Genomic DNA, 40,651 nt, shown 5'->3' on the forward strand with positions numbered 1-40,651 from the left:
TGAGGTTTTCTCAGCGAAATGATCTCCGCGAAGTGGGCTGATCGGTGCAGGTCCGGGTGGATCGGGCCGGGCGGCCCCGGCTCTGGACAGACGTAAAGCCCCTGGTAGGACAGGTCTCACCACAAGATCATGTCCGTAACCACCAGAGGCTTCACGTTGGTCACCTATGTTGCCACGCTCGACGTCCCACGCCATGTCGTGGAGTACCTGTCCCGCCTGCTGGCCGCACACCGACGACGCATCGGCACGCCGCGCGGCTCGCGGGCGCTGGGCCCGTTCCGCCAGGCCGTACTGGTTCTGCGCTGGTTCCGCGAGCGCGGCTGCGTGCACTGCCTGGCCCGTGACGCCGGAATCTCCCAGGCCACCGGCTACCGCTACCTGCACGAAGGCATCGACGTCCTCTCCGCCCAGGCCCCGGACCTGCACGAGGTCCTCTCCCGCTGCCGAGGTGAAGGCATGACACACGTGATCCTCGACGGCACACTGATCGAGTCCGACCGCCTCGCCGGCCTCCGGGACAACGGTAACGACCTGTGGTTCAGCCAGAAGCACAAGGCGTTCGGCGGCAACATCCAGTTCCTGTCCGCTCCGGACGGCACCCCCCTGTGGGTCTCCGACGTCGAGCCCGGCAGCGTCCCCGACATCACCGCCGCCCGCCTGCACGCCTTGCCCGCCCTTTACAAGGCCGCCGAGGGCCTTCCGACCCTGGCGGACAAGGGCTACATCGGCGCGGGCATCGGCATCCGCATCCCGGTCCGCCGCCCAAAGGGCCAGTCCGAGCAGGCACTTCACGCCGATACCCGCATGCTCAACATGCTGCTGCGGCATGTCCGGGCCCTGGGCGAGCGCACTGCCGCCGAACTCAAGCAGCGATGGCGGGCCCTGCAGCACGTCACGCTCAGCCCCAACCGGATCGGCGACATCGCCAGAGCAGCTCTCGTTCTCAACGGGATCTGGAAGTGATCACCGATGAGAAAACCTCAATGGGCACGCGCACAGGGCATTGCGCCCCGCACGGCGTACCGCTGGTTCCGTGAGGGCACGTTGCCGGTCCCCGCGGAACGCGTGGGGCCTCGCACGATCCTGGTGAACATCGAGGCGAACACCTCACCCGCCGTGACCGGTGGCGCGGGCTTGTACGCCCGCGTCTCCTCCCATGATCAGAAGCCGGACCTGGAGCGGCAGACCGCCCGGTTGTCGGCGTGGGCGGCGAAGGCCGGTCACAAGGTCGTCCGTATCGAGTCCGAGATCGGGTCGGGCATGAACGGCGCTCGCTCGAAGGCGAAGCGGCTGCTGGCGGACCCCGCCGTGACCACGGTCGTGGTCGAGCACAGAGACCGCCTCGGGCGGATGAACGTGGAACTGGTCGAAGCCGCGCTGTCCGCCTCCGGGCGCCGCCTGGTGGTGCTGGACGAGGGCGAAGCCGAGGACGACCTCGTGCGCGACATGGCGGAGGTGCTGACGTGGTTCTGCGCCCGCCGGTACGGGCGTCGCTCGGCGAAGAACCGGGCGAAGAAGGCCCTGGAGGCGGCTGCCGCCGGTGAGTGAGCCCAAGAGGCTGCGACCGATCGGGGCGCCGTTCGTCGCGCCGGGGCCGTCCGGGGTGGCGGTACGTGACCGCCTCAAGCACCTCACCGACGTGGACGACAAGGTGTTGCGACTCGTCGGCGAACACCTGGGGCGCCTGGCTTCCCTCGACCTCAAGACCCGGTGCGCCGACGGCCTGGAGCACGATACGGACACGTGGGCGGCCCGCAAGCAGGGGCTGACGGCCTCCTCGTCGTCGCGGTGGGCCGGGGCGATCACGAAGGCCACCCACGATCAGTGGGCGCTCTCCCGGCGCTGCCAACTCGCCCACACCCAAGGTCTTGAGGCCGGCGTGCGCACGCTGACGCACCGCCTGTCGCAGCCGATCGGGGAGAAGGGCACCGGGCGTGCTCCGGGCGGATACCGGTCCAGGGGCGAGTGGTTCCACAAGTCCCGCCGTCTGGCGACGCTGGAACACCGCCTCGATGTGGTCCGTGCGGAGCGTGAGGCCGGTGTCGTGCACGTCGTGCGCGGCGGCCAGAAGCTCCTCAACAACCGTCACAACCTCCAAGCCGCCCAGCTCACCGAGACCGCGTGGCGCGAGCGGTGGGAGGCCGAGCGCTGGTTCCTCCGCGCCGACGGCGAGTCCGGCAAGCGGTACGGGAACGAGACCATCCGCGTCACCCCCGAGGGCGAGGTCTCCATCAAGCTGCCCGCACCGCTGGCCCACCTGGCGAACGCCCGGCACGGCCGGTACGCCCTCGCCTCGAAGGTCGTCTTCGCCCACCGAGGGACGGAGTGGCGCGACCGGATCGAGGGCAACCGGGCTGTGGCCTACCGCATCCACCGGGACGTGGAACGCGGACGCTGGTACCTGACGGCCTCCTGGCAAAGGCCCGTCGTCAAGACGGTTCCGCTGGACACCGCCCGCGCTCAGGGCATGATCGGCGTGGACACCAACGCCGACCACTTCGCCGCCTACCACCTCGACCGGCACGGCAACCCGATCGGCAACCCGCGCCGGTTCTTCTACGACCTCACCGGCCCGGCCGGCCACCGAGACGCCCAGATCCGGCACGCCATCAGCCGGCTGCTGCACTGGACAGGCCGGTGCGGGGTGAAGGCCATCGGCCTGGAAAACCTGGACTTCACCGCCGAGAAGACCCGTGAGAAGCACGGGCGCCGCAAGCGGTTCCGGCAGCTCGTCTGCGGCATCCCCACCGGCAGGCTCAAGGCCCGGCTCGTCTCCATGGCCGCCGAGCACGGCCTGTCGATCGTGGCCGTCGATCCGGCATACACGTCGATGTGGGGAGCACAGCACTGGGCCAAGCCCCTCACCTCGAAGAACAGGAAGATGTCCCGACACGATGCCGCCGGTATCGCGATCGGGCGACGCGCCCTCGGGCACCCGGTCCGGCGACGGACGGCACCGCCCCACGACGACCGGAGTGATCGTCGTGGGCATCGGACCGCCCAGGCCGACCGTGGTGGCCGGGAGCGTGAGGGAACCCGCCCACCCGTCACGGAGCGCGCACACGATGCACGTCGCCGGATCGGGGAACAGCGAACGCGGGAACCCAGCGCATCCAACACCGTTCGGGATGCGCGCAGTTCCGGGAGCTGGCATCAGATGTCACTCCCGGACACTGTTTAGGAACGGTCACAGGGCCAGCCACACCGCCGTGTCGCCCGGCAGACGGCCCCCTTCCAACTCCTCGCCGGCCAGGAGCACCTCGCTGTGGGCCGGCAGCGTCACCGGATCGCCGGAGAGGTTCGCCACGCACCGGAACCCGGGGGTGCGGACGAACGACAGCACCGGGTCGTCCGGGGCGCTGTCCCAGGTGAGCGTGCCGTCCCCGAGGGCTGGGTGGTTGCGGCGCAGGGCCAGCGCCGACCGGTACAGGTTCAGCATCGACGACGGATCGCGGTCCTGGGCCTCGGCCGTCAGCGGCTTCCAGGCGACGGGCTGCGGGAGCCAGGGCGGCCTCCCGGCGCCGTCGGGGCTGAAGCCGAACGGCGGGCCGTCCCCGCTCCACGGCAGTGGGACACGGCAGCCGTCACGCCCCCGGTCGGTGTGCCCGGAGCGCTGCCAGGTGGGGTCCTGGAGCAGCTCCTCGGGAAGGTCCTCGACCTCCCACAGGCCCAGTTCCTCTCCCTGGTACAGGTACGCGCCGCCGGGCAGGGCGAGGGTGAGCAGGGCGGCCGCCCTGGCCCGGCGGGTGCCGAGTGGCAGGTCCGCGGGCCCCCGCAGGTCCGAAAGTGAGCGCACCGGTCCGTCCGGCTGCGGCCTGGCGTAGCGGGACACGTGCCGGGCGACGTCGTGGTTGGACAGCACCCAGGTGGCCGGTGCGCCGACCGCGCCGAGCGCGGTGAGGGACTCGTCGACGACGCGGCGCAGGTGGTCGGCGCGCCAGGGCGCCATCAGGTAGTCGAAGTTGAACGCGGTGTGCAGTTCGCCGGGGCGGACGTAGCGGGCCAGCCGCTCGGGGAAGCCCGCCCAGGCCTCCGCGACGAACGCGCGGGGATCGTCGTACGCGTCGGCGACGTTCCGCCAGCCCTGGAAGATCTCGTGCACCTCCTCGCGGTCCCAGTGCGGATGGTCCAGGCCGCCCGCCCCTTCGAGGAGTTTGCCGTCGAGGGAGCCGATGTCGGGCAGACCGGGCGCCTTCACCAGGCCGTGTGCCACGTCGATGCGCACTCCGTCGACGCCGCGGTCGAACCAGAAGCGCAGGACCGACTCGAACTCGGCCCGCACCGCGGTGTCGTCCCAGTTCAGGTCCGGCTGCTCGGGGGCGAACAGGTGCAGGTACCACGGGCCCGGGGAGCCGTCGGGCTCGGTGATCCGCGTCCAGGCGGGGCCGCCGAAGACGCTTCTCCAGTTGTTGGGCGGCAGTTCGCCTCCGGGGCCGCGTCCCGGCCGGAAGATGTAACGCTTCCTGGTGGGGGAACCGGGCCCGCCGGACAGTGCCTCGCGGAACCACGCGTGCGCGGACGAGGTGTGGTTCGGCACGATGTCGATGAGGAGGCGCAGGCCGTGCTCGTGTGCCTCCTCCACCAGCGCCCGCGCGTCCTCCAGCGTGCCGAAGACCGGGTCGATGTCCCGGTAGTCCGCGACGTCGTAGCCGCCGTCGGCCATGGGGGACGGGTACCAGGGGGTCAGCCACAGCGCGTCGACGCCGAGTCCGGCGAGGTACGGGAGGCGCTGCCGTACTCCTTCGATGTCGCCGATGCCGTCGCCGTCGCCGTCGGCGAAGCTGCGGATGTACACCTCGTAGATGACGGCGTCGCGCCACCAGTCGGCGGTGGTCCGGGCGAATGCCACGTCTCTCCTCAGGGCGTGATCGGGATGTCGGACGAGGGGTTGGTCGCCTGACGGCGCCCGCGCCGGGTCCCGCGCCGGGGGGCGGTACCCGAGATCACCGCGCGGGTGGTGCCGGGTCCGCAAGCGGCCCGTCAGTGGAAGTTGTTCCACAACTGTCTGCCCGTCCCGCCGCCGAAGATGTCCGCGGAGGAAACCGGTGGGGTGGGGAGGGGCTGGGACCGGCCGAGGCCCTCCCCCCGGCTCCAGACCGCGTGGGAGCCCCGCGGTGGCTTGGAGCGGGGAAGGTTCCGCCACCGGAGTGACGCCGACGGCGACGGCTGCGACACCCGGTGGGAAGCCCTGCTCGCCGAAGCGACCATGCCCCGAGTGAGGCGGCGGATGTGCGCTTCGGCAGGCGCCGAGAATCCGGGTGCGGGGGTGGGTGATGCGCTTGGAAGCCGGTTCTCACTCGATCGGCGGGATTGGTCGTCCCGGACGCGCGCTTCCGTGCGCAGAGGGCGGCACGCGTGTGCTCCTCGCGCGGTCGTCCGCGCTCTGACCGGGGCAGCCCTCGCGGAGGCAGGTTGGTCACCGCGGGGGCTGCACTGGGCAGCCGCCGATGTCGATCATGGAAGGGACGGAGAAGATCTTGCTGTTCCGAGGGCGTTTTCGGACTCTGCTGACCGTTGCGGTGGCCGCCATGGCCACCGTGGGGCTGTCGGTATCGCCGGCCCACGCCGCACTCCCGGTGGGCCAGGATGTGATCATCAGCAACTACGCCAGCAACTGGTATCTGTCCACCGACCACCAGACCGTGGGCGAGGGCCAGCGCGTCCAGATCTGGGACCGTGACCCGATGGCCAACAACGGCGCCGGCAGCATCTGGCGCCTCACCCCCCGCACGGACGGAAGCTACAGCATCTCCCCGAGCGAGCCGTACGGCCGCACCCCGCGGTTCTGCCTGTCCAACGAGAAGGACCCGAACCGCAGTGGTGAGGGGGCCGTGTGGGTCAGGCGCTGTGCCGACGCGGACTCGCGGCAGTCCTGGTGGATCGGCGAGACCAGTAGCCGCTCCTACATTCACACCATCATCCCCGCGAACGACCCCGGTTACGCGCTGGGTCCCCACCGCGGCATGGCCGCGGCCGACGTCCATGTCAACGTCACCCGCCGGCAGGGCGGCACCTCCGCGACCGTCCAGATGTGGAAGATCAACCCTGCCTGAGGCCCAGCCGCTCAAGGCCTCTGCCACGGCGTGGTTCCGTGTCTCCGCGCCCGCGGAGACACGGAACCACGCGGGAGGGCGACTGGCACCGGCGGTTGGGCCCTGACCCCTGATCCTGGCCACGCCCCCCGGGGCCACCGCCGAGTTCGCGAGGACGGCGAGCGGGCCGACCACAAGCGGATCGCGCATGTGATGCGGAGCATCGAGTGGAGGGCCGACGGGCCGATGACGTGCAGGTTCGCGTCGAAGCGGCCAAGGCCGGCGGCAAGGGCGGTCCAGGACCGGGGCCCAGGGCGTTTCGCCCGTCACCCGCATGTGCCTCCTCCGGCTCACTTCCAGGTGGGAGCAGAACCACGCCCGTCACCACCACCACGCATCTGAACTTCCGCGGCTCGGCCCGCGAGGCGCTGGACTTCTACCGGTCCGTCTTCGGCAGGCACACCGTCGCTGTGACCTACGAGGACGCCGGCGACGTCCAGGACGACAGCGAGGCCGGCGCGGGTCGGGCGGAGAGGGGTGTACGGGGCGGCCCTCCCCGCTTCGGCGAGAGCCTTCGGCGGCATCGCGGCGCCCGCCCAGAATGTGCTGGCCGTCACCGGTCTTCGGGGGCTCCTCAACGCCTGACCGGTCGCTTAGCATGAACGGATTATGAAGGGAGCGTTTTCGGTCGGCATCGGTGGATCCGGCATTGATGTCGGAGCCGGCGGCGCAGCCGACCACGGCGTGCACGGCGGAAGCAGTGCCCCCGAGAAGGTCGGGGCCAGGCTTCGTCTCGGCGAACTGCTCACCGAGGGCTGCCGCGGCACAGTCGCCATCCGGGCGCACGTCTCGTGCAGACCGGCACCCCGTATTCCAGACCTCAGAGGGCCTCTCGTATGAATGCACTTCCCCTGCTCCTGATCGGCCTCGCGATGTTCGCGGGCGGATATGTCCTGTACTCGAGATTCCTGGGCAACCGGGTCTACAAGCTCGACGCGTCCTTTCGGACGCCCGCGCACGAACTGCAGGACGGCGTGGACTACGTCCCGACCAACAAGTTCGTGCTGTGGGGACACCACTTCACCTCGGTCGCGGGCGCAGCGCCCATCGTCGGCCCCGCGGTCGCCGTCATCTGGGGCTGGCTGCCCGCGTTCCTGTGGGTCACCCTCGGCACGGTCTTCTTCGCGGGCATGCACGACCTGGGCGCCCTGTGGGCCTCGGCGCGCAACAAGGGCCGCTCGATCGGCACGCTCTCCGGCCGCTACATAGGCGGCCGGGGCGCCAACCTCTTCCTCGTCGTGATCTTCCTGCTGCTCCTGATGGTGGTCGCGGCCTTCGCGGTGGTGATCAAGAATCTGCTGATCTCCACCCCCTCGGCGGTGATCCCCGCCTGGGGCGCGGTCGCGGTGGCGCTGCTGGTCGGCCAGGCGGTCTACCGCTACAGGATGAGCCTCGGCCTGGTCACCGTGATCGGCGTCGGAGCGCTCTACGGCCTGATCCTCCTCGGCGACGCCGTACCGGTGGAGCTGCCCGACCCGATCCTGGGTATGTCTCCGGCGACCTTCTGGATCATCGCCCTCTTCGTCTACGCCGGCATAGCCTCCCTGCTGCCCGTGTGGGTGCTGCTCCAGCCCCGTGACTACATCAACGGCGTCCAGCTCTTCGTCGGGCTCGGCATCCTGTTCACCTCGGTACTGCTGAGCGCTCCGACGATCGTCGCCCCGGCCTTCAACGACGCCGTGCCCGCGGGCACCCCGAGTCTTGTGCCGCTGCTCTTCGTCACCATCGCGTGCGGCGCGATCTCCGGCTTCCACGGCATGGTCTCCTCCGGCACCAGCTCCAAACAGCTGGACAAGGAGACCGACGCCCGTTTCGTCGGCTACTTCGGCGCGGTCGGCGAGGGCCTGCTCGCGCTCGGCGCGATCATCGCCGCCGTCGCGGGCTACCGCACCCTGGCCGACTGGGAGGCCGTCTACAGCGCCTTCGGCCAGGGCGGCGTCGCGGCGTTCGTCGAAGGCGGCGGCGCGATCCTCAACAGCGGACTGGGCCTGCCCGTGTCGCTGAGCTCCACGGTCCTGGCCACCATGGCGATCCTGTTCGCCGCCACCACCATGGACACCGGCGTGCGTCTGCTGCGTTTCGTCGTCCAGGAGGCCGGCGAGGTCGCGAAGGTGAGAATCGGCAATGTCGCCGGCACGCTCATCACGCTCGCCGTCGGTGCGGGACTCACCTTCAGCCAGGGCGCCGGGGGCGAGGGCGGCCTGCGCATCTGGCCGCTGTTCGGAACCAGCAACCAGCTGCTGGCCTCCCTGACGCTGTCCATCGTCGCCGTCATGCTGATCCGCAAACGGCGCAATCCGGCGCCCGCGCTGATCCCGCTCGCGGTCGTGTTCGTCATGGCGTTCTGGGCCGCGGTCGTGCAGCTCGGCGACTTCTACGAAGCTCGGGACTGGCTGCTGCTGATCATCGACCTCGTCATCATCGTCGCCGCCCTGTGGGTCGCCTTCGAGGCGGTCGTCGCGATGCGGCGGGCCTCCAGGGAGCCGCCGGAGGCTCTCGACGCCGATGTGACCGAGAAGGGCGAGCTGACGAAGTGACGTCCCGCTGGGCCTCGCTGCGGGCCGGGCTGGAGGAGTTCTACGCCGGTCCCTACCGGCGTACCCTGGCCCGCGCCCGGCGCGAGGAGGACGACCTGTTCCGGATGGTGGTCCTCGCGGAGGCACTGGGCGTGCCGGACCCGGCGGCGTACTACACCGCCGAGCTGATGCCCGCCCTCTACGAGGACTTCCACGCCTGGCACCGCCGTATGGGCATGGACCGCTCACCACTGGAGCACATCGGGTGCTGCTAGACCTCATCACCTCGCGCAGGGTCGTCTTCGTCGGCGGCAAGGGCGGGGTCGGCAAGACGTCCGTCGCCGCGGCGGTCGCCCTCGGCCGTGCCCGGTCGGGCGCCCGCGTGCTGCTGGTCTCCACCGACCCCGCCCACAACCTGGGCCATCTCTGGGGCCGCCCTGTGGGCGACGCGCCCGTGCGCCTCGCCGGCCCGGGGGACCTCGTCTCCCGGGCCGGGGCGGCCGGTCACGTCGACGGGCTGGAGATCGACCCGGAACGCACGGTCGAGCAGCACCTGTCCGCGGTCGCCGGGACGATGCGGCGGCTGCTCCCCGAGCGGATGCACGCACCGGCCGCCCGGCACCTGCAACTGGCCCGGCAGGCGCCCGGCACCCACGAGTCAGCGGTGCTGGAGCGGATCGCCGAGGCGGTGGAACTCGGCGAGGAGGCCTACGACCTGGTCGTCTTCGACACCGCGCCGTCCGGCCACACACTGCGGCTGCTCGCGCTGCCCGAACAGCTCACCTCCTGGACCGAGACCCTGCTCGCCAACCGCGACCGGTCCGAGCGGTTCGGCGCCGCGGTGCGCGGCCTCGGCGGCGGCGGGGACAGCGACCGCGACGCCGAGCTGCGCCGCATCCTGCTGCGCCGGCGCGACCGCTTCTCCCTGCTGCGCGAGGTGGTGACGGACCCGGCGCGGACCGGATTCGTGCTCGTACTGACCGCCGAAGTGCTCCCGATCGCCGAGACCGTGGAGGTGTACGAGAAGCTGACCGGCCTCGGTGTCGACGTGGCCGCGCTCGTCGCCAACCGCCGTTCCCCGGCCGGCGCCGGTGAGCTGCTCGAGTGCCGGCGGAGGCTGGAGGACGAGCACCTCGCCCGGCTGCGGCAGCGGATCCCGGACGTCCCCCTGCTGGAGGTGCCGCTGCTGCCGGGGGATCTGGTGGGCACGCGGGCCCTCGCCGCACTGGCGGACCGGCTCGGGCACTCCACTTCTTAAGATTCGGGACTCTGCGCCGGTCCGTGGTGTGCGCCGGGTCGGCGTCTGCGCCGCTCACCTTCGTGGTCGGCGCAGCCGGTGTGCTCCGGCCGGCGCCGCGACGAAGCGAGCACGTGGCCTGCTTCACCCGCGAGGTGGTATTCCGGCGGTGTGCCCCGACTGCCGGGAACACAACGTCGTGCGCGAGGACGACTTCGTCCGCGTCTTCTGCGGCAGCGATCTGCCTACGGTGTGGAACGTGGATTCCACCGTGTGACGGCCGAGGGGCACAGCCACTCGCTGACGGCGGCTACGAGTGAAGAACGTCGCGGGCCTGTTCCGCGGCGCGGGCGATGCTCTCGCTGACGAAGCCGAGGAATCGGGCGACGTTCTCGAGGCGGGCGGCGGGCGGCGGGCGGCGGGCGGCGGCCGGAGTGCCGGGGCCGAGGACGCCGATGCCCTGCCGCGCGGTGTCGACGAGTTGGGCGGTGGAACGGGCGCTGGCCATCATCGACCGGTACCAGACGTCGTCGTCGACGACGTAACGCTCGCGGCGGCGTTCGCCGCGCTCCCGGCGGACGAAACCCTGGCCGTCGAGGAACGCGACCGCTTTGGAGACGGACGTCGGGCTGACCTGGAGGTGCCGGGCGAGTTCGGAGGCGGTGAGGCTGCCGGTGTCGGTGAGGGTGAGGCAGGCCATCACCCGGGACATCATCCTCGGCATGCCCGAGGCCATGAAGGCGGCGGCGAATGCCTCCTCGTACTCGCGTACGGCCTCGGAAACACCTCCGTGGGCCTGCGGGAGCGTCTGCGGTTCTCCTGGCACGGCCTGCCCGCGCCGGCGGGTGCGGCGTTCGGTGGCACGCTGGGCCAGGTCGGCCCGTTGGCTTCGGCAGTCGACTCCACCGGCACAGGACCGCTCGATACACTGCCGCGATCTGTGGTCGCTCCCCGTGAGTGCGGGGAACCGGCCCGCGATGGAGCGAGCAGCATGACCGACTTCGCCGGCGCTGACGCCGACCGGTGAGGCAGGGCAGAACCAACCACAGCAAGGTCGGCCTCCAGCGCCCGCGTCTGCGACGCCATGGGCGGGGGCGAGGATCACCATTGACCGGATGAGGAAGATCGCCCGGCAGATCGTCGGACTCCGGCCGACCGCGGGCCGGAGCAGCAGGCACGGCAGCTCCGCCCCGGGGTGGCGAATCCTTGTGCGGTATCCGGCCCGGTGATCTAGGGTTCCGCTGAACCAGGGAGGGCGAATGCACAGGGCACGGGGAAGACGGTGGGCCGCGGTGTGCGCAGCCGCGGCGCTGGCGGTGGCCGGATGCGGGCAAGGCGCCACCGAGGGGCCGTCGGCCAGGGGGAGCGTCCCGTACGAGAGCCTGGGAGAGCTGCCGGAGAAGCTCGGCGCGGACGGCACCACGATCACGGTGGGCGACCCGGACGCCCCCATCACGGTGCACCTGTACGAGGACCCGCGCTGCCCCTACTGCCAGGAATTCGAGGCCACTGGAGGCGCCCCCGCACTGCGGGAGGCGACGATCCGGCGAGAGGCGAAGACCGAGTACACCCTGGCCTCGTTCCTGGACGACCGCGCAGGCGGAGACGGCTCGAAGAAGGCGGTCAACGCGCTGCGCGCCGCGCTGGAGCAGGACAGGTTCGCCGAGTACCACGAGGTGCTGTACGCACACCGGCCCGCGGACAGCGCCGGCGACTACACCGACGCCTTCCTGCTGGAACTCGCCGATCAGATCGACGGTCTGCGCGGCCCGGCATTCGACACCGCGGTGAAGACCATGAAGTACCGCGACTTCGTGACCGCCTCCCAGCAGGCCTACGAGCGCGCCGGGGGCGAGGAGGAACCCGAAGGCCCGGGCACCCCCACCGCTGTGATCAACGGCAAGCGGATTCCGTTGGAGCACAGCGGGATCCTGCTGGACACCGACGGCTTCGCCGATCTGCTGGAGGAGATCCGCGACAAGCCGCTGGCCTGGCAACGCCTCGACCTGTAGCCCCTGGGCCGCTTCGCCTCGCCCAGCTGCCGGTCCGCCACCGCGGTGGCGGACCGGCAGCTGAGATCCGTACCCGGCCGTCCGCGATGACGGCCGGACGCGGCCGGTGCCGGGTCGGAGCCGTCGCCGACTCCCTCTCCCCAACCGGAGGGGACGCCCGGCGGGGTGCCCCGGCGCTGGTGCCCGGGGAGAGGCGCGGTCCGCGCACCGCCGCGCCGGGCACGAGGCGTCAGGTTCTGTCCGCGTGCTCCCGCAGGCGAGCGGAGATCAGGGACTCGAGCGCGTCGGCCGCCAGCTCGGCGTACCGGGCGAAGTCGGTGTCGTCGCCGGCGGCCGCTGCCACCCGGAAGCCGTCGGTGAGGGCCCGTCCCATGACGGCCATGTCGTGCGCCAGCTCCGCCGCGACGTCGTCCGTCACTCCCGCGTAGGAGGCGCGCAGCCGGGACGCGATGAACTGGAACATCTCCTTGCGGATGGCGAGGTAACGCTGCCGGGCGAGGTTGTCCTCCAGTCGCCGCTCGAAGGCGAAGACGAGGCCGATGCTCCAGAACGCGGCGGCCGGATCGGTGAGGCTGCGGGAGGCCGCGGCCGAGTCGCTGATGCTGCGGCGCAGCAGTTCGCGCAGGTCGCCGACGGACTCATGGGTCCTGCGCCAGACCTCGAAGCAGTAGTCCAGCAACTCGACGAAGAGCTGCTCCTTGTTCCGGAAGTGCCAGTAGACGGATCCGATCGGCAGGCCGGACACGCGCGCGACGTCGGCCATGGTCGTCCCCTCGTACCCGGCCTCGACCGCGCGCGAGAGCACCGCCTCGAGTATCGCCCGCTTCGACACCTCGGATGCCCGGTGCGTCTTCCGCCGCGTGGCCATCGGCTCCCCTCACCCCTCTTCGGACTGCAGTTCTACCAAATGCACGCCGACTCTTGACACCGACCGCAGGCACTCGTCAGTGTAATGGCGATTCTAGAACGTAACTTCTAGGTTTCGCCGATGGGGCGCGACTCGGTGCGCGTTCCATGTCCTCCTTGCGGGCCGCTGCGATGGCACGGGTCCGCTCTGTCCCGAAACAGGGAGACTTGTATGAGGATCACCGATCATGTCCCGCAGGAGAAGATGAGCGGTCTGCAGGTCCGCGCCATCGTCATCGCGATCACTCTGGTCGTGCTCGACGGCTACGACGTCTCGCTCACGTCGTTCGCCGCCCCGTACATCGAGAAGGGGTTCGGGGTCTCCAAGGCCGAGCTCGGACTCGTCATGTCCGGCGCCCTGATCGGCATGCTCCTGGGCTCGATCATCGTCGCGCCGCTCGCCGACCGCATCGGCAGACGCAACATGGGTGTCATCTCCACCGTGACGATCGCGGTGGGCATGTTCATCGGCCCGTTCGCGACGCCGGAGACCGGGACCTGGCCTCTGGTGGTGAGCCGCATCGTCACCGGCATCGGCGTCGGCTCCCTGGTCGCCGTGGTCGGCGTCATCCTCTCCGAGTACACGGGCAAGCGCGTGTACGCGCTGGTGATGGCCGTCTACGCCGCCGCGATCAACATCGGCGGACTGCTCGGCTCGATGATCGTGGGCCCGATGCTCGACACGCGTGGCTGGCAGTTCGGCTGGTGGGTCGGGTTCGCGCTGAGCGCGATCGCCGCGGTCGCCACGTACGCCCTCCTCCCCGAATCGCTCGCCTGGCTCTCCGAAGGGCGTCGCCCGGACTCCCTGCAGCGGCTCAACACACTCCTGGCGAAGATGCGCCGGCCCGCGCTCACGGCGCTCCCCGCGCCCGACTCGACGAACGTCAAGGTCAAGGGCTCGCTGCGCACCGTGTTCACCGGCCGCACCGGTTTCTACACGCTGCTGATGATCGTCGGATACGTCGCGTACATGCTCAGCTTCTACTTCATGACGAACTGGGCGCCCTCCAGCGTGGCCTCGGCCAACGACAACCCGGCGCTGGCCCCGCAGCTCGTGACCGCCTTCAGCATCGGCGGCATTCTCGGCAACGTTCTCTTCGGGTACCTGGGAGGCAGGATCGGCATCCGCCTCCTCGCCCCGGTCTTCCTGGTCCTGGCCACCGTCACCCTGTCGCTGTTCGGCATCGCCGGATCGGGGATGCCCACCGCCTGGTGGACCCTGTTCGCGGCCTCCTTCTTCGTCTGCTCGGGCACCGCCGCCTTCTACGCGATCGTCCCGACGCTCTACCCGACGCTGGCCCGCTCGACCGGTTTCGGCGTCGTCATCGGCGTCGGCCGGTTCGGCGGCATCGCGGCGCCGGTCATCGGCGGCGCGGCCTTCGACGCGGGCTGGGGGATGGCCGCGGCCTTCACCGTCTTCTCCCTGCCCATGCTCATCGCCGGCGTCTGCATCCTCGCCCTCCACCTGAGCCAGCGCCGCTCCGACGCGGCCGAGACCCGGCCCGAGCCCGCGCTCTCCGGTACGTCCGCGTAGCGGCCGTCCGCCTCTTTCGAGAAAGGAACCACTTCCATGCCGCTGGCCGTCGCAGCGCTCTCCCACGCGCCGTCCTTCGGCAACGTCGACCCGGGCGGGGAGACGTTCGCCGAGATCAATGCCGCCATCGACGAGGTGAAGGAGTTCGTCGCCGGGTACGACCCCGACCTGGTCGTGGCGTTCGGGCCCGACCACTTCAACGGCCAGCTCTACTCGCTGATCACCCCGTGGGCGATCGGCGCGGTCGCCGAGGGCATCGGCGACTACGGCACCACCGCGGGGCCGCTGCCCGTCGACGGTGACGCCGCCCGGGCCCTCCACGCGGCGGTGCTGGCCGAGGGCGTCGACATCGGCCGCAGCGAGCGGATGAAGGTCGACCACGGCGTGGTCCAGCCGCTCGACTTCGTGTTCGGCAAGAACTTCACGCAGCCGATCGTTCCGGTGTTCGTGAACGCGATCGGTCTGCCACTCACCCCCATGCGGCGGGTGCGCCTGATGGGCGAGGCGTTCGGCCGGGCCGCCCGGGCCCTCGACAAGAAGGTGCTGTTCCTCGCCTCGGGCGGCATCTCCCACAACCCGCCGATCCCGCGCTGGGACGGTGCCCCCGGCACCGTGCACGAGCGCCTGGTCGCGTACGCGCCCTCGCCCGAGGAGCGGCGGGAGCGCGAGCAGATGATCGTCAAGGGCATTCAGGCGATAGCCGACGGCAAGGCGCCCAGCGACCCGCTGAACGAGGAGTGGGACACGCTCGTCCTCGACGTGCTCCGCTCCGGCGACCTCGGCCCGGTCGACGGCTGGGAGAACGGCTGGTTCGTGGCGGAGGGCGGCTCGGCCGCGCACGAGATGCGCAGCTGGATCGCCGCCTACGCCGCGCTGTCGACCGCCGGCCCCTACCGCTTCGCCGTCGACCGCTACTGGGCGGTCCAGAAGTGGGGCGCCGGCTTCGCGGTCCAGGCGGCGGTGACCGCATGAGCCGGGCTGAGAAGACGCACTTCGCCACCCTGTGGGAAGAGATCGCGGACCTGGAGCACTCGCTGCGGTACGTGGACGCGGGCGGCTACCGCACCCGGGTGCTCGACATCGCCGGAGCGAGCCCCAACGCGCAGACGGTCGTGCTCGCCAGCGGCACCAGCGGCCACATCGAGGCGTGGACGCAGAACGTCCGGGCGTTCGTGGAAGCCGGTTTCCGGGTGGTCGGCTACGACTACCCGGGCCACGGCTACACCTCACTGGCCGACCACCCGCTGGAGATCCGCGACTACGAGGAACACCTGATCGCGCTGCTCGACGCACTGGCGCTGGAACGCGTGCACCTCGCCGGCGAGTCGCTCGGCGGCTGGCTCGCGCTGAAGTTCGCGCCGAAGCACCCCGAGCGGCTGCGCACGGTGATCCTGTCCGCACCGGGCGGGCGGGTGGTCGGCGAGCCGCAGCTGGACCGGACGCAGTCGGTGAGCGCCAAGGCGGTGAGCGAGCCGACCTTCGACAACGTGAGGAAGCGCCTGCAGGTCGTGATCCACGACCCGGAGAACATCACCGACGAGCTCGTGCGCGTCCGCCGGGCGATCTACGCCCGCGACGGGTTCAGCATGGCGCACGTGTCCGCCCTGCGGGAGCCGGAGCGGCGTTGGCGCAACCGCGTGACGGACGAGGACTTCGCGGCGGTCCCGGTCCCGGCCCTGATGGTGTGGACCGACCACGAGCCGACCGGCGACGAGGCCGAGGGCGAGCGCCTGTGCGGACTGATCCCGGACGGCGAGTACCTGCTGGTCCGCGGTGCCGCGCACTGGCCGCAGTGGGAGGGAGCCGCGGAGTTCAACGCCGCGGCGGTCGCCTTCCTGGAGAAGCATGCCTGACGAAAGGACCGCAGTGAGCGTCCCCCGGGAGACCATCACCCAGATCGCGCGCGAGCTGTTCGAAGCCAAGCGCGGCGTGTACACCGTGCCGTACGTGAGCCCCCGGCTCCCCGAGCGTGACCTCGACGCGGCCTACGCGATCTCCGCCGAGTTCGCCGCCCTGCGCGAGCGCGAGCTGGGTGTGAAGCGGGTGGGCCGCAAGGTCGGCCTGACCAACCCCCTCGTGCAGCAGCGCGTGGGCATCGACGAGCCCGACTACGGCATCATCCACGACGACATGGTGCACGCCTCGGGCACGCACCTGCCGCTGTCCGCGTACAACCGCCTGCTCATCGAGGCCGAGGTCGCGTTCGTGCTGAAGAGCGACGTCCTGGAGGCCTCACGCGAGAGCGTGGAGGCGGCGATCGACTACGTGACCCCCGCGTTCGAGGTCGTCGACTTCCGCTACGACGGTTCGGTCGGGCAGATCGTCGACACCATCGCCGACAACGCCGGCTGCAGCGGCGTCGTCCTCGGCGAGGAGCGGCACCCCTACGGCGAGGTCGACCTGCCCCGGGCGGAGATGGTCATCACCGGTGGCGCCACCGAGATCACCCGAGGTGTCGGCGGCAACGTGCTGGGGGACCCGGTCAACGCGGTCGTCTGGCTGGCCGGGACGGCGATTCGCACGGGCGAGCCGCTGCGCGCCGGCGAAGTGCTGCTGTCGGGCTCCATCGGCTACATCGAGCCGTGGCCCGCCGACGTCGAGTGCGTCGCCACCATCACCGGACTGGGTCGCGTGGTCGCGACCGCGGATTCGAAAGGCTGAACATGAGTGACTACCGTCCCGTCGACGCGACCACCCGCGTCGAGATCGAGCAGCTCATCACGGAGATGCTCTACCGCCTCGACCACAACCGGGCGGACACCACCTGGGAGCTGTACACCGAGGACGGCGTCTCGGTCGGCCCGATGGGCGACATGGACCGCGAGGCCATGAAGGTCTGGGGGGCCAAGCGCGCCCGGCAGACGGACGTCGTCGGCCGTCACTTCATCGGCGGGATCCGCCTGGTGTGGGACGGGGACGAGGTCGAGGGAACGGTGCAGTACCTGACCTTCCGCGACACCAACGAGCCGCAGACGCTGCCCGCGTCGGTCGGCGAGTTCCGCGAGCGCTACCGCAGGGTCGACGGCCGGTGGCTGTTCGCCCGCCGGGAGATCGTGCCGGTCTTCGGCGGCCGGGCGGCCGCGGCCCACGCCGCGCGCGTGGCCGGACAAGAGGGGCAGGCGCAGTGAAGCGAGCAGCTCCCGGCGACCGGGCCCCCGTCCTGTACCACCAGACGGTCCCGTCGTTCTCGATGCCGGAGTGGGCGGTGACCGCCGGGTACGACGGCGTGATCCTCGATCTCCAGCACGGCGAACTGGGGCTCGAGGCGGCCTGCGGGATCCTGCGCTCGATCCCGAGGGACAACGCGTACGCGTACGCCCGGGTGGGCTCGCTGGACCCCGCGCCGATCCTGCGGCTGCTCGACAGCGGGGCCCGCGGCATCGTCGCGCCCACCGTCGAGTCCCGCTCCCAGACCGAGACCCTGGTCGCCGCGGCCAAGTACCCGCCGGCCGGGAACCGCAGCCTGGGGCCCTCGCGGCCCGCGCTGTACCCGGGCGACTCGTACACCGAGGCGGGCAACCGGGCGGTCTCCGCCGTCGCCCAGATCGAGACGAAGGCCGGGGTCGACCGGGCAGAGGAGATCGTCTCGACCCCGGGCCTGGACTCGGTCTACATCGGGCCGGCCGACCTGGCCGTCTCCTACGGTCTGCCCGGACGCGGGGACTGGGAGGAGGGCCCGGTGCGCGAGGCGATCGCCCACCTGCGGGAGGTGACGAGCGCGCACGGCGTCACCCTCGGCATCTACTCCGGCCGGCCGGAGTACGCGGCCGGCCTGTTCGCCGACGGCCTCGTCGACTACGTGGGCCTCGGCATCGACCTCGTCCTGCTGAACCGCGCGTTCGGCGACACCATCGCCGGGCTGGACCCGGCACGATCCGCACGGAGCACCTCATGAAAAAGGCCTGCGACGTTCTCGTCGTCGGGGCGGGTCCGGTCGGTCTGACCCTGGCCAACCTGCTGGGGCAGCAGGGCGTCGACGTCCTCGTCGTCGAGCGGGAGCACGAACTCATCGACTACCCGCGGGCCGTGGGCATCGACGACGAGGCGCTGCGCGCGATGCAGACCGCCGGCCTCGTCGGCGAAGTGCTCCCCCACACCATCCCCGACCAGAAGATCTACATGATCAATGGCGACCGGATGATCCTGTCCGAAGTGAACCCGACGACGCGCGAGTTCGGCTGGCCGCGCCGCAACGGCTTCGTGCAGCCGCTGGTCGACCGGGTGCTGCTCGCCGGCCTCGACCGCTTCCCCAACGCCGCCGTGCGCTTCGGCGCCGAGGTCGTGGACCTGTCCGAGGACGCCGACGCAGTGGTCTCCACCCTCGCGAACGGCGAGACGGTGCGCGCGCGGTACGTCGTCGCCGCCGAGGGCGGGTCCTCACCCACCCGCAAGCGCCTGGGCATCTCGTTCGAGGGCGAGACCCGGCCGACCGACGGCATCGTGATCGACGTCGCCAACGACCCGATCGGCACGCCCCACGCCGTCTTCGGCGGGGACCCGGCCCGCAGCTACGCCTCCATCGCACTGCCCCACGGCATCCGGCGCTGGGAGTTCACCCTCTTCGAGGACGAGGGCGAGGCCGACGTCGAGGACGACGCGTTCGTCTTCGGCCTGCTGGCACCGCATGTTCCGGACCCGTCCAAGCTGGACATCATCCGCCGCCGCGTCTACCGGCACCACGCCCGGATCGCGGGCCGGTTCCGTCACGGGCGGATCTTCCTCGCCGGCGACGCCGCCCATGTCATGCCCGTCGTCGGCGGCCAGGGCTGGAACTCGGGGATCCGCGACGCCTTCAACCTCGGCTGGAAGCTGGCCGCCGTCGTCAAGGGCCTTTCGACCGACGGTCTGCTGGACACGTACGAGACCGAACGGCTGGGCCACGTCACGCAGATGGTGGCCGTCTCCCTCCAGATGGCGAAGGAGATGACGGACCACGATCCGCAGAAGGCCGCCGAGCGCGACCGGATCGCCGCCGGCCGCACACCGGAGGAAAGGGAGGCCCAGAAGCGGCAGGCGTTCAAGCCGCAGCCGAAGTTCGACCGGGGCGTGGTGGTGCACACCCCGCTGCCGGTGTCCAAGTCGCTGCCGGACCGCGACGTGCCCCGGCTGGCGGGCACGATATTCCCCCAGCCGACGGCCACCGACGCCGACGGCGCGGAGATGCTGCTCGACGACGCGACCGGGCAGGGTTGGCGGGTCCTCACCTGGAACAACGACCCGACGGCGTTCCTGTCGGCCCCGAGGCGTGCCGCGCTGGACCGGCTCGGCGCCCGCCTCGTGCAGGTGGTGCCGAAGGCACAGCTGCCGTGGGCGCGGAAGCAGGCCACGGCCGGCGTCACCGTCGTCGGCGACCTCGGCGGTGAGTCGAACCTGCAGGCCTGGTTCGACGCGCGGCCGGTCGGCGCGGTCGTCCTCCGCCCCGACCATGTGATCGCCGCCGAATGCCTGCCCCAGGAGCTCGACGACGTTCTCGCCCGGGTTCTGGAGGCCGCCTGCGTCGCGTGACGCGCGGCGGAGCTTTCCGGCCGCGGTGGGGCGGTGTACGACGTGCGCGGGGCCGAAGTGGTCGCGAGGAACGCGCCACTTCGGCCCCGTCCTTGTCGGTAGCCCCCTTCTAGAATGGCGATGCTGGTGTAGCGCGGGGCACGGACGACAGGCGGCGACAGGGTGACGGGCATGAGGCGGGGCAACGGTACGAAGGGCACGCGGCAGGCGCGCTCGGACCGGAGCCGGGAGCAGATCCTGCGGGCGTCCCTGGATCTGGCGCTGGAACACGGCTACCAGGGCACGACCATGGCGGCCGTCAGCACGGAATCCGGCCTGCCCATCGGCTCGGTCTACTGGCATTTCAAGAGCAAGGAGCAGCTCTTCGTCGCCCTGCTCGAGCACTGCTACGAGGTGTGGATGCGGATCCACTCCGGCCCCGACGGGTTGCGCCGCAAACTCTCGCGAGGCATCGCCGGCCTGTCCGGCGCCGACCCGAAGCAGTACACGAAGGAGGAGGCCCTGCTCAAGGCCGCGGCGGTCTGGGCGTTGAGCAGGCAGCTCGGCGGTCTGGGCGAGGACAGCGAGGTCCGTGCAGCGTACCTGCGGATGCGGGAGGAGATGTTCAAGGTGGACGTCCAGCGGCTCACCGAGTCCATCCCCGCCGAAGTCGCCGAGCGCTTCCCCGACATGGCCGCCAAACTCACGGTGCTGAGCCTGGCGTTCACCGACGGCTTCTACGTCCACGCGAACTCCGACGTGCACCTGGACCTGGACTTCGGTGAGTACGCCGATCTGGCGGCGCGGGCGCTGGAGGGCCTGGTGGACGACTTCGCCCGCCGGGCGGCCGAGGAGCGGTAGGACCTTCCGGAACCGCCCGGCGGGGAGGAGGAGTCAGACGCCGCGGGTGAGCCCGCCGTCGACGCGCAGGTTCTGCCCGGTGGTGTAGGTGGCGTCGCAGGCGACGAAGGCCACCGTTCGGGCGACCTCCTGGTAGGCGGCGGCCCTGCCCAGCGGAATCGCGGAAGTCCACTCGGCCGGAACGGACTCCGGGGCGGCGACGGTGTACCCGGGTAGCACGTTGTTGATCCGGATGCCGTCCGCGGCGACCTCGTCCGCCCACAGCTTCGTCCAGGTCGTCATCGCGGCCCGGGCGACCATGGAGGTGGGGAAGCGGGGCGAGGGCTCGGTGGGGCTGGCCGAGGAGATGTTGACGATGCTGCCCCCGCCCTGCGCGCGCATCGGAGCCAGGGCGGCGCGGCAGGCCCGCACCACGTTGTAGAAGTACAGGTCGAAGCCGGTGGCCCAGTCCTCGTCGGTCAGTTCCTCGAGCTTTCCCTTGGGGCCGTGGCCCGCGCTGGTGACCAGCACGTCCAGCCGGCTCCAGGCGGAGGCCACCTGCCCGACGGCCGCCTCGACGACCCCGGCCTCGGTGTAGTCGCCGCGGATGGCGAGACCACCGAGCTCCCCGGCCAGCTCGTCCGCCCCTTCGCCGCGCGCCAGCACCGCCACCCGGTGGCCACGCGCGGCCAGTTCGCGTGCTGAGGCGGCGCCGATGCCGCTGCTGCCGGCGATCACGAGGGCGGTGGGGGACGCTTCGGTCATGCTGCACTACTCCTGGTTACGGGGCCGGATCCGGTCAGGCCGACCGCGCGGCCCGCCTCCTTGCGGCTGCGGCGGCCGCCGGTGTCCCGCTCGGGCGCGGGCTCGGCGGCCACAGGGCGACTTCCTGGCTGGAGCAGCCCCTCTAGAATTATTATTCTAGTCGAACGTAACCGGCCTCACGCCGGACGTCAACGGCCGGAGGCCGACACGCTGAGCGGCAGAGGGGCCCACGGGACCTGCGCCCGGGGCGGCCGGCGAGCACGTGCCTACCGTCCGGCGTCCCCCGGAGCGGGGAGAAGGTCGGTGGCACCGTTCGTGATGGTTCCGGTACGCCGGAGCCGGGACGCCATGGCCAGCGCGCACACGCCACTGACCAGCAGATCCGTCACCAGACAGACGGCGCGGCTGGCCACCGCCACGGCGGTGGCCGCGGTGACGGGCAGCACTTGGGAGAGTGTTCCGATCAGGACCATCTCCCGGACCAGGGCGCCGTCGGGCAGTACCACGACGACCGAGCTGACCCCCGTGGCCAGCGCGAACGCTCCGACGCTGATCACCAGAGACTGCCCCATGGGCGCGCCCATGGGGAGCGTGAGCAGCCACAGATGGAGGCCGGAGACCAGACGGCAGGCAAGCTGCCATCCGATGGCCGCACGGATCTGCCGTCCCGAGCCGGACACGGTCAGTTTTCGGCGCAGCAGGCGGGCGGCCGCCTGCGCGGCCCGTCCCACCAGCGACGGCCGCGCCAGCGCGAAGGCCAGCGACGCGGCCGGGAACAGCAGCAGCCAGCTCCAGGCCCCGAACATCAAAGGCGCGGCCAGGCTGCCGACGACCATCCCGGTCAGCAGTACGACCGGAATGTTGAGCAGCGAGACAGCGATGATGACCAGCGTTCCGACACCGACACTCCGGGCGAGCCGCGCATGGGTGAGAGCCACCCAGAGCGCCCCGGGCGCGTACTTGGCGCTCATTCCGACGAAGTAGACACCGGCGGCGGTGCGGCGAGGCAGGACATGCCCCAGATCGGCGAGGAGGCCGCGCCAGGACATCATGGCGCACAGCAGGGCTGCCACATTGATCACGCAGGAGACCAACACAAAGGGCAGCGCCCGGAGGGTCATCATGGGGCGTGTGGCCGACCAGTCCTGTTCACGGAGGGCCAGCACGAGCCCGACGACGATGACGCAGGCCAGCGCCCAGCCGGCCAGTGGCCGCCAGCGAGGCCGCGGGCGCCGCCGGCGGCGGCTGGTGTCATCCACGGCTGGACTTCCGGCGCGTCAGGCTCTCGTACAGGCCGAGGGTGCGGGCGATGGTGTCCGGCCAGCGGAAGTTCCGGCGGGCGTGGGTTTGGCCACGGGCGGCCAGCCGTGCGGCTGCGGCGGGGTCGTCCAGCAGCCGGCAGATGAGGGCGGCCAGTTCGTCGGGGGTGTCACCGCTCATCCGCAGCGCCGCTGGACCGCCGTCGTCCTCGCCGTCGGAGATCAGCGCAGAGAAGCCGGAGCCGAGCACCACCGGGGCCGCCAGGGCCATCGCCTCGACCGAGACCAGCCCGAACGGCTCATAACGGGAGGGGAAGACGCAGGCGTCGGCGGCGAGATAGTGGCGTCGCACGTCCTCCTGGGGCAGATAACGGTGGTAGACGTGCGTCCGGTCCCCGATGCCGAGCTCGGTGACCAGCCGGTCCACCGCCGTGTCCTGGTCCGTGCCGGCGAGGCCGACGCCGAGCATCACCAAGTGAACCCCGGGATGGCGGCGGGCGACCGCAGGCAGGGCGTGGAGCAGCGTGGGCACGCCTTTGACCGGGCTGAGCCGGCCGGCGAAGACCAGCAACGGGGTGTCGGGGGGAAGCCCGAGTTCCGCGCGGAGCCCGCTTCGCGCCCGCTCCCGCTCGCGGGCGAGCTTCGCGTCGTCGGAGTCCCGGTCGGCCGGGATGCCGGTGGTCTCGCAGCCGTGCGGGATGACGCTGATGCGGTCCGCCCGCCAGCCGTGCGCGACGACCAGCCGCCTCAGCTCCGGGGTGGGCACGACGATCCGGGCCGCGGCTTCGGCGAGCAGCCGCTGATTGATCTCGATCAGCCGGAAGGGATCGGTCATATCGGGCTGCTCGGCCATCGTCATCTCGGTGTTGTGAACGTGATAGACCACGGGCAGCCGTAGCACGGTGGCCGCGAGGATTCCGGCCGGGGCACTCTGCCAGTCGTGCACGGCCACCACTGTGCCCGGCCGGCGGGCTCGCACGAGCGCGGGCAGTGTCGCCAGATTGAAGGCGAGCAGGGAGAGCGCGAACAGGGCCCGGCCGCTGAGCGCCAGATGGTTCTTCGGCGCCACGATGCGCCGCTTGAGCCGGCTCGGCAGCCAGGGCCGCCGGATCGTCACGGGGCCATGCCGCTCCCGGCGGGGGAGGTTCGCCGGGCAGTTCAGGGTGTACAGCGTCAGTGGCACGTCGCCGTGCTCCCGTTGGACGCACCGGACGAACCGCTGCGCGTACTCCGCCAGGCCGCCCAGGGTCCAGGGCGGGTACTGGTGACAGACCACTATCACCCGCCGCAGCGGGGAGCGTGGTGGGGCGGTGCCGAGGGCCGGGCTCAGGCGACTCAAGCGGACCATCCTCTCTCTGCAGCCCTGTAGGAGCCGATCCGCCGTACGGTTCTCGGATCGCGCTGAAGGATTCCGGCATACGTGCGGGAACGGACTCGAGGCGTGCATCGGCTGCGCAGTTGTGGCAGTTGTGGCAGTGGGGCGGAGACGGTGGTTTCCCGGGTCGTACTCACAGAAATCGGCTGACGGTCAGAACGATCAGCCACAGAATGCCGTTGATCATGAGCGGTGCGTCCGTGAGTACGTCATGGCCCGGCTCTTCACTGCCGCGGTGCAGCGCTATCAATTGCAGATAGCGGCACAGGGCGAAGATGGCGAGGGGCATGGTGACGACGGCCAGCACGGCAGCGTGTGGATGCGGTGCGGAGAGGACGAACAGTTCGTAACTGATCAGTGTGACCGCCAGCAGCAGGACCATCAGCTGGTCGAGCAAGGAGACCGAGTACCCCGTGAGAGCGGGCCGCTGCGTGGCCGCCCGCTCCTGGATGTCCGCGGTGACAAGTTCGTGGCGTCGCTTGCCGAGCGCCATCAGCAGGCAGGCGCAGTACACGGATATGATCAAAGGAGGGCTGAAAGGCGCCGCCACCACCAAACAGCCCGCCAGCGCCCGAAGGGCGAAGCCGATTGCTATCACGCTGACGTCGACCAGCGGGAAGTGCTTCAACGCCAGGCAGTAGGCCAGATTGAGTACCACGTATGCAGCGGTGACAGCCTGCACCGCCGGCGGCAGCAGTGCGCCGCAGGCTGCCAGTGTCGTCAGACAGCCCGCGCCCAGGAGCAGCGCGCCGAGTGGGCCGACCTGACCGCTGGCCAACGGCCGATGGCGCTTGACCGGATGCAGCCGGTCCTGCTCGCGGTCGAGCCAGTCGTTGAGGACGTAGACCGCGGCGGAGGCCGCCGTGAACGTGGCGAAGGTGGCGAGTCCCCACGCGATGTGGTGCAGGAGCGCCGCGGGGTCCACGGCCAGCGGAATGATGAGGACGAAGACGTTCTTCACCCACTGGCGAGGGCGCAGCAGCACCAGTGCTGCCGGCAGCCGGGAACGCCGGGCAGTGGTGCGTGATGTGCCTTCCTGGAGGGAACCGTGCGAGCCGTCCGTCGCGCGGGCCGGTTCCGCAGGAGCCGTCGCCGACGCTGCCGGGGGTGTGGACGTCCCAGGACCGGGCGGTGCGGCCGCGGCCGCACCGCCCTGGTCGTCCACGGTGTCTCCGCCGCCCAGCCGCTTCACCGCCGACTGCCGCTCAGGAGCTTCTGGAACGCCTCTTCGTGCGCGTCGAGGAACGCCTCCCCACCGAAGAGCTTCGTCGCTGCTTCGCGCCCCGACTCCCGGTCCTGGGAAGGCAGTTCGGCCATCTCCAGGATCGCCGCACGCAACGCCCCCGGGTCCCCGGGCGGGACCAGTCGCCCGAAGCCCGTGGCCTCGATGGGGTAGCGGGAACCGGGTAGTTCCGTGCTCACCGGCGGGATGCCGGCCATCATCGCCTCGACCTGGACGATGCCGAAGGACTCCGATATCGAGGGCAGTGCGAAGACGTCGATCGAGGCGTAGAAGTCCCGTACCGCGTCACCGCGCAGCAGGCCCGTGAAGCGGATCCGCTGGTCGTCGCCGGCCTCCCGGCGGAGCTGTGCGATGTTGCTGCCACCCGCCACGGTCGTGTAGTCCCCCGCGATCAGCAGTCGTGCCCGGGGGTCGTCGATGGCTCGGAAGGCCCGTATGAGGTATTCGATGCCCTTGTCCACGGTGATCCGGCCCATGAAGCCGATGTGCAGCCCGTCCCCGTCGCGCAGCCGGGGCGTGCCACCGTTGCGGTCCACGCACGGTGAGGAGACGGGCAGCAGTCGGCGGCGCCTGATCGTCGGCCAGATGCGTGACCCACGTGCCTGGTCCTCGCTGTTCGTGATGACCAGGTCCGCCTTCCGTACGGCAGCCTTGCACGACTGGTCGACGGCCCACATACCGAAGCGGTTGACGGGGCCGTCGGGCAGGAAGACGTCGATGTGGTACGTCACGACCAGCCGTGCGCCGCGCTTGAACGCGGCGACGAACGCGGCCTCGGGGTTGGGCAGATGCATGTGGACGATGTCCGAGCGTGCCGCCAGACGCCCGGCCAGTAACGGAAGTTGAGGGCTGATGAAGCCCCTGCTGATCCGGGCGAGTACCGGAGCCCTGAAGACGTGGACACCGTTGAGGACTTCCCGACGGGCGAGTGCGGGATCGTGCTGGGCGCAGACCACCGCGACCTTCCAGCCACGGCCGGCGAGCCCCTCGGCGGTCAGCCGCGCAGCCTCCGTCAGACCACTGACATACGGGCTGTAGTAGTCGAGCATCACCGTCACGTCGAACGTGTCAGGTTGCAGCACGGTGCTTCCCTTCCTGTGTCTGACCTGGTGTCGCGGTTCACGAAGAGACCTGGTCCGGGACGACTACGCGGATCTTCTGGGCCGAATGGTCGGAGAGGGCCTCGCCGCCGCGGAGGTGGTAGCCGGAGACCGCCAGGTTCTCAGTGGTGAAAAGCCAGTCGAAACGCCACAGTCGGGGCAGCACGCGCCACGACCGGGGCAGTGAGCAGGAGCCCTCGCAGGCAGGCCAGGAGAAGGCGGGAAACAGGGAACCACTCGGGTTGTGGGGCCGAGTACCGGCTCCGAGTGAGTAGAGATTCATCCAGGCCGCGTTGAAGTCGCCGGCCACCACGGCCGGGTGGGGGTTCCCGCCCAGATCCGCGCGCAGTTTGCGGTATTCCCTGATCCACCAGTCCCCTTGGTCCTTACCGGCCCGGTAGAAACGGTCCAGCCCGTAGCGGATATCGCAGGGCCGGAAGCGAATCGGCAGATGCACGTTGTAGAAGGAGACCGTGCGTCGGCCCACTCGAATATCGGTGCGCTGAGCCTTCGCTCCCTTCCAGTACCAGTCATCACCCGTGGCGGGAACCCGCTGGTTGGGCGCTGCGACGACCGGCAACCGGGACAGAGTGAGCAACTCGCCCTGCACGAGCAGCCGGTAGCCGGGAAACTCCGCACGCAGCCGGGCCGAGTCGTCGATGCGGACAGGACTTGTGCACTTCTTCTGCTCGTCCCTGCTCGAGTAGTTCCAGTTGAGGTATTCATGGAGGAGATACACGTCGGCGTCCTGGCGGCGCAGAAAGGCGTAGAAGGCCTCCTTGTCGTCGGACGCCATCTGCCAGTAGTCCGTGGACCAGGCGAAGACCTTGACCTCCGTGCCCCGGGAGCTGTCCGCGGTGGTGTCCGTCCATCCGAAGCCGGCCACGTACGCCCCGGCCGGCAACAGGAGCACCAGGACCGCGGAGAGCCAGCGGCGCACCGGCGTCGCGAACGGGACGAGTACGAGCAGCAGCACAGGCACCACCACCACGGTCAGCGGCGGGGTGATCTCGACGATGAGCCATGGCCACCAGCGGCCGATGAGCAGGACGTGGAGGGCGAGGAGGACCGTCCAGACCGCCGTGCTCGCCACCAGCAGGCGCGTTCCCCAGCACCAGCGGCGGGCGGCCGGCGCCTCCTCCGGCGTGTTTGGTGCCTGCTTCGATGCGTCCCGGCCGGTGTCCTCCTCGGCCGGGGGTGCGGACGAGCCGCCGCCCGGTGCGCCCGTGGCGGCCATCAGAAGAACACCTTCGCGAGTCCCAGCACGCCCTGCCGCCACGGGTCCCGGCTGGTCCGTCCGCCGCCCTTGCCCGCCGGGACGCCTGTCGCCGTTGCACGTTGTGCGCGCCACCAGGCGTACGTCTGGAGGATGGCGTCCTGGTTGGACAACCGGGGGCGGAAGCCGAGTTTCTCCCGGGCCTTGTCGACGCTGACGTAGGAGTCGGCAAGCAGCTTGGACACCAGCCTGCCGTACACGGGGGACAGCTTCGTCCGCTCCAGTCCGCGCAGCACCGCCACCGCGGGTCCGCCGGGCATCGACACCACATGCCCGCCGTGCCCCGCGGCGTCCAGCACGCACTGGAAGTCCTCCCGCAGGGTGCCGAACTCGGCGGCGCCGATGTTGTACGTGTCGCAGGCCACCTCGTCCGGGGCGCGCAGCACCTCCAGCACCGCATCCACGAGATCGTCCAGCCCCAGCATCTGGATGCGCACATCGCCCTTGCCGAGCACGGGAAAGTTCCTGCCCTCCTCGGCCCACTGGAAGAGCATGTCGAACAGCCCCATCCTTCCGGGACCCAGGAAGGTCTTGGGCCGCAGTACCGGCAGACACATACCTCCCGCCCGGAACCGCTCGACGACCTTCTCCGCCTCCGCCTTCGCGGAGCTGTAGGGATCCACCGGCTCAAGCGCGTGGTCCTCGGGTGTGGGTACCAGCCGGGGCAGTCCGTAGACGGCGGTCGAGGAGATGTGCAGCACCCTGGGCACGGCCGCGGCGCGGGCCGCTTCCAGCACGGTGGTGGTGCCTTCGACGACGATCGACCTGATGTCCGCCACGGGGTAGCTGGGCAGCGCGGAGGCGCAGTGCACCACGGCGTCGGCGCCTTCGAAGGCTTCGGCGAGGGCGTCCGCGTCACGTATGTCCCCGGTGAACGGCTTCAGTCCGGGTCTCGTGGGCACCGGTGCCAGGTCGAAGGCGCGGACCTGGCTGTCCGCCGCCAGCAGGCGGTTCACCAGGTGTGTGCCGAGTACGCCGGCGGCACCGGTGACGGCGACACGGCCCGGGAGAGCAGATCGGCCCGGGGACGGCAGCCCGTGCGGCGCGTCGGTCACCACGAGCTCACCCGCTCCCGTATGAAGCGGCCGAGCAGCCGGTTCATGCCCTCGGCAAGGGTGGCGTCCAGGGCGCCGAGGAAGTGTTCGGCCTCTTCGGGGCCCGCTACCAGCGGAGGGCTCACGACCAGCGGACTGCGACCGTTGAGCGTGTTGTAGGTGTAGACGTCGTGCTTGCGGTACAGCGTGTCGATGACCGCTGCGGTGATGATCTTCGTACGGATCAGCGGGTCCCTGGCCAGGTCTCCGGCCGGCAGCTTGCCGATGAGGTCCAGCACCTTGGGCCCGCCGGAGAGGAACACCCCGTAGAGCGCGCCGGAGCCGCGCACATCGGCGATCAGGTCGGGATGGGTCTTCCGGATGCGCTCAAGACCTGGCCGCAGTACCGCTTCCAGGGCGCGGGCCCGCCCCGGATAGTCGTCCTCGACAGCTACGCAGACGGCCTCGATGGCCGTCGCGGTCTCCTCGCCGAAGCCGTAGTACGTCGTGGACGTGCTCTGCGTCATCGCGTCGCCCATGTTGTCGTACGCCTTGCGGAAGACCGGCTCACGCGCCACGTAGGCGGAAATGGAGGACTTGCCGCCGCCGAACGACTTCGAGGTCGTCACCACGTCGGGCACGAGGCCCTCGTACCGGGTGAAGTAGAACATGCTGCCGGTCTTACCCCACCCGGTGTAGATCTCGTCGAAGATCAGCACGATGTCCTCGGCCGTGCACAATTCACGGAGCTCGCGCAGGAATTTCTCGGAGCACCAGCGCATGGTCGACGCGCTGAACGGCTCGATGAGGAGTGCGTACACCTCGCTGCGGCCCCGCGCGTCCCTGTTCTCCGCGAGAACTCGCCGAACCGAGCCGATGTCGTCGTACTCGAAGGTGCCGATGCCGGGAATGGTGGGAAACTCGAAATGGTTCTGCGCCCCGCCGGTGAGCCCGCCGGAACCGAGGAGTTTGCCGTGGAAGCTGCTGTCCGCCCGCAGGATCCGGTTCCGCCGGCCGCCGTGGTACTTGTACGCCAGTTTGACCGCGCCCTCGACCGCCTCCGCTCCGGAGTTCGGCAGGAACGAACGGTTCAGATCACCCGGCAGGACCGCTGCCAGATTGTTGCCCAGGGCGGCGAGATACGGCGAGAAGTAGGTCTTGTGCACCTCCATGCGCCGCTGTTCCTGGAAGCGCCGACGTGCGGCGAGAATGCGCGGATGGTTGTGCCCGTGGTTGAGTACGCCGACTCCGCCGGTGAAATCCAGAATCTTACGGCCGTCACGCGTGTAGATATAAGCGCCCTCGGCATGGTCGACAAGCTCCCGGCCGAAACCGAAGGAGGTCATCAACCGGACCTGGCTCTTGTTGATATACGTGCGGTAGAGTTCGTGTACTTCCTCGACATCCAGCTTCTCGGCCTCTTCCAGGCTGACGAGATGCGCCATGGGCCCTTCCGATCGACGTTTTTGGGTGCTCCGACATCTACGGCAAGGATTCGTGTCCCGCCGTCACTGCGGTCCTCGTCCGCGAGATCCGGACCGGGCGCGCTACCTCGTTCGACGGGCCGGGAATCCGCGGCGGCCGGCTGTCCCGGCCACCGTCCGTCCCCGCCCGTGGCCGCCGCTCTCACCGCCGTGTTCTCCGGACGGCCTCAGAGAGTTACGGCCTCGGGCGTCAGGGACTCTCCCGTGTACCTGTGGCTGGATGTGCCCCCGTTCCCGTATCCCTCGGGCCCGAGGGGGGATGCGTGACCGGGCGCCCCGCAGAGAGGGCTCTTGCCGTGCCTGGAGGCGTGCGGCCCGGCTCCCCTTCGTGGACCACCTCAGTAGAGCACAGGGCCGCTGTCAGAAATCTCGCAGCTAACGTCAGGGACATGCCAGCGGCACCGTCACCAGCCCGCGTCGGCCGTCGGCGCACCGAGGAGATCGCCTGCTCCGGCAGCGTTCGAGTCCCCCAGCTCTTCGAAGAAGGCTGTGGTCCGGCCCCATACCCGCCGCGCCTCCACCGACCGGCCCGTCTCACACAGGGCGTGGCTCAGTACGTTGAGGATGCGGGTCTTGGTATACCGGGCACCCGGCTCGTGGCAGCGGGCGAGGGCACGTCGACACCAGGCGATGGTCTCCTCGTGCCGGCCGAGGGCGGCGTACGTCAGGCACAGGTCCCGCAACGCGATGCTCTCCCCCCAGCGGTTGCCGATCCTCCGGAAGGCACCGACCGCCCTCGACTGGTGTTCGCGGGCACACTCGGACTCGTTCAAATCCTGGTAGACGCGGCCGAGACCGGCCAGAGCGAAACCTTGCCCCCAGTGGTTTCCGATCTCCTCGAAGATGCCGAGAGCCTCCGCATGGTGCTCCAACGCACGCCTGGGCTCGCCCAGGTTCCCGCGAACCCGGCCAAGTCCGGTCAGCGCGATGCCCTCCCCCCAGCGGTCCCCGAGCTCGCGTCGCAGCACGAGCGCGTTCTCGAGCCACTCCAGCGCTTCGGCGAACCGCCGCTGGTTCCACCGGGCGAACCCGAGGCTGGTGAGCACCGAGGCCTCGCCGCAGCGATCACCCTGTGCCCGGGCGGCGGCGAGACCCACCCTGTGGCTCTCGATCCAGTCGCCCCAGTGTTTACGCAGGTTGAAGAAGCCCCACAGGACGGTCGGGAGCCGCCAGGCGATGGTGTACTCACCGACCTCGAAGGCGAGCCGGACAGCGGCCATCAGGTTGGCGCGCTCTGTCTCACTCCACCGCAGCGCCTCCTCGTGCGAGGAGAAGGCAAGCGGTTCACAGCCCTCCTCGAAGGGGTCGGGTGGACGGTGCTGGTGGCCGGGGTTGAGCATCCGCTCGGCCGCATCGGCGGTGTGCAGGTACCAGCACAGGACGCGACGCAGCGCCGCCAGCCTGGTCGGCTCGCTCTCCTCCGCCTCGGCCCGCTCCGCCGCGTACAGGCGCATCAGGCCGTGGAACCGGTAGCGGTACCGGTTCCGGCCGGCCCGCTCCAGCAGGCCCCGGCCCGTCAGCCCCTCCACCAGCCGCCGCGTCTGCTCCGTGCCGACGCCGATGAGCACGGCCGCCGCCTCGACGCTGATGTCGGGCCCGGGGTGCAGGCCGAGGGCGCGGAACGCGCCGGCGGCGGCCGTGTCGAGTGCGTCGTAGGACCAGGAGAAAACGCCGCGAACCGCCGAGGTCTCGTCGTCGCCCACGCTGAGCACATCCAGCCGGCGCCGCTCCACGGCGAGTTCAGCGACAAGGTCGTGCAGCGGGGCGGAGTGCCCGGCCGCCGGTCCCGTCCGGTTGTCCGGTCCGGACAGGTGGTGGACGCGCTCGGCGGCCAGGGCCAGGGCCAGGGGCATGTGAGCGCACAGACCGGCGAGTTGCACGGCGGTGTCCGGCTCGGCCGCGACCCGGTCCTCGCCCACGACACCGGCGAGCAAGGTGACCGACTCCTCGGCAGACAGCCGGTCGAGGCCGACGCGGTAGGCGCCGTGCCGCACCGCCAGGCCGCGTAGCTGGCCGCGACTGGTGACCAGGACCAGGCAGTGCGAGCCGGGCAGCAGCGGACGCACCTGCGCGGAGTCGCGCGCGTTGTCCAGCAGCACGAGCACCCGCCGGCCGGCCAGGGTGCTGCGCAACAGCGCGGAGCGGCCGTCCAGCTCCGACGGGATCTGCCGCGCGGGGACGCCCAGCGCTTGCAGGAACATCTCCAGGACAGCGGTGGGCTCCACTGGAGAGCCCAAACCGTAGCCGCGGAGATCGGCGTAGAGCTGCCCGTCGGGAAACCGGTCGCGTACGTGGTGTGCCCAGTGCACCGCCAGGGCGGTCTTGCCGGCACCCGCCGCCCCGTCGACCACGGCGATCGCCGTGGTCTGCGCGGACTGACCGTGCTCGGCGGGCAGCAGGCCGTCCAGTCCGGCCAGCTCCATGGTGCGGCCGGTGAAACAGGGGATGCCCGGCGGAAGCTGCTGTGGGCGGACCGGCGGCGACTGCGCAGGCGGATCGACGGCGGAAAGGACGATTGTGCCGACGACCGGCTCCTGCTCACCCACGCCGCCGGCAGGGGAGTGGGTCGCGCCGCCGTCGAGGACGGACCGGTGCAGTTCCCGCAGTTCGTCGCTGGGATCGAGCGCCAACTCGTCCCGGAGGATCGCGAGGACTTGTTGGTACGCCTCCAGGGCCTCGGCGCGGCGACCGCACCGGTGCAGGGCCAGGATCAGGCGCTGCCAGCTCGCCTCGTGCAGCGGGTGGGCGGTCGTCAGCTCGCGCAGCTCGTGAATCAGCTCATAGTGCCGACCCGCCGCCATCTCGAGGTCGATGCGGCACATCAGAGCGCTCAACCACTCCTCGTTCAGCCGGGGCACCACCCCGCGATCCAGCCACGGGGAGGCGACATCGGCGAACGGGTCGCCGCGGCGGAGCGCCAGAGCTTCGCGCAGCAGAACCAGCCTCTCACCGGAGTCATCTCCGGCGGACTCCGAGCGCCGGACGAGATCCCGGAATCGCAGCAGGTCCACGCTGTCGGCTGATACCCGCAGGGCGTACCCGCCGGGTCTCGTCTGCACCAGGTCGGGGCCGAGCAGGTGGCGCAGCCGTCTCACGCAGGTGTGCAGCGCGCCGCGCGCCCGTTCCACCGGGGTCTCTGCCCATATTCGATCGATCAGCGTGTCGCTGGAGACGACCTCGTTGGGCGACATCACCAGGCACGACAGGAGCACACGTAATCGGCCTGCGGGTAACTGCACCACCCGCTGTCTGTGCCTCACCTCGAGTGGCCCCAGCACCCGGACGTCGAAGTCCTCGCATGCCGCCGCGTCTCCAGATGGGACCGAAACCGATGAGCGCATAGAGCAGACCCCTGTCTCCCGTGACATGCTGTCGATAACGGCCGATACGCGGTCCGAGGGCTCGGACGAAAAATAGGCCACACGCTGTCAGTCGATGTTCATTCCCCGCTGCGGGTGATGGGAACCCGCCGGGCGTCGCGTCCGCGCATGCGGTGGCCGTCTTCCTTCAGAGAGACGACTTCGGCATGGTGGACGAGTCGGTCGATCATCGCGGCGGCGGCGACCTCGTCCCCGAAGACCTCTCCCCGGCGATCAGGGGCCGGCGCTTGTTCCCCTACAAGAGTTGCTGCTGCCACTGGCCATATCCCGTTCCCGAAGTCCTCGTTGGCTTTCGTGGCTGCGGCCTGGTCTCGAAGGTGCTGCCCCGACCGTTCAGGTGCGAGGAGGTGCGCCGGTGGCCGAGGCGAGGTTCCAGGTCATCGCGGGTCGCGGCGCGCCTGCGCACCCACGGCGTCCGCCCGGAGGCGCCGGCCGGACAGACGGCCGCCCGCAACCGCCTGCACCGCACCTGTGGCCCCAACCCACCACCCCGTCTGCCGAGCCCGCGGCGGTCGACGCGGTGGTCCTGGAAGAGCCACCGTCGCCGGCCCCCGGTCTCCTCGGCTGAAGCCTCCTGTGGCGCATCACCTGGTGTGGCCGATTCCCGACCTCCATGTACAACCACTGGCGCAACTCGTGCACGAAGTCACCTGTAGGGGGTATCTGCGTTTGACTTCAACCATGCCTGAGCTTCTAGGTTCGTCATAGAGCCGCAGGAGCCGACCGGCGGTGCCTTTCGAGGAGGTTCGTCATGGCCGAGCGCACAGCTCACATCGAGATCCCCGGCCGTTACCGCTATGCCGTGATCCCGCACATCATGGTCGATGACGCTGCCGCGGCGATCGATTTCTACCGGCGGGCGTTCGGCGCCCGCGAGGACTTCAGGATCGACGCTCCGGACGGCGGGATCCTGCACGCCGAGATCACCATCGGACAGTCGGTGCTGATGCTGGGCGACGCCAGCGTGGACGAGGCGGAGGCCGGCTCCTTCGCCGCGCCGGCCTCGCTCGGTGGCGGCACGTCCGTCACCCTGCATGTCTTCGTGCCGGACGTCGACGGCCTGGCGGAGCGCGCAGAGGCTGCCGGCGCCGAGATCCTCCAGCCGCCGACAGACATGTTTCATGGTGACCGCACCGTCATCCTCAAGGACCCTTCGGGTCACATGTGGGTGTTCCTGACGCACGTGGAAGACGTCTCGGAAGAGGAGCTCCGGCGCCGGCTGGCCGCCGCCGGGTGACCGCTCGCAGTCGCGCGCGGGGTCCGCACCGACGCCCTGGTGGAGGCCGGCGGCCACCGGATCGGCTGGGAGGTGCGGCTGTCCACCGCCGGCCACGGCGGGCCCCGCAGCGTGCGGGCCCGCGCCCAACGCGCCGCCGACAACGACATCACCCCGGCCTGGCACCGACCGCCGCGAGGAAGCCGGACACAACGACACCCAGCGGACCCGCTCCGACCGCCTGCCCGCCTCCGGCATCGCCAAGAAGTACGGCCTGCGCATGGTGTCCGGCCACCGGGCCGGACGCCACCGCTCTTCCAGTCGCCCCACCACCTCGACACCATGCCCGACCAGCACAGACCCGGCCCCACACTCGGTTTCGAGCCTCCCTCCAGGCCGTCCTCACCCTTCACCTCACCGCGTCAGCGTGAGATTGGGAAAACCTCACTGATTGGAGCGATTCCGCTGGCGCTTTCCGAGGCAGCGACGCGAACAGCGCGTCGTTCGTTATCAACAGCGGCTACATGGGAAGCTGCGACGTCGTCGCGTTCCACTACCTCCCGGGAGGCCGAGGAGGTTGTGGTTGTCTCCCGCCCTACGAGTACTACGTGGACAACCTGTCCCGTAACCCCTTCACCACCGGGTACAACATGAACGACAACACCATGTCGCACCGGTGGGTCGACTCATCCGCGTGTGTCTCCGGCAGTTGGGTGATCCAGCCCTGCACATCGTGTGTGCGGCGGGCCCGGAACGTGCACGGCACGTTCCGGGCCCGCCGAGAACTGGACCACGCCACCTCCAGCGGTCCGACGGCCCAGGAGCCGGGTGGTCCAGCCCGCACAGCGGAAGAGGGGAAACTTTATGCAGGTTGCCAAGCGTTCTCTACTCGTGGCCGGCACCATTGAGCGGCAGAGCAGGGGGGGAGCCGAATGCAGATCAGATTCGAGATGACGGGGCCGAACGGGGACGAGGATCTGCGTTCCCTGTACCACTGGTTGTCCGACGACCGAGCGCTGCGTGGACACGTGCGCGTCCGGCCGGTCGTCGGCGATTCGTCCGGGCGGATGGGAGCCGGTCTCGAAGCGGTGCTGGCGGTGATCTCCACGGCCGTGGCACTGGCTCAGTTGCCGCTGTCGTATTCGGCCTGGCGCCAAGGCCGCAGGCCCCGGACACCGGTCACGATCAACGTCCTCGGCGCGGATACGGAGCAGGCCGAGGCCGTACTGCGCAGCCTCGGGCAGTCGCCTCCCGCTCCGCGGCAGCAGACCGCCACCGGGGCACCTGATCGGCCCGATGCCGCGGACGGTGCCCCTGAGGAGGCGCGGTGACCGTCACCGACCGGCCGGACGGGGCACAGACCAGCGGTACGCCCCACAGGATTGACCCGGCCCGCTCGGCCTGTGTGCTGATCGGGGTGGACGACTACACGTATCTGGACTCGCTGCGCAGCGTCAGGCACAACCTCACCGCGTTGCGGGCGGTCCTGACCGACAAGGAGATCTGGGGCCTCCCCGAAGACCGGATCACGGTCGTGACGAACCCCAGGGCCCCTTCCGACCTGGTCGGCCCGATACGCGAGGCGGCCGAACGGGCCGAGGACACGCTGATCGTCTACTACGCGGGCCACGGACTCCTGGACAGGCAGGAGCGGCAACTGCACCTGACGTTACCCGGCTCGGCCGAGGATCAGCCGGACACCTGCGTCCGCTCCGCCGATGTCCGCCGCGCCATCCGGGACCGAGGTTCCGCTCTGCGCCGGGTGCTGATTCTGGACTGCTGCTTCAGCGGCCAGGTGATGGCCGAGATGTCCTCCGCCGACCGCGGGGTGCGTGGTGGAGAGGCGGCCGTGGGGACCCTGCGGGGCGTCGAGGGCTCGTACGTGATGACCTCGGCCCCGCGTGACCGCCCTTCCCATGCCCCGGATCCCCGGCGCTGCACCGTCTTCACCGGCGCGCTCGTGGACGTCATGCGCCAAGGGCTGCCCGACGGGCCGGAGATGCTCGGGCTGCACGCACTCTTCGTGGCCGTCAGGGCGCACATCGCCGCGATGAGGCCGGAGATGCCGCAGGAGCCCCAGGACGAGGACCGCAATGGAGTCGGCGGACTGGACTTCATCCGCAACGTAGCGGTGCTCCCCTCACTGACCGCACACACCGGTCCACCGCCGGTGCGACGCGGGCGGACGGTGCGTTGGTCCCTGCTGAGTGCGGCGGCGGGCGTCGCCCTCAGCCTGGGGGCGGCGCCCGCGGTGGACTGGTGGCACAGAGCGCACCCGGCCCCGGCTACCGGGCCGTGCTCGCCCCGGGCCGTGCTGCTCGACCACTCCGACGGCCTCGACAAGGAGCAGGTCAACTACGAGCCGATCGAGGGCCTCTCGGCACTCGCGCTGACCTCCGAAGAACCGGTCACGGCGCTCGCGGTCGCCGACAACAACCCGGGCCGGCTCTTCCCGTTGCACCTCGGCTCCCCGTTCGACCTGGAACTCTCGGCGAAGACGGCCAACACACTGCGACGCGCGGACGGCAGCAACTTCCCCGACTGGTACGACGCGGAGGCGCTGGTCGTGGAGGAAGGAGGCAGGACGGTGCTGGTCGGTTCCGAGACCGGACCGGCCATCCGCCGTTTCGACATCGCTACCGGAAAACAGGTCGGCAAGTCCCTGCCCGTGCCGAAGGAACTCCGATACGCGCCGGAGGGAAGCGCGCAGATGGGCCGTGGCATCGAGTCGCTCACCGTCTCTCCCGACGGCCGTCGCCTGTACGCGGGGTGGGAGGCACCGCTGGCCACGGACGGCGACACCCGCGGTCGGAACATCCTGCGTATTCAGCGCTACACGGGTGCTCCCGGCGGGGCCTACGTTCCGGACGAGCAGTACACCTATCTGTCAGGGGACGGGCTGTATCTGGCGGAACTGGCGGCGGTCGACGACATGCGACTGCTGGCGCTTGAACGACACTACGTGGCAGGGCTCGGCAATACGGTCCAGGTTGTCGAAATCCCACTGGAAAACGCCCGGGACGTGACGGGCGAGGAGTCGTTGTACCGGCTGCCGGCCGATGTCTTCGCTGAGAGGGAGGTGCTCTTCGACCTCGCGGACTGCCCGGCCGGCGGTCCGGGAGTGGTGAGGACGACGCCATCGAAGCAGGGCAATCCACTGGCCGACAACGTCGAGGGCATGGCGTTGGGGGAGGAGTGGACCGATGGCCGCTACGAGGGATGGCGGCCGCTGTACCTGATCTCGGACGACAACGGCAGCACGGCGCAGATCACGCGAGTGTACTCGCTGGCCGTCCGCCTGTCGGGGTAGCACGGGTCCCGGGTCCCGGCCGGACCGCAGTGCGCCTCACCGGCGGATCAGGACATCGGCACTCGGTGTCCGTCGCGGCTGGGGTCCGTGCCGTCCGAGCGGAAGCGCATGAGGTCCTGGATCCGGTTCCGTGAGGAACTCGGCTTCGGGCAGGCCGAGTTCCTCGCCCGGTACACGTAGACCGGCTCCGGCTCCGGCCCCGGCAGCGCGAGCGTCAGTGGTGCGGCCGCGCGCCCGGCGCGTGCCGAGAGTCGGAGCAGCGGGAGTGCGCGGGCCCGTGCGCGCGTCGGCGCGCTTCCGCCCGCCCTTACAACCGGAGGTGGCGGTGTTCCTGCAGGGCGTCGAGGACGACGGCTTCCCCGAAGACCTGGCGAAAATTCCGGGCGGCCCCGAGGCGCGCGACGCCAGAGTACCCGAAATGCGACATCGCGGAAGACCGGCCCCCCGGCCGACGGCGGCTCCCTCCGGTGAGCAGGACGACGAACCGGTCCGGCGGGAAACGGATGTCATGGCGCTTCCAGGACGCCATGTCCTCACCGGGGGAGCCGGCCACGGCCGGCGGGAGCAGAACATGGCCGCACCGGCGGTACGGCTCGCGTCACGACCCTTGCCCCGCGAAGGTCGGTGCCGCCGCCGGCGCCTCGCCCGGCGGGCCGTCACCGGTTCCGTCCTGGCCTTTCGTCACCGTGCCGCTCCTGGGCCTCTTCACGCCCGCCCATGCCGGAGTGCTTTACGTCTGAGCCCCGGGCCGGCGGCACCGGTAAGCGACTGACGACCTGCGCCCAGGGCCCCGGGGCCAGGTCCTCGAAGGGAGGGACGCCCTTCGAGGACCTGACGAGCGGGCAGCCCTTCACCGTCGAGCACGTCGACCTGCCCACGCACCACTGTCTCCGTACGAGTCAGTGGTTCTCTCCGAGAGCACCCCGGCCGCTCACGGTCCGAAGTAGCCGTCGAAGTTCCGCGAGAACTCCCAGCCGCCGTAGCGGTCCCAGTTGATCGACCACGTCATCAGTCCGCGTAGGTCGGGCCAGGTGCCGTGCGTCCGGTAGGTACCGCAGGCCGTGCCCTTGGTGAGGCAGTCCAGGGCCTTGGCGACCTCAGCGGGACTGGTGTGCCCGCCACCGGCCTGGCTGGTCGCGGGCAGGCCGATCGCCACCTGCGAGGGCTTCAGCGGAGGGAAGACCTTGTCGGGGTCGCCCGCGACGGGGAAACCCGTCAGCAGCATGTCGGTCATCGCGATGTGGAAGTCGGCGTTTCCCATGGTGTGGTACTGGCCGTCCAGCCCCATGATCGGGCCGGAGTTGTAGTTCTGGACGTGCAGCAGCGTCAGGTCGTCGCGCAGGGCGTGGATGACCGGCAGGTACGCTCCGGCACGCGGATCCTGGCCGCCCCACCGCCCTGACCCGTAGTACTGGTGACCCAGTTGCACGAAGAAGGTCTCGGGAGCCATGGTGAGGGTGAAGTCCTCACCGTAGCGGGCCTTGAGGGTCCTCAGCGCCGAGATCAGGTTGACGATGACCGGGCTCCTGGGGTTCTGGAAGTCGGTGTCGCCGTCCTCCAGGGACAGGGAGTGTCCCTCGAAGTCGATGTCGAGGCCGTCGAGGCCGTACTCGTCGATGATCGCCGCGACCGAGCGGACGAAGGCGTCGCGTGCGGCCGTGGTGGTGAGGCGGACCTGGCCGTTCTGGCCTCCGATGGAGATCTGGACCTTCTTGCCCGCCGCCTGCTTGGCCTTGATCGCCTGTTTGAACTCCTCTTCCGTCTCCACGTTCGGGCACTCGCTCGGCGGGCAGTGCGCGAAGCGGATGTCACCGGAGGTGGTGGAGGTGGGCTCGCCGAAGGCGAGGTTGATGACGTCCCAGGTGTCGGGGACGTCGGCCATGCGCGTGTAGCCGGAGCCGTTGGCGAAGCTGGCGTGGAGGTAGCCGACGAGGGCGTGGCGTGGCAGACCGGTGTCCGGGCCGCCGCCGTCGCCGGTCCGGTCGGTGGTGGCGGTGACGGGGGCGGACCTGGCCGATTCGCTGGCGCCGTTGACGGCGCTGACGCGGAACTCGTAGGAGGTGGCGGCCGCCAGGCCGGTGACGGTGGCCGAGGTGCCCTGTACCGACAGTGCTCTGGCCCCGTCCCGGTAGACGGTGTAGCCGGTGGCGCCGTCGACGGCGTTCCAGTTCAGGGTGACCGAGGAGGAGGTGGTGGCGCCGACGGTGGGTGTGCCGGGGGCGGCCGGGGGCTGGGGGTCGGGGTCGGGCTCGCCCGGGTCGCCGCCGGGGCCGGTGAGGGAGACGTCGTCCACGTGGTGGGCGCTCTGGCCGTACCAGCCGTGGGTGTGGACGGTGACGGAGGTGGTGTCCGGGCCGGTGGTGAAGGAGGTGCGCAGCTGCTGCCAGCCGGTGCCGCCCGGGGTCCAGGTGGAGACGTCGGTGGTGCCGGTGCCGGACGCGCCGAGGTAGACGTAGGAGCCCTGCACCCAGGCGCTCAGTTCGTACTGGGAGTCCGGCTGTACGGTCACGGTCTGGGTGCATTTGGCGTTGTCGCTGCCCGAGGGGGTGGCCTTCAGGGCCGCCGTGCCGCCGTGGACGGGGGAGGAG

The 40,651-nt window shown here is 70.4% G+C and carries 31 protein-coding genes and 4 pseudogenes; 21 read left to right on the forward strand and 14 right to left on the reverse strand.

Annotated features, from left to right (window positions below; translation table 11 throughout):
- Window positions 1-156: 156 nt before the first annotated feature.
- From CUT83_RS14675 to CUT83_RS14685, 3 genes and pseudogenes are all read left to right on the forward strand, one after another.
- Window positions 157-963, forward strand: coding sequence for a transposase family protein (locus CUT83_RS14675; RefSeq protein WP_101256294.1), 807 nt, complete (start codon window positions 157-159; stop codon window positions 961-963).
- A 6-nt stretch (window positions 964-969) separates the two neighbouring features.
- Window positions 970-1,548 (forward strand): IS607 family transposase, encoded by a 579-nt coding sequence (locus tag CUT83_RS14680; RefSeq protein ID WP_101256295.1) that lies wholly within the window; start codon window positions 970-972, stop codon window positions 1,546-1,548.
- A pseudogene (locus CUT83_RS14685) lies at window positions 1,541-3,181 on the forward strand (nuclease/transposase family protein). Before CUT83_RS14680 ends, CUT83_RS14685 begins: the two are co-directional and overlap by 8 nt.
- 6 nt (window positions 3,182-3,187) lie before the next feature.
- Here CUT83_RS14685 and CUT83_RS14690 read toward each other — a convergent pair.
- Complete coding sequence (locus CUT83_RS14690) at window positions 3,188-4,849, reverse strand: glycoside hydrolase family 13 protein (RefSeq protein ID WP_101256297.1); 1,662 nt, start codon at window positions 4,847-4,849, stop codon at window positions 3,188-3,190.
- A 679-nt stretch (window positions 4,850-5,528) separates the two neighbouring features.
- Here CUT83_RS14690 and CUT83_RS14695 point away from each other — a divergent pair.
- The 6 genes and pseudogenes from CUT83_RS14695 (at window position 5,529) to CUT83_RS30990 (ending at window position 10,122) form a co-directional block, all read left to right on the forward strand.
- The gene (locus tag CUT83_RS14695; protein ID WP_101256298.1) at window positions 5,529-6,053 is read left to right on the forward strand and encodes an RICIN domain-containing protein; all 525 of its coding nucleotides are present in this window, start codon (window positions 5,529-5,531) and stop codon (window positions 6,051-6,053) included.
- 377 nt (window positions 6,054-6,430) lie between these two features.
- A pseudogene (locus tag CUT83_RS30985) lies at window positions 6,431-6,547 on the forward strand (VOC family protein); the annotation flags it as partial.
- Between the two features lie 381 nt (window positions 6,548-6,928).
- The gene (locus CUT83_RS14705; RefSeq protein WP_101256299.1) at window positions 6,929-8,629 is read left to right on the forward strand and encodes a carbon starvation CstA family protein; all 1,701 of its coding nucleotides are present in this window, start codon (window positions 6,929-6,931) and stop codon (window positions 8,627-8,629) included.
- Window positions 8,626-8,883: a cory-CC-star protein gene (locus tag CUT83_RS14710; RefSeq protein ID WP_093848858.1), complete on the forward strand. Its 258-nt coding sequence runs from the start codon at window positions 8,626-8,628 to the stop codon at window positions 8,881-8,883. Before CUT83_RS14705 ends, CUT83_RS14710 begins: the two co-directional genes overlap by 4 nt.
- Window positions 8,874-9,866: an ArsA family ATPase gene (locus CUT83_RS14715; protein WP_101256300.1), complete on the forward strand. Its 993-nt coding sequence runs from the start codon at window positions 8,874-8,876 to the stop codon at window positions 9,864-9,866. The genes CUT83_RS14710 and CUT83_RS14715 overlap by 10 nt, the downstream gene beginning before the upstream one ends.
- An 11-nt stretch (window positions 9,867-9,877) precedes the next feature.
- A pseudogene (locus CUT83_RS30990) lies at window positions 9,878-10,122 on the forward strand (hypothetical protein).
- Window positions 10,123-10,155: 33 nt separating this feature from the next.
- Here the strand turns inward: CUT83_RS30990 and CUT83_RS14720 are convergent.
- Window positions 10,156-10,728: pseudogene (locus CUT83_RS14720) on the reverse strand (MarR family transcriptional regulator); the annotation flags it as partial.
- A 376-nt stretch (window positions 10,729-11,104) separates the two neighbouring features.
- Between CUT83_RS14720 and CUT83_RS14725 the strand changes: the two are divergent.
- On the forward strand, window positions 11,105-11,857 hold the full coding sequence (locus CUT83_RS14725) for a DsbA family protein (protein WP_101256302.1): 753 nt from the start codon (window positions 11,105-11,107) through the stop codon (window positions 11,855-11,857).
- A 229-nt stretch (window positions 11,858-12,086) separates the two neighbouring features.
- Here CUT83_RS14725 and CUT83_RS14730 read toward each other — a convergent pair whose 3' ends face one another.
- The gene (locus CUT83_RS14730) at window positions 12,087-12,725 is read right to left on the reverse strand and encodes a TetR family transcriptional regulator (RefSeq protein ID WP_101256303.1); all 639 of its coding nucleotides are present in this window, start codon (window positions 12,723-12,725) and stop codon (window positions 12,087-12,089) included.
- Between the two features lie 210 nt (window positions 12,726-12,935).
- Between CUT83_RS14730 and CUT83_RS14735 the strand changes: the two genes are divergently transcribed.
- The 8 genes from CUT83_RS14735 (at window position 12,936) to CUT83_RS14770 (ending at window position 20,642) form a co-directional block, all read left to right on the forward strand.
- Window positions 12,936-14,297: an MFS transporter gene (locus CUT83_RS14735; RefSeq protein WP_101256304.1), complete on the forward strand. Its 1,362-nt coding sequence runs from the start codon at window positions 12,936-12,938 to the stop codon at window positions 14,295-14,297.
- Between the two features lie 36 nt (window positions 14,298-14,333).
- A complete protein-coding gene (locus CUT83_RS14740; RefSeq protein ID WP_101256305.1) occupies window positions 14,334-15,269 on the forward strand; it encodes a 3-carboxyethylcatechol 2,3-dioxygenase in 936 nt (311 codons plus the stop codon).
- On the forward strand, window positions 15,266-16,150 hold the full coding sequence (locus CUT83_RS14745; RefSeq protein ID WP_101256306.1) for an alpha/beta fold hydrolase: 885 nt from the start codon (window positions 15,266-15,268) through the stop codon (window positions 16,148-16,150). Before CUT83_RS14740 ends, CUT83_RS14745 begins: the two co-directional genes overlap by 4 nt.
- Window positions 16,143-16,958 carry a 2-keto-4-pentenoate hydratase gene (locus CUT83_RS14750; protein ID WP_240958188.1) on the forward strand — a complete coding sequence of 272 codons (816 nt, stop codon included), beginning with the start codon at window positions 16,143-16,145 and terminating at the stop codon, window positions 16,956-16,958. The genes CUT83_RS14745 and CUT83_RS14750 overlap by 8 nt, the downstream gene beginning before the upstream one ends.
- A gap of 2 nt (window positions 16,959-16,960) precedes the next feature.
- On the forward strand, window positions 16,961-17,425 hold the full coding sequence (locus CUT83_RS14755; RefSeq protein WP_101256308.1) for a nuclear transport factor 2 family protein: 465 nt from the start codon (window positions 16,961-16,963) through the stop codon (window positions 17,423-17,425).
- The gene (locus tag CUT83_RS14760) at window positions 17,422-18,192 is read left to right on the forward strand and encodes an HpcH/HpaI aldolase family protein (RefSeq protein WP_101256309.1); all 771 of its coding nucleotides are present in this window, start codon (window positions 17,422-17,424) and stop codon (window positions 18,190-18,192) included. Before CUT83_RS14755 ends, CUT83_RS14760 begins: the two co-directional genes overlap by 4 nt.
- Window positions 18,189-19,802: a bifunctional 3-(3-hydroxy-phenyl)propionate/3-hydroxycinnamic acid hydroxylase MhpA gene (gene mhpA / locus CUT83_RS14765; RefSeq protein ID WP_101256310.1), complete on the forward strand. Its 1,614-nt coding sequence runs from the start codon at window positions 18,189-18,191 to the stop codon at window positions 19,800-19,802. The genes CUT83_RS14760 and mhpA overlap by 4 nt, the downstream gene beginning before the upstream one ends.
- A gap of 171 nt (window positions 19,803-19,973) precedes the next feature.
- Window positions 19,974-20,642: a TetR/AcrR family transcriptional regulator gene (locus CUT83_RS14770; protein ID WP_101256311.1), complete on the forward strand. Its 669-nt coding sequence runs from the start codon at window positions 19,974-19,976 to the stop codon at window positions 20,640-20,642.
- 33 nt (window positions 20,643-20,675) lie between these two features.
- On the opposite strand, the gene CUT83_RS14775 is transcribed toward CUT83_RS14770, so the two are convergent.
- The 10 genes from CUT83_RS14775 to CUT83_RS30550 all read right to left on the reverse strand — a co-directional run bounded on the left by CUT83_RS14775 (window position 20,676) and on the right by CUT83_RS30550 (window position 33,794).
- Window positions 20,676-21,386 carry an SDR family oxidoreductase gene (locus CUT83_RS14775; protein WP_101256312.1) on the reverse strand — a complete coding sequence of 237 codons (711 nt, stop codon included), beginning with the start codon at window positions 21,384-21,386 and terminating at the stop codon, window positions 20,676-20,678.
- Window positions 21,387-21,652: 266 nt separating this feature from the next.
- Window positions 21,653-22,645, reverse strand: a complete 993-nt coding sequence (locus tag CUT83_RS14780; RefSeq protein ID WP_101256313.1) for a lysylphosphatidylglycerol synthase domain-containing protein — start codon at window positions 22,643-22,645, stop codon at window positions 21,653-21,655.
- The gene (locus CUT83_RS14785; protein ID WP_158239015.1) at window positions 22,638-23,984 is read right to left on the reverse strand and encodes a glycosyltransferase family 4 protein; all 1,347 of its coding nucleotides are present in this window, start codon (window positions 23,982-23,984) and stop codon (window positions 22,638-22,640) included. Before CUT83_RS14785 ends, CUT83_RS14780 begins: the two co-directional genes overlap by 8 nt.
- Before the next feature lie 169 nt (window positions 23,985-24,153).
- Window positions 24,154-25,185 (reverse strand): UbiA prenyltransferase family protein, encoded by a 1,032-nt coding sequence (locus CUT83_RS14790; RefSeq protein ID WP_158239016.1) that lies wholly within the window; start codon window positions 25,183-25,185, stop codon window positions 24,154-24,156.
- 23 nt (window positions 25,186-25,208) lie between these two features.
- The gene (locus CUT83_RS14795; RefSeq protein WP_240958190.1) at window positions 25,209-26,345 is read right to left on the reverse strand and encodes a glycosyltransferase family 4 protein; all 1,137 of its coding nucleotides are present in this window, start codon (window positions 26,343-26,345) and stop codon (window positions 25,209-25,211) included.
- 37 nt (window positions 26,346-26,382) lie between these two features.
- Complete coding sequence (locus CUT83_RS14800; RefSeq protein WP_101256316.1) at window positions 26,383-27,600, reverse strand: endonuclease/exonuclease/phosphatase family protein; 1,218 nt, start codon at window positions 27,598-27,600, stop codon at window positions 26,383-26,385.
- A complete protein-coding gene (locus CUT83_RS14805; protein ID WP_240958192.1) occupies window positions 27,600-28,694 on the reverse strand; it encodes an NAD-dependent epimerase/dehydratase family protein in 1,095 nt (364 codons plus the stop codon). Before CUT83_RS14805 ends, CUT83_RS14800 begins: the two co-directional genes overlap by 1 nt.
- Window positions 28,691-30,118 (reverse strand): aspartate aminotransferase family protein, encoded by a 1,428-nt coding sequence (locus CUT83_RS14810; protein ID WP_101256317.1) that lies wholly within the window; start codon window positions 30,116-30,118, stop codon window positions 28,691-28,693. Before CUT83_RS14810 ends, CUT83_RS14805 begins: the two co-directional genes overlap by 4 nt.
- A gap of 443 nt (window positions 30,119-30,561) precedes the next feature.
- A complete protein-coding gene (locus CUT83_RS14815; protein WP_158239017.1) occupies window positions 30,562-33,396 on the reverse strand; it encodes an AfsR/SARP family transcriptional regulator in 2,835 nt (944 codons plus the stop codon).
- 200 nt (window positions 33,397-33,596) lie between these two features.
- Entirely contained in the window at window positions 33,597-33,794 is a 198-nt protein-coding gene (locus CUT83_RS30550) for an ATP-binding protein (RefSeq protein WP_277347734.1), read from the reverse strand.
- A 494-nt stretch (window positions 33,795-34,288) separates the two neighbouring features.
- Between CUT83_RS30550 and CUT83_RS14825 the strand changes: the two genes are divergently transcribed.
- The 3 genes from CUT83_RS14825 to CUT83_RS14835 all read left to right on the forward strand — a co-directional run bounded on the left by CUT83_RS14825 (window position 34,289) and on the right by CUT83_RS14835 (window position 38,063).
- Window positions 34,289-34,774 carry a VOC family protein gene (locus CUT83_RS14825; protein ID WP_101256319.1) on the forward strand — a complete coding sequence of 162 codons (486 nt, stop codon included), beginning with the start codon at window positions 34,289-34,291 and terminating at the stop codon, window positions 34,772-34,774.
- A 911-nt stretch (window positions 34,775-35,685) separates the two neighbouring features.
- A complete protein-coding gene (locus CUT83_RS14830; protein WP_194074710.1) occupies window positions 35,686-36,084 on the forward strand; it encodes an effector-associated constant component EACC1 in 399 nt (132 codons plus the stop codon).
- On the forward strand, window positions 36,081-38,063 hold the full coding sequence (locus CUT83_RS14835) for a caspase, EACC1-associated type (protein WP_101256320.1): 1,983 nt from the start codon (window positions 36,081-36,083) through the stop codon (window positions 38,061-38,063). The genes CUT83_RS14830 and CUT83_RS14835 overlap by 4 nt, the downstream gene beginning before the upstream one ends.
- Window positions 38,064-38,994: 931 nt before the next feature.
- Here CUT83_RS14835 and CUT83_RS14845 read toward each other — a convergent pair.
- Window positions 38,995-40,651: chitinase (locus tag CUT83_RS14845; protein WP_101256322.1), on the reverse strand; the 1,657-nt coding region annotated here is incomplete at its 5' end.

The organism is Streptomyces barkulensis, from assembly GCF_002843305.1.
Taxonomy (GTDB): domain Bacteria; phylum Actinomycetota; class Actinomycetes; order Streptomycetales; family Streptomycetaceae; genus Streptomyces; species Streptomyces barkulensis.

Excerpts from the sequence above, each read along its gene's own strand:
- CUT83_RS14800 (WP_101256316.1), bottom strand. The coding sequence starts at position 27,600 with ATGGCCGCCACGGGCGCACCGGGCGGCGGCTCGTCCGCACCCCCGGCC.
- CUT83_RS14740 (WP_101256305.1), top strand. The coding sequence starts at position 14,334 with ATGCCGCTGGCCGTCGCAGCGCTCTCCCACGCGCCGTCCTTCGGCAAC.
- CUT83_RS14680 (WP_101256295.1), top strand. The coding sequence starts at position 970 with ATGAGAAAACCTCAATGGGCACGCGCACAGGGCATTGCGCCCCGCACG.
- CUT83_RS14755 (WP_101256308.1), top strand. The coding sequence starts at position 16,961 with ATGAGTGACTACCGTCCCGTCGACGCGACCACCCGCGTCGAGATCGAG.
- CUT83_RS14745 (WP_101256306.1), top strand. The coding sequence starts at position 15,266 with ATGAGCCGGGCTGAGAAGACGCACTTCGCCACCCTGTGGGAAGAGATC.
- CUT83_RS14735 (WP_101256304.1), top strand. The coding sequence starts at position 12,936 with ATGAGGATCACCGATCATGTCCCGCAGGAGAAGATGAGCGGTCTGCAG.
- CUT83_RS14775 (WP_101256312.1), bottom strand. The coding sequence starts at position 21,386 with ATGACCGAAGCGTCCCCCACCGCCCTCGTGATCGCCGGCAGCAGCGGC.
- CUT83_RS14695 (WP_101256298.1), top strand. The coding sequence starts at position 5,529 with ATGGCCACCGTGGGGCTGTCGGTATCGCCGGCCCACGCCGCACTCCCG.
- CUT83_RS14810 (WP_101256317.1), bottom strand. The coding sequence starts at position 30,118 with ATGGCGCATCTCGTCAGCCTGGAAGAGGCCGAGAAGCTGGATGTCGAG.
- CUT83_RS14730 (WP_101256303.1), bottom strand. The coding sequence starts at position 12,725 with ATGGCCACGCGGCGGAAGACGCACCGGGCATCCGAGGTGTCGAAGCGG.
- CUT83_RS14825 (WP_101256319.1), top strand. The coding sequence starts at position 34,289 with ATGGCCGAGCGCACAGCTCACATCGAGATCCCCGGCCGTTACCGCTAT.
- CUT83_RS14725 (WP_101256302.1), top strand. The coding sequence starts at position 11,105 with ATGCACAGGGCACGGGGAAGACGGTGGGCCGCGGTGTGCGCAGCCGCG.
- CUT83_RS14750 (WP_240958188.1), top strand. The coding sequence starts at position 16,143 with ATGCCTGACGAAAGGACCGCAGTGAGCGTCCCCCGGGAGACCATCACC.
- CUT83_RS14705 (WP_101256299.1), top strand. The coding sequence starts at position 6,929 with ATGAATGCACTTCCCCTGCTCCTGATCGGCCTCGCGATGTTCGCGGGC.
- mhpA (WP_101256310.1), top strand. The coding sequence starts at position 18,189 with ATGAAAAAGGCCTGCGACGTTCTCGTCGTCGGGGCGGGTCCGGTCGGT.
- CUT83_RS14830 (WP_194074710.1), top strand. The coding sequence starts at position 35,686 with ATGCAGATCAGATTCGAGATGACGGGGCCGAACGGGGACGAGGATCTG.
- CUT83_RS14770 (WP_101256311.1), top strand. The coding sequence starts at position 19,974 with ATGAGGCGGGGCAACGGTACGAAGGGCACGCGGCAGGCGCGCTCGGAC.